This window comes from Streptomyces sp. NPDC030862, from assembly GCF_055571835.1.
The window spans coordinates 3730-61400 of sequence record NZ_JBVIEN010000006.1 but is presented as its reverse complement, the minus strand read 5'-3'; the positions used below and the strand labels follow the sequence as shown (position 1 = coordinate 61400).

At 71.9% G+C, this 57671-nt stretch carries 42 protein-coding genes and 2 rRNA genes (2 of these 44 only partly in view); 21 read left to right on the top strand and 23 right to left on the bottom strand.

Going from position 1 to position 57671, the window contains the following annotated elements; translation table 11 throughout:
• Positions 1-735, bottom strand: the 5' portion of a protein-coding gene (locus ACZ42X_RS17430) for a serine/threonine-protein kinase (RefSeq protein WP_468290298.1). It extends 1038 nt beyond the left edge of the window; 735 of the gene's 1773 nt are visible here — the first part of the coding sequence; its start codon is at positions 733-735; the stop codon falls past the left edge of the window.
• A 383-nt stretch (positions 736-1118) separates the two neighbouring features.
• Between ACZ42X_RS17430 and ACZ42X_RS17425 the strand changes: the two genes are divergently transcribed.
• The 5 genes from ACZ42X_RS17425 to ACZ42X_RS17405 all read left to right on the top strand — a co-directional run bounded on the left by ACZ42X_RS17425 (position 1119) and on the right by ACZ42X_RS17405 (position 10431).
• Entirely contained in the window at positions 1119-4265 is a 3147-nt protein-coding gene (locus ACZ42X_RS17425) for an FHA domain-containing protein (protein WP_468290295.1), read from the top strand.
• 135 nt (positions 4266-4400) lie between these two features.
• Positions 4401-5771: an ABC transporter substrate-binding protein gene (locus tag ACZ42X_RS17420; protein WP_468290293.1), complete on the top strand. Its 1371-nt coding sequence runs from the start codon at positions 4401-4403 to the stop codon at positions 5769-5771.
• A 4-nt stretch (positions 5772-5775) separates the two neighbouring features.
• On the top strand, positions 5776-7125 hold the full coding sequence (locus tag ACZ42X_RS17415) for a carbohydrate ABC transporter permease (RefSeq protein WP_468290290.1): 1350 nt from the start codon (positions 5776-5778) through the stop codon (positions 7123-7125).
• 100 nt (positions 7126-7225) lie between these two features.
• On the top strand, positions 7226-8092 hold the full coding sequence (locus tag ACZ42X_RS17410; RefSeq protein WP_468290288.1) for a carbohydrate ABC transporter permease: 867 nt from the start codon (positions 7226-7228) through the stop codon (positions 8090-8092).
• An 86-nt stretch (positions 8093-8178) separates the two neighbouring features.
• Complete coding sequence (locus ACZ42X_RS17405) at positions 8179-10431, top strand: bifunctional glycosyltransferase/CDP-glycerol:glycerophosphate glycerophosphotransferase (RefSeq protein ID WP_468290285.1); 2253 nt, start codon at positions 8179-8181, stop codon at positions 10429-10431.
• Here the strand turns inward: ACZ42X_RS17405 and ACZ42X_RS17400 are convergent, their stop codons facing one another.
• The 5 genes from ACZ42X_RS17400 to ACZ42X_RS17380 all read right to left on the bottom strand — a co-directional run bounded on the left by ACZ42X_RS17400 (position 10432) and on the right by ACZ42X_RS17380 (position 17688).
• Complete coding sequence (locus ACZ42X_RS17400) at positions 10432-12069, bottom strand: glycosyltransferase family 2 protein (protein ID WP_468290282.1); 1638 nt, start codon at positions 12067-12069, stop codon at positions 10432-10434.
• Complete coding sequence (locus ACZ42X_RS17395; protein ID WP_468290280.1) at positions 12066-14276, bottom strand: CDP-glycerol glycerophosphotransferase family protein; 2211 nt, start codon at positions 14274-14276, stop codon at positions 12066-12068. Before ACZ42X_RS17395 ends, ACZ42X_RS17400 begins: the two co-directional genes overlap by 4 nt.
• 10 nt (positions 14277-14286) lie before the next feature.
• Positions 14287-14661 (bottom strand): SMR family transporter, encoded by a 375-nt coding sequence (locus tag ACZ42X_RS17390; protein WP_361422630.1) that lies wholly within the window; start codon positions 14659-14661, stop codon positions 14287-14289.
• A gap of 10 nt (positions 14662-14671) precedes the next feature.
• Positions 14672-16387, bottom strand: a complete 1716-nt coding sequence (locus tag ACZ42X_RS17385; RefSeq protein ID WP_468290277.1) for a methyltransferase domain-containing protein — start codon at positions 16385-16387, stop codon at positions 14672-14674.
• A 62-nt stretch (positions 16388-16449) separates the two neighbouring features.
• Positions 16450-17688 carry a glycosyltransferase family 39 protein gene (locus ACZ42X_RS17380; protein WP_468290274.1) on the bottom strand — a complete coding sequence of 413 codons (1239 nt, stop codon included), beginning with the start codon at positions 17686-17688 and terminating at the stop codon, positions 16450-16452.
• 183 nt (positions 17689-17871) lie between these two features.
• Here ACZ42X_RS17380 and ACZ42X_RS17375 point away from each other — a divergent pair, with 183 nt between their 5' ends.
• From ACZ42X_RS17375 to rfbD, 3 genes are read left to right on the top strand one after another with little or no spacing between them, the layout of a single operon-like run.
• Positions 17872-18942, top strand: a complete 1071-nt coding sequence (locus ACZ42X_RS17375; protein ID WP_468290272.1) for a glucose-1-phosphate thymidylyltransferase — start codon at positions 17872-17874, stop codon at positions 18940-18942.
• Positions 18939-19931, top strand: a complete 993-nt coding sequence (gene rfbB, locus ACZ42X_RS17370) for a dTDP-glucose 4,6-dehydratase (protein ID WP_468290269.1) — start codon at positions 18939-18941, stop codon at positions 19929-19931. The genes ACZ42X_RS17375 and rfbB overlap by 4 nt, the downstream gene beginning before the upstream one ends.
• On the top strand, positions 19928-20788 hold the full coding sequence (gene rfbD, locus ACZ42X_RS17365; protein ID WP_468291186.1) for a dTDP-4-dehydrorhamnose reductase: 861 nt from the start codon (positions 19928-19930) through the stop codon (positions 20786-20788). The genes rfbB and rfbD overlap by 4 nt, the downstream gene beginning before the upstream one ends.
• 9 nt (positions 20789-20797) lie before the next feature.
• Here rfbD and ACZ42X_RS17360 read toward each other — a convergent pair whose 3' ends face one another.
• Complete coding sequence (locus ACZ42X_RS17360; protein ID WP_468290266.1) at positions 20798-21583, bottom strand: methyltransferase domain-containing protein; 786 nt, start codon at positions 21581-21583, stop codon at positions 20798-20800.
• A gap of 28 nt (positions 21584-21611) precedes the next feature.
• Here ACZ42X_RS17360 and ACZ42X_RS17355 point away from each other — a divergent pair, with 28 nt between their 5' ends.
• Both ACZ42X_RS17355 and ACZ42X_RS17350 read left to right on the top strand, forming a co-directional pair.
• A complete protein-coding gene (locus ACZ42X_RS17355; RefSeq protein WP_468290263.1) occupies positions 21612-22028 on the top strand; it encodes a MerR family transcriptional regulator in 417 nt (138 codons plus the stop codon).
• Positions 22029-22227: 199 nt separating this feature from the next.
• A complete protein-coding gene (locus ACZ42X_RS17350) occupies positions 22228-23544 on the top strand; it encodes a phospholipase D-like domain-containing protein (protein ID WP_468290260.1) in 1317 nt (438 codons plus the stop codon).
• Positions 23545-23597: 53 nt separating this feature from the next.
• Here the strand turns inward: ACZ42X_RS17350 and ACZ42X_RS17345 are convergent, their stop codons facing one another.
• The 3 genes from ACZ42X_RS17345 to ACZ42X_RS17335 all read right to left on the bottom strand — a co-directional run bounded on the left by ACZ42X_RS17345 (position 23598) and on the right by ACZ42X_RS17335 (position 26063).
• Positions 23598-24596, bottom strand: coding sequence for an AraC-like ligand-binding domain-containing protein (locus tag ACZ42X_RS17345; RefSeq protein ID WP_468290257.1), 999 nt, complete (start codon positions 24594-24596; stop codon positions 23598-23600).
• A 79-nt stretch (positions 24597-24675) separates the two neighbouring features.
• Positions 24676-25314 carry a dTDP-4-dehydrorhamnose 3,5-epimerase family protein gene (locus ACZ42X_RS17340; RefSeq protein WP_468290254.1) on the bottom strand — a complete coding sequence of 213 codons (639 nt, stop codon included), beginning with the start codon at positions 25312-25314 and terminating at the stop codon, positions 24676-24678.
• A gap of 116 nt (positions 25315-25430) precedes the next feature.
• The gene (locus tag ACZ42X_RS17335; RefSeq protein ID WP_468290252.1) at positions 25431-26063 is read right to left on the bottom strand and encodes a TetR/AcrR family transcriptional regulator; all 633 of its coding nucleotides are present in this window, start codon (positions 26061-26063) and stop codon (positions 25431-25433) included.
• Between the two features lie 124 nt (positions 26064-26187).
• Here ACZ42X_RS17335 and ACZ42X_RS17330 point away from each other — a divergent pair, with 124 nt between their 5' ends.
• From ACZ42X_RS17330 to ACZ42X_RS17320, 3 genes are all read left to right on the top strand, one after another.
• Positions 26188-27105 (top strand): ABC transporter permease, encoded by a 918-nt coding sequence (locus ACZ42X_RS17330; protein ID WP_468290249.1) that lies wholly within the window; start codon positions 26188-26190, stop codon positions 27103-27105.
• Positions 27098-27907, top strand: coding sequence for an ABC transporter ATP-binding protein (locus tag ACZ42X_RS17325; RefSeq protein ID WP_468290246.1), 810 nt, complete (start codon positions 27098-27100; stop codon positions 27905-27907). Before ACZ42X_RS17330 ends, ACZ42X_RS17325 begins: the two co-directional genes overlap by 8 nt.
• A gap of 69 nt (positions 27908-27976) precedes the next feature.
• Positions 27977-29278 (top strand): glycosyltransferase 87 family protein, encoded by a 1302-nt coding sequence (locus ACZ42X_RS17320; protein WP_468290243.1) that lies wholly within the window; start codon positions 27977-27979, stop codon positions 29276-29278.
• A gap of 105 nt (positions 29279-29383) precedes the next feature.
• Here ACZ42X_RS17320 and ACZ42X_RS17315 read toward each other — a convergent pair whose 3' ends face one another.
• The 3 genes from ACZ42X_RS17315 to ACZ42X_RS17305 form a co-directional block, all read right to left on the bottom strand.
• Positions 29384-34357 (bottom strand): NAD-glutamate dehydrogenase, encoded by a 4974-nt coding sequence (locus ACZ42X_RS17315; protein WP_468290240.1) that lies wholly within the window; start codon positions 34355-34357, stop codon positions 29384-29386.
• Positions 34358-34826: 469 nt separating this feature from the next.
• Positions 34827-35498: an HAD family hydrolase gene (locus ACZ42X_RS17310; protein ID WP_468290237.1), complete on the bottom strand. Its 672-nt coding sequence runs from the start codon at positions 35496-35498 to the stop codon at positions 34827-34829.
• Between the two features lie 45 nt (positions 35499-35543).
• A complete protein-coding gene (locus ACZ42X_RS17305) occupies positions 35544-36050 on the bottom strand; it encodes a DUF6912 family protein (protein ID WP_468290234.1) in 507 nt (168 codons plus the stop codon).
• Between the two features lie 275 nt (positions 36051-36325).
• Between ACZ42X_RS17305 and ACZ42X_RS17300 the strand changes: the two genes are divergently transcribed.
• Entirely contained in the window at positions 36326-36835 is a 510-nt protein-coding gene (locus ACZ42X_RS17300) for an Rv3235 family protein (RefSeq protein ID WP_468290231.1), read from the top strand.
• A gap of 76 nt (positions 36836-36911) precedes the next feature.
• Here the strand turns inward: ACZ42X_RS17300 and secA are convergent, their stop codons facing one another.
• On the bottom strand, positions 36912-39737 hold the full coding sequence (secA, locus tag ACZ42X_RS17295; RefSeq protein WP_468290228.1) for a preprotein translocase subunit SecA: 2826 nt from the start codon (positions 39735-39737) through the stop codon (positions 36912-36914).
• A 253-nt stretch (positions 39738-39990) separates the two neighbouring features.
• On the opposite strand from secA, the gene ACZ42X_RS17290 reads away from it, so the two are divergent.
• On the top strand, positions 39991-40563 hold the full coding sequence (locus ACZ42X_RS17290; RefSeq protein ID WP_468290225.1) for a GNAT family N-acetyltransferase: 573 nt from the start codon (positions 39991-39993) through the stop codon (positions 40561-40563).
• 30 nt (positions 40564-40593) lie between these two features.
• Positions 40594-41766, top strand: coding sequence for a winged helix-turn-helix domain-containing protein (locus ACZ42X_RS17285; RefSeq protein WP_468290222.1), 1173 nt, complete (start codon positions 40594-40596; stop codon positions 41764-41766).
• On the opposite strand, the gene ACZ42X_RS17280 is transcribed toward ACZ42X_RS17285, so the two are convergent.
• From ACZ42X_RS17280 to mtnA, 7 genes are all read right to left on the bottom strand, one after another.
• On the bottom strand, positions 41759-42547 hold the full coding sequence (locus ACZ42X_RS17280; RefSeq protein WP_468290220.1) for a response regulator: 789 nt from the start codon (positions 42545-42547) through the stop codon (positions 41759-41761). The genes ACZ42X_RS17285 and ACZ42X_RS17280 overlap by 8 nt on opposite strands.
• Positions 42548-42742: 195 nt before the next feature.
• Positions 42743-43432 (bottom strand): ribosome hibernation-promoting factor, HPF/YfiA family, encoded by a 690-nt coding sequence (gene hpf, locus ACZ42X_RS17275; protein ID WP_468290218.1) that lies wholly within the window; start codon positions 43430-43432, stop codon positions 42743-42745.
• A 333-nt stretch (positions 43433-43765) separates the two neighbouring features.
• A complete protein-coding gene (locus tag ACZ42X_RS17270) occupies positions 43766-44485 on the bottom strand; it encodes a ComF family protein (RefSeq protein ID WP_468290216.1) in 720 nt (239 codons plus the stop codon).
• An 80-nt stretch (positions 44486-44565) separates the two neighbouring features.
• On the bottom strand, positions 44566-46419 hold the full coding sequence (locus ACZ42X_RS17265; RefSeq protein ID WP_468290214.1) for an LpqB family beta-propeller domain-containing protein: 1854 nt from the start codon (positions 46417-46419) through the stop codon (positions 44566-44568).
• Positions 46409-48475, bottom strand: a complete 2067-nt coding sequence (mtrB, locus tag ACZ42X_RS17260) for an MtrAB system histidine kinase MtrB (protein WP_468290211.1) — start codon at positions 48473-48475, stop codon at positions 46409-46411. Before mtrB ends, ACZ42X_RS17265 begins: the two co-directional genes overlap by 11 nt.
• Position 48476: 1 nt before the next feature.
• On the bottom strand, positions 48477-49166 hold the full coding sequence (gene mtrA, locus ACZ42X_RS17255) for a two-component system response regulator MtrA (RefSeq protein WP_355363568.1): 690 nt from the start codon (positions 49164-49166) through the stop codon (positions 48477-48479).
• Positions 49167-49170: 4 nt separating this feature from the next.
• On the bottom strand, positions 49171-50322 hold the full coding sequence (gene mtnA / locus ACZ42X_RS17250) for an S-methyl-5-thioribose-1-phosphate isomerase (protein WP_468290207.1): 1152 nt from the start codon (positions 50320-50322) through the stop codon (positions 49171-49173).
• A gap of 182 nt (positions 50323-50504) precedes the next feature.
• On the opposite strand from mtnA, the gene ACZ42X_RS17245 reads away from it, so the two are divergent.
• From ACZ42X_RS17245 to ACZ42X_RS17225, 5 genes are read left to right on the top strand one after another with little or no spacing between them, the layout of a single operon-like run.
• Positions 50505-51725, top strand: coding sequence for a DUF7847 domain-containing protein (locus tag ACZ42X_RS17245; protein WP_468290204.1), 1221 nt, complete (start codon positions 50505-50507; stop codon positions 51723-51725).
• A gap of 4 nt (positions 51726-51729) precedes the next feature.
• Positions 51730-52443: a DUF4129 domain-containing protein gene (locus ACZ42X_RS17240; protein ID WP_468290201.1), complete on the top strand. Its 714-nt coding sequence runs from the start codon at positions 51730-51732 to the stop codon at positions 52441-52443.
• Entirely contained in the window at positions 52440-53663 is a 1224-nt protein-coding gene (locus tag ACZ42X_RS17235) for a DUF4350 domain-containing protein (protein ID WP_468290198.1), read from the top strand. The genes ACZ42X_RS17240 and ACZ42X_RS17235 overlap by 4 nt, the downstream gene beginning before the upstream one ends.
• Positions 53660-54643: an AAA family ATPase gene (locus ACZ42X_RS17230; protein WP_355363578.1), complete on the top strand. Its 984-nt coding sequence runs from the start codon at positions 53660-53662 to the stop codon at positions 54641-54643. The genes ACZ42X_RS17235 and ACZ42X_RS17230 overlap by 4 nt, the downstream gene beginning before the upstream one ends.
• Before the next feature lie 11 nt (positions 54644-54654).
• Positions 54655-55965: a DUF58 domain-containing protein gene (locus tag ACZ42X_RS17225; RefSeq protein ID WP_468290194.1), complete on the top strand. Its 1311-nt coding sequence runs from the start codon at positions 54655-54657 to the stop codon at positions 55963-55965.
• A gap of 116 nt (positions 55966-56081) precedes the next feature.
• Here the strand turns inward: ACZ42X_RS17225 and rrf are convergent.
• Both rrf and ACZ42X_RS17215 read right to left on the bottom strand, forming a co-directional pair.
• A 5S ribosomal RNA gene (gene rrf, locus ACZ42X_RS17220) occupies positions 56082-56198 on the bottom strand.
• 80 nt (positions 56199-56278) lie between these two features.
• Positions 56279-57671: ribosomal RNA gene (locus ACZ42X_RS17215) — 23S ribosomal RNA — on the bottom strand (it continues 1686 nt past the right edge of the window).

Sequence of the window (57671 nt, the reverse complement as noted above, 5' to 3'; positions counted from 1 at the left end):
CGGAACCGTGGAGGGGCGGCGCGGCTCCTCGCTCAGGTGGCGGTGCAGGACCTCCAGCGCGGTGCCGCCGGAGAACGGCGGCCGGCCGGTGACGAGCTCGTACAGCAGGATTCCGGCGCCGTAGATGTCCACGGCGGAGGTCTGCGGGCGGCCCTCGGCGGACTCGGGCGCGACGTAGGCGGGCGTGCCGACGAATTCGTGCGTACGGGTCAGGCCGGGGCTGTCGGCGAGGCGCGCGATGCCGAAGTCGGTCAGCATCGGGTGCATCCGGCCGTCCCGCTCGTCGACCAGGACGTTGGCGGGCTTCAGGTCGCGGTGGACGACGCCGTCGGCGTGGCTGGCGGCGAGCGCGTCGGCGATCTGGGCGGTGAGGAGGGCGGCGGCGACCGGGGTGAGCGGGCCGTTCTCGCGGAGGTAACGGTGCAGGTCCGGGCCCTCGACCAGGTCCATGACCAGGGCGAGCAGGTCACCCTCGACGACGAGGTCGCGGGTGCGGACGATGTTGGGGTGGGTGAGGCGGAGGAGGACGGAGCGCTCGCGCAGGAAGCGCATCACCACGTCCGCGTCGTTCGCGAGCTCCTCCTTGAGGACCTTGATCGCGACGGTCTCGCCGGGCTGCCCCGGTACGGCCGCCTCGGCGCCCGCGGTCTCCCTCTGACGAGCCCGCCAGACGGTGCCCGTGGCGCCGCGTCCGAGCGGCTGCTCGAGCAGGTACTTACTGCCTACCGGCCGCACGTCATGCGCTCCCTGCGATCGTGGTCCTTGCCTGGCCCGCGCCCCCTCTGGGGGCCTCCCGGGTGTCCGCCCCACTGTAGTGCCGACGGGCACGACACCGGTTGGTCGTCTTCCGGTCTCGTACGGAGCGGAAGACGCAAGCTTCGGGTGCACGGTTGCCACACATGATCCCAAGGTGGCCACAACCTGGCATTTCCGCGATCGGGGCCGAGCATCCAAGATCATTTACTGCCGGGTCCCGGGCGTGTTGTCGGTCGCAGGTGCGAGGATGCCCTCAGCACTGAACCGGACGACGCGTCCGCGGTGGTGGGGGATCGCGGGGCCCTGGGGGGCCTTCCCCCCGGCCTGCCGGGCGCGCCGCGCAGAAGGGACCGCTGACGGCGATGCAGATCCGGCTGACCGTCCTGGCACCGACCGTCGGCCAGGCGGCGGGACGCGCCTGTGACGTGCTGGTCACCGCCCCGGCCGGGACCGCGCTGGCCGCCGTGGCCTCCGGGCTCGCCGCGGCCGTCGCCGGGCCCGACGTCTCGGGCACGGTCGTGCTGTACGCGGGCGGCGAGCGGCTCGACCCGCAGCGCCGTGTGCTGGGCGAGCCGCCGCTGGTGGACGGCGCTGTGCTCACCCTCCAGGTCCCGGGCGCAGACCACGCGCCCCTCGACGGCGCGGCGGCGCGCCTCCATGTGATCGCCGGTCCCGACGCGGGCGGCGTCCACCTGCTGCACGGCGGCCAGATCCGCATCGGCCGCTCCACCGACGCGGACGTCCCGCTGGACGACCCCGACGTCTCGCGCCTGCACTGCGCGGTGACGGTCGCCGACGACGGGCGCGTCACGGTCGCGGACCTCGGCTCCACGAACGGCACGACCCTCGACGGCGAGGAGGTCGGCCCACGCCCGGTGCCGCTCCCCCCGGGCGCGCTGCTGCGCCTGGGCGAGTCCACCCTCCGGCTGAGCCGCGGCGCCCCGGAGCCGCCGGCGCCGACGACCCCGGACGGCGAGGGCCACCTGCGGGTGCGGGCGGCGGGCGCGGGGGCCGAGCCCGGCCCGCCCGCCACGCCCCCGGTCCCGCCCGCGATCCCGGCCCAGGCCCGGTACGCGTCCGGCGCGGACGCCCCGGCCTCAGCCCCGTATGTCTCCGGCGCCGACGTCCCGGCTCACGCCCCGGCCCCGGTCCCGGCCCCTGACACCTCGGGCGCTCCGTACGCCGGGCATCCCGACGGAGCCGTGCCCGCCCCCGGCGGCGCAGGCGCCCCCGCCCAGGAGCCCCCCGGCCCCAAAGGCAGCGGTCCGCGCCGGCGCGGCATAGGCGCCTGGGCACGGCGCCTCGCGGGCGGGCGCGGCGACGAGGGCGTGGGCCCGGTGGCGTACGGAACCCCCGAGGTGCCGGGCCCGACCGGCGTCGGGGGCGAGGCGTGGCCGGACCCGGCCGCCGTGCTGCTCACGGCGCTCGGGCCGGGGCCCCGGCTCTGGGAGCGCGGCCCCGCGCACCCGGAGTCCCTCGTCGTACGGCTCGGCACGACCGACCGGGCGAACCTGCCCGCCGTGCCGGTCACGGTCGGCCTGCGCGAGGCGGGGTCCCTGGCGCTCGCGGGGCCGCGCCCGCGCCTCATGGGCCTGGCCCGGTCCGTGGCGGCGCAGCTCGCCGCGCTGCACGCGCCCGCCGGGCCTGACGGCGGCCTGGAGCTCGTGCTGCTCGCCGGAGCCGCCCGCGCCAAGCGCGACTGGGGCTGGCTCGGCTGGCTGCCGCACACGCGGCCCGCCCACGGCCAGGACTGCCGGCTCCTCCTGGCGTACGACCGGGACCAGGCGGCCGCCCGCGCCGCCGAGCTCACGCGGCGGCTGGACGACGGACCGCTGGGCCCCGGCTGGGCCGCCGCCGACCGGAGGGCCGTCGCGGAGGCGGCCGCGCGCTACGTCGGGCCGCGCACGGTCGTGGTCGTCGACGGCGACCCCGGCTCGGCGGAGCTGCGGGAGACGACGGCCCGGCTCGCCGGGGCCGGCCCGTCGGCGGGCATCCACCTGATCTGCCTGGCCGAGGCCCCGGCGGCCTCGCCGCTCTCGCCGGTCGCGGCGACGTACGAGACGGCGTGCGCCGCGTCGCTCGCCTTCCGCGAGTGCGGGGCGGTCGCGCTGCTCTCCGGCGATGTGGCCACGGCGCTGCGCCTGATGCGTACGGCGGGCGGGCAGCCCGCGGGGCACGGCACCGTCGGCACGGTCGACGCCGTCTCGCCCGCGTGGGCGGAGCGCTTCGCCCGTGCCCTGGCGCCGCTGCGCCCGAGCTGCGACGGCGGCGCCGAGAGCCGGGCCGGTTTTCACGGAACCGGGGCCGGTGCCGGTGCCGGTGCCGCGCCCGGCGGGCGCATGGCGGCCATGGTGCCGCTGCCCCCGTCCTCGCGGCTCCTCGACGAGCTGGGCCTCGCCCGCGCCACGCCCGCGTCCCTGATGGCCCGCTGGGCCTCCGCCCCCGACGGCTCGGCCGTACTGGGCGCCGGTCCGCGCGGCCCGCTCGCCGTCGACCTCACCGCCGAGGGGCCGCACCTGCTGATCGAGGGCCCGGCGGGCAGCGGCCGTACGGAGCTGCTGCGCGCGGTCGCGGCGTCGCTGGCCGCCGCCTCCCGCCCGGACCGGCTGGCGCTGCTGCTGGTCGACGGCGCGGGCGGCGAGCGCGGCGAGGGCCTCGCGCCCTGTACGGAGCTGCCGCACGCCACGGAGCACCTGGTCGCCTCGGACCCGGTGCGGATGCGGGCGTTCGCCCAGGCGCTCGGCGCGGAGCTGAAGCGGCGGGCCGAGCTGCTGGGGCGCCAGGAGTACGCGGAGTGGCAGACGCAGCGGGAGGTGTCGGACCGCCTGATCGGCCCGCGCCGCCCGGCCGACGGCGAGCAGCCGCACCGCGGCGACCTCGACACCCCGCCCAGCAGCACGCTCCGCCTGCGCCCGGCGGCCCACCGCACCGCTGCGGGCCCGGGCGCCGGCGGCCCGGGGGACGACGCCCCGACCCCGCTCCCCCGCCTGGTCGTCCTCGTCGACGACTACGACGCGCTGGTCGCCCCCGCGCTCGGCAGCCCGGGCCGCCCCGCCGCCGGGTCGGTCGTGCGTGCGCTGGAGGCGGTGGCCCGCGAAGGCCACCGGCTCGGCGTGCACCTGGTGGCGACGTCCGCGCGCCCCGACCGTACGGCCGACACGGAGCTCGCCCGCGCCGCGCGCCTGCGCGTCGTACTGGACGCGCCGCCCGCCTCGCCGGGACCGGACGATCCGGCGCCCGGGCGCGGCCGGCTGGGACATCCGGACGGCCGGGTCACGCCGTTCCAGTCGGGCCGGGTCACGGGGCGCATCCCGCGCACGGCGACGCTGCGGCCGACCGTCGTACAGCTCGACTGGGAGCGGATGGGCGACCCGCCGACCCGCCGCCCGGTCCGCGAGCTGGGCAACGGCCCGACCGACCTGGCGCTGCTGGCGAGCGCGCTGGAGCGGGCGGCCCGCTCGGTCGACGCCGCCCCGGTCCCGCCGCTGACGGCTCCCAGCCACCACTGACGTGACGTCACGAGCCCATCACGATCGCCCACTTGACAGGGAAGGCGGTATTGCGACCCCCGTACACCCGGCGTAGACCTGAGCGCACGGGACGCGTACGCGCACGGAAGAGTGCACGCAAGAGACGGGGCAGTGATGCGCACTACTCTTCGCACGAGCACGGTGGCCATGGCGTTGGCGGCGGTCGGCGCCCTCACCCTCGCCGGCTGCGGCGGCGGTGACGGCGGCAAAGGCGGCAGCCCTGGCCCGAGCAAGGACCCGGGCGAAACCGCCGCCACCGTCCAACTCCCCAAGCTCGACGGCCAGAAGCTCCAGGTCGTCGCCGTCTGGACCGGGCCCGAGCAGCAGGCGTTCACCAAGGTCCTCGACGAGTTCGAGAAGCGCACCGGTGCCGACGTCGCGTACGTCCCGACGCAGGACGCGATGCTCAACTACATCGGCACGAAGATCGCGGGCGGTTCCCCGCCCGACGTGGCGATGCTCCAGCAGGTCGGCGCGCTCCACCAGGCCGTCGCGCGCACGTGGGCCAAGCCCGTCGGCCCGGAGGCCAAGGCCCAGCTGACCAAGAACTACTCCCCGGGCTGGCAGCAGCTCGGCGCGGTCGACGGCACCCAGTACGGCGTGTACTTCAAGGCCGCCAACAAGTCGCTGATCTGGTACAACACCGCCGTCTTCGACAACGCGGGCGTGTCCGAGCCGAAGACGTGGAAGGAGCTGCTGTCCACGGCCGAGACGATCTCCGCGTCCGGCGTCACGCCCGTCTCGATCGGCGGCGCGGACGGCTGGACCCTCACGGACTGGTTCGAGAACGTCTACCTCTCCCAGGCGGGGCCGGAGAAGTACGACCAGCTCGCGAAGCACGAGATCAAGTGGACCGATCCCTCCGTCACGCAGGCGCTCACCACCCTCGCCGAGCTCTTCGGCAAGCCGGACCTGATCGCGGGCGGCGCGCAGGGCGCGCTGCAGACGGAGTTCCCGGCGTCCGTCACCCAGACGTTCACCGGGGGCGACCAGCCGAAGGCCGGGATGGTCTTCGAGGGCGACTTCGTATCGATCAACATCGGTCAGACCGAGGCCAAGATCGGTAAGGACGCGAAGGTGTTCCCGTTCCCCGCGGTCGGTGCCGAGCCTCCGGTGGTCACCGGCGGCGACGTGGCGGTGGCGCTCACCGACAAGCCCGCCACCCAGGCCCTGATGACGTTCCTCGCCTCACCCGACGCGGCGCGCATCTGGGCGGGTGAGGGCGGCTTCATCTCGCCCAACAAGTCCATGGACGTGGCGGCGTACCCGAACGACGTCCAGCGCGACATCGCCAAGGCGCTGATCTCCGCGGGCGACGACTTCCGCTTCGACATGTCGGACCAGATGCCGCAGTCGTTCGGCGGCACGCCCGGCAAGGGCGAGTGGAAGGCGCTCCAGGACTTCCTGAAGAACCCGAAGGACGTCGCCGGCATCCAGGCACGCCTGGAGGCCGACGCGGCCAAGGCGTTCACCGGCAAGAGCTGACGCCATGGCCGCCCCCGCCGCCACCCCGCCCCTGTCGAAGACCCCCGCGCCCGCGCCCCCGCGCATGCGCGTGACCGGCACCCGCAGGCTGATGGCCGCGGCCTTCCTGCTGCCGGCCCTCGTGCTGCTCGGTGCGCTCGTGGTGTATCCGATCGGGTACTCGGTCTACCGGTCCTTCTTCGACCAGTCCGGTGACACCTTCGCCGGACTGGCCAACTACGCCGAGATCTTCACCGACGACACGATCCTCACCGCCGTCAAGAACAACGCCGTCTGGGTGGTGGTGGCGCCGACCGTCGCCACCGCCCTCGGGCTGATCTTCGCGGTGCTCACCGAGCGGGTCCGCTGGGGCACGGCGTTCAAGCTGGTCGTCTTCATGCCGATGGCGATCTCGATGCTCGCCGCGGGCATCATCTTCCGGCTGGTGTACGAGCAGGACCCCGACCGCGGGGTCGCCAACGCCGTCTGGGTCGGCGTGCACGACACGTTCGCCGAGTCGGCCGGCTACCCCAAGGCCCGCCCCCTCCCGGTCCACCCGCTCAAGGCGGCGGGCGGCGGCGCGTTCGTCACCAAGGAGCCGGTACGGGCGGGCACGCCGGCAAAGCTGCCGCTGATCGGCGTGGCCCCGGCCGACATGCCCGGCGACGCCGCGCCCGCGAAGGCGCCGCCGCCGCGGGGCGACGACATCACCGGCACCGCCTGGCTGGACTTCACCCGGGGCGGCGGCGGCACGCCCAACACCGTCGACGCCAAGGAGCTCGGCCTCAAGGGCCTGAAGGTCGAGGCGGTCAAGGACGGCAAGGTCGTCGCCACCGCGACGGCGGCGGCCGACGGCACCTTCACCCTTCCCGCCGCGGCCGACGGCGCACACCTGCGCCTGCCCGAGTCGAACTTCCGCGCGCGCTACAACGGCGTCGACTGGCTCGGCCCGTCCCTCGTCACGCCCGCCATCATCGGAAGTTACGTGTGGATGTGGGCGGGTTTCGCGATGGTGCTGATCGCGGCCGGGCTGGCGGGCCTCCCCCGCGAGCTGCTCGAAGCGGCCCGGGTGGACGGCGCCAACGAATGGCAGGTCTTCCGCCGGGTGACGGTCCCGCTCCTCGCGCCGGTCCTGGCGGTCGTCCTCGTCACCCTGATGATCAACGTACTGAAGATCTTCGACCTGGTCTTCATCATCGCGCCCGGCTCGGTCCAGGACGACGCCAACGTCCTGGCGCTCCAGCTCTACCGCTCCTCCTTCGGCACGGACGCCCACCTCGGCGTCGGCAGCGCCATCTCGGTGCTGCTCCTGCTGCTGGTGATCCCGGTGATGCTGTTCAACGTCCGGCGCATACGGAAGGAGACGCGGCGATGAGCAGTCGGCTTCGCCCCGACGCGCCTCCCTGCCGGGGGTCCGGGGGTTGTCCCCCGGGCAGGCACAGCAACGTCCGGCGCATACGGAAGGAGACGCGGCGATGAGCCCAACAACCAAGCCGTCGTTCGCGGCCCGTCTCGCCGCCCGTGCCGGGGGCGGCGCCCTGCGCGTCTTCCTCGTCCTCGTCGCGCTCTTCTGGCTGATGCCGACCGTCGGCCTGCTGCTGTCCTCGCTGCGCGACCCCGCCGACATCAACGCCTCCGGCTGGTGGACGGTGTTCACCGCACCCGCCGAGCTCACCACCGCCAACTACGCGAGCATCCTCGACAACGACACGATCACCCGCTCCCTCCTCTCCACCGTGCTCATCACCGTCCCGGCGACGGTCCTCGTCATCGTCATCGGCTCGCTCGCCGGCTACGCCTTCGCCTGGATGGACTTCCCCGGCCGCGACTGGTGGTTCCTGGTGGTGGTCGGCCTGCTCGTCGTCCCCGTCCAGGTCGCGCTCGTGCCCGTGTCGAAGCTCTTCGGCGAGGTCGGGATCTTCGAGACGACCTTCGGCGTCGTCCTCTTCCACGTCGCCTTCGGCCTGCCCTTCGCGATCTTCCTCCTGCGCAACTTCTTCGCCGAGATCCCGCGCGAGCTGCTGGAGGCGGCCCGCCTCGACGGAGCGGGCGAGATACGGCTGTTCACGCGCGTGGTCATGCCGCTCGGCGGGCCGGCCATCGCCTCGCTCGGCATCTTCCAGTTCCTCTGGGTCTGGAACGACATGCTGGTCGCGCTGATCTTCGCGGACTCCGAGTCCCCGCCGATCACGGTCGCGCTCCAGCAGCAGGTCCGGCAGTTCGGCAACAACATCGACGTGCTCGCGCCCGGTGCGTTCGTCTCGATGGTGATCCCGCTCGCGGTCTTCTTCGCCTTCCAGCGGCAGTTCGTCTCGGGGGTGATGGCCGGAGCGGTGAAATGACGTACAGGTCAGCGGACGTACACCCGCGGGTCCCCCGTATGCCACGGGGCGCGTAACCCGGTCGGTCCATCGGAAGTTCCCGGGCCATGCCCCGGTTCAGCGTCATCGTCCCCGCGTACAACGTCCGGCCCTACCTGCACGCGTGCCTGGAGTCGGTGCTCTCCCAGTCCTGCGACGACCTCGAACTGATCGCCGTGGACGACTGCTCGCCCGACGGCTGCGGTGCGATCGTCGACGAGTTCGCCGCCCGCGACCGCCGGGTCGTCGCCGTGCACCTGCCCGAGAACTCCGGCCTCGGCCCGGCACGCAACGCCGGGCTCGCCCACGCCACCGGGGACTACCTCGTCTTCCTCGACGGCGACGACACGCTCGTACCGGGCGCCCTCCAGGCCGTCGCCGACCGCCTCAAGGAGACCGGCGACCCGGACGTCCTGGTCTACGACTACGCCCGTACGTACGCCACCGGTGAGACCGTCCGCAACGAGTTCCACGCCCACCTCGGCCAGGAGGGCCCCGCGCCGTTCACCCTCGCCGACCGGCCGGGGCTGCTCAAGGTGCTGATGGTGGTGTGGAACAAGGCGTACAAGCGGGAGTTCGTCCAGCGCGAGGGCTTCACCTTCCCGCCCGGGTTCTACGAGGACACGCCGTGGACGTACCCGGCGCTGCTGGCCGCCGGGTCGATCGCCACGCTCGACCGGGTCTGCGTGCACTACCGCCAGCGCCGCTCCGGCTCCATCCTGAGCACCACGAGCCTGCGCCACTTCGACCTGTTCGACCAGTACGAGCGGCTGTTCGCGTTCCTCGACACCCGCCCCGAGCTGGCGCACTGGCGGCCGGTGCTGTGCCGCCGCATGGCGGACCACTTCACGTCCGTGTTCATGGCCCCGGGGCGTCTGCCGCGCGGCACGCGCGCCCGCTTCTTCCGGCGCGCCCGCGCGCACTACCGCCGCTACCGCGCGCCGGGCGCGGCCCCGAAGTTCGCCGCGCCGAGGGCCACCACGCGCCTGCGCCACGCCCTGGTGCGGTGCGGCAGCCACCGCACGTACCGCACACTCATGGCCGCGCGTACGGCGAAGAAGCGCCTGACCGCCGCCCTCCGGTCGGCCGCGGGCAGGGTGCGCGGCGTGCTGCTCCAGCTGCACTACCGGGTCCAGCGCTGCCTGCCCGTCCGCGACGACCTCGCCGTCTTCGGTGCGTACTGGAGCCGGGGTTACGCGTGCAGCCCGGCCGCCATCGAGGAGCGCGTGCGGGAGCTCGCGCCGCACATCCGCACCGCGTGGATCTGCGCGCCGGCGTACGCCCACACCGTGCCGCCGGGCACGCGCCGGGTGCGTCCGGGCTCGGCGGCGTACTGGACGGCCCTGGCCCGCTCCAAGTACCTGGTCAACAACGTGAACTTCGACCGCCGGCTGGTGAAGCGGCGCGGCCAGGTCGTCGTCCAGACCCAGCACGGCACGCCGCTCAAGCACATGGGCCTGGACCTGATGCACCGGCCGGCCGCCGCCCGGGGCATGGACTTCGCCGGGCTGCTGCGGGCCGTCGACACCTGGGACTACCTGATCTCCCCCAACCGCCACGCCACCCTCGTGTGGGAGCGGGTCTACCCGGCCGCGTACCGCACGCTCGAGTACGGCAGCCCGCGCAACGACGTCTTCCAGCGGGCCGGCGCCGCCGACGTCGCCCGGCTGCGCGAGACGCTCGGCGTCCCCGAGGGGCACACGGCGATCCTGTACGCGCCCACCCACCGCGACTACGTCCGCCCGCAGCCGCTCCTGCTGGACCTGGACCGGCTGGCGGTGGCGCTCGGCCCCCGGTTCGTGATCCTGGCGCGCGCCCACCCCACGCACGGCGACGGCGAGCCCCTGGCCCCGGCCGCCAACCCGCGCGTGATCGACGTCTCGGCGCACCCGTCCGTCGAGCAGCTGTGCCTGGCGTCGGACGCGCTGCTGACGGACTACTCGTCGCTGATGTTCGACTACGCCAACCTGGACCGGCCGATCGTCGTCCACACCGAGGACTGGGCGGTGTACGACGCGGCCCGGGGCACCTACTTCGACCTGCGGGCCTTCCCGCCCGGCGCGGTGGCCCGCTCCGAGGACGAGCTGATCGACATCTTCGTCACCGGGCACTGGCGCGGCTCGCGTTCGGCGCAGCTGCGGGCCGCGTTCCGGGCGCGGTTCTGCCCGTACGACGACGGGCACGCCGCCGAGCGGGTCGTGCGCCACGTGTTCCTGGGCGAGGACCCGGAGCGGCTGGCGCCCGTCGTCCCGCTGGAGGAGCGCCGTCCGGCGCCGTCGATGGGGCAGGCGGTGTCGGTGCTGTTCCCGGCGCCGCGCTGATCAGGCGCGTACGAGCAGGGCTTTGGCAAGGCGGCGGACGACGCCCCGCCGGGCCATCGGCACGAGCAGCCGCCCCGCCGCCCCGCCCGGCCGCCACCGCACCTGCAGGCGCCCCGCGTCCCGCCCCTCCGGTTCGACGGTGATCCGGTGCCGGGCGGGCCCGGTGACCTCGAAGGGCGGGAAGTCCAGCGGCGCGAGCAGCACGCCGGCGTTCACGGCGTCCCCGCAGGTGACCTCCAGCACAGGATGGCGCACGCCCCAGAAGCCCTGCGGGGGCAGCGCCACCGCCGCCAGGTCGAGGCGTACGGCGCCTTCGAAGACGCCGCTCCCGGCCGGGTCGAGCCGCACCGGCAGGGTGGTCCGCCGCCCGCCGGGCGCGAGGTGCAGCCGGGCCGGCTGGGGGGCGAGCGACAGCCGGCGCCCGGGGTCGTACGTCCGTACCGCGAGCTCGACGACCGATCCGGTGTGCGCGAGGTCCGTGATCTCGTGCCGGAAGCGCGCCGCGCCGAACGGGCACCCCTCCAGGTCGAGTTCCGTCAGGTCCAGGTCGCGGCGGCCCGCCTCGGTCGCGGGCTCCGCCCCGCCCCAGTACGTACGCCCGTCCGCCACCGTCGTCCGCCGCGGGCCGACCCCGTGCACCAGCCCCCGCGCGGCGAGCCGCGCCTCCTCGTACCGGCCCTCGCGCAGCAGCCCGATCACGGCCCGCTCGACCCAGCCCAGCCGTTCGTACGCGGCCGGAGCCAGCCCGTCCAGGTACGGCAGGGTCTCGGCGGCGAACTCCGCGACCCACTCCACCTCCCGGTACGGCAGGTCGCCCGCGTACAGCCGGACGTCGTGGGACAGGAACTTGAAGTCCTTCTCCTCCCGGACCGCCGCCGAGACGCCGTGCTCCGCCAGGAACGCGTCGATGAGCCGCGCGATGGCGATCCGGTCGCGGACGTTGGACATCAGGTGCCGCCGGTTGGAGATGGTGGCGGTGTCGGCGGCGGCGTAGGGGGCGATGTACCAGCGGTAGACGGGCTCGGTGAGGACGGTGAAGGCGCGCGCGAGGGTGTACGCCTGGGCCGAGAACAGCTGGTCCTCGTAGTGCAGGCCCTCGGGGAAGCGCAGCCCGTGCCGGTCGAGGAACTCCCTGCGGTACATCTTGTTGGTCGACAGCGGCTCGAAGAGCAGCCGCGGCTCGTCCTCGATGCCCCGCACCGTACGGCGCCGGCCGAACAGCGACGCCATCCAGGTGGAGGTGGCGCCGGTGTCGGCGCGCACGCGTTCCACCGCGCCCATGGTGAAGTCGACGTCCGCCTCCCGGTGTGCGGCGAGCAGCAGCTCCACGGCCTTCGGCGGGAGTTCGTCGTCGCTGTCGAGGAACATCAGGAAGGGCGCGCGGGCGATCTCGACGGCCCGGTTGCGGGGCGCGCCGCAGCCGCCGCTGTTGCGCTCCAGCCGCAGCAGCCGGATCCGGTCGTCCTTGGCGGCGAGCGCGGCGGCGACCTTCGGGGTGTCGTCCGTGGAGTGGTCGTCGCTGATGACGATCTCGATGGCGCGGTGGGTCTGGGCGCGTACGGAGGCGACGGCGCGCGGCAGCCGCGCCGCGTCGTTGTGGACGATCACCGTCACGGTGACGTCGGGGTAGGTGGTCATCGGCGCGCGGCCTCCTCGGGGGTGGGTGCGGGGGTGCGCCGGCCGAGGGGCAGCAGGGGCGGCAGGCCCTCCTCCCCCTCGCCGAGGAAGACGCGGCGCACGACCCGCTCGGCGGCGTGCCCGTCGTCGTACTCGCAGAAGCGCAGCCGGAAGTCGTGGCGCTGTTTGCGGGCGGTCTCGTCGCACCAGGCGGTGGAGGTGAGGACCTCGGCCAGTTCACCCTGGCCGCGGGTGACGGGTCCCGGGGCCTCGGCCGTCAGGTCGAAGTAGACGCCGCGGACGCGGGTGTACGTCTCCCAGTCGTCGGCGTGGATCACGATCGGCCGGTCGAGGTTGGCGTAGTCGAACATGAGGGACGAGTAGTCCGTGACGAGGACGTCGGCGGCGAGCGCGAGCTCCTCGACCGGGTCCCAGCCGGTGACGTCGAGGACGCGGGGGTGGCGGGGCCCGGGCAGCCGGTCGTGGAAGTAGTGGCCGCGCACCAGCAGCACGGTGTCCTCGCCGAGCCGCTCGGCGAGGCGCGGCAGGTCCAGGCGGGGCGTCCAGCGGGCCTCGTGGTCGCGGTGCGTGGGGGCGTACAGGACGGCCCGGCGGCCGGGTGCGATGCCGAGGCGGGCGCGGGCGGCGAGGACGTCCTCGGCGGTGGCCCGGTAGTAGACGTCGTTGCGGGGATAGCCGTAGTCGAGGGAGCGGTAGCCGGAGGGGTAGGCGCGGGCCCAGGTCTCGGTGGAGTGGCTGTTGGCGGAGAGGCTGTAGTCCCAGCGGTCGATGCGCTCCAGGAGGGCGTCGAAGTTGAGGCCCTGGGCGGCGGCCGGGTGGTGGCGCTGGTCGACGCCCATGCGCTTGAGCGGGGTGCCGTGGTGGGTCTGGACGTGGACGGAGCCGGGCCTCTTGGCGACGTCGTTGGGGAAGTTGACGTTGTTGACGAGGTACTTGGCGCGGGCCAGGACGTCCCAGTAGCGGGGCGTGCCGGGGACGACGTGGTCGGTGCCGGGCGGCAGCAGCGGGACGCGGTCCTCCTCCACCACCCACACGCGGCGGATGTCGGGCGCGAGTTCGGCGAGCTCGGCGGCGAGGGCGGCGGGGTTGCAGTGGACGCCGCGCCCCCAGTATGCCGAGAAGACCGCGAGGTCCTCGTCGACGCGGCGGCGCAGGGCCGCGCGGTAGCGGCGCCGGGTGCGGACGGCCGCGACCTGCCCGGCGCGCGCCCCGACGGCCGTCTGGAGGGCGCGGCGCTTGTCGTTGGCGCCGCGCAGGGCCCGGTAGCCGAGGTAGGCGCCGTGCGCGAGGAGGTGGTGGCGTACACCGTCGAGGCCGCCGGGACCGCGGTGGCCCTCGGGGCGGAAGCGGGCCGCGTGGCGGGCTGCGCGGCGGAAGTACTCGGCGACGAGCGCGGGCGGCAGCTCGTCGCGGCGGGCGAGGGTGGCGAGGTAGTCGGCGGTCATCCGGTCGTACAGGCGGGCGCGTACGGCGGGGTTCCCGCAGCCGGCGTACAGCTCGTGCAGCCGCTCGTACGGGCCGAAGGCGGCGAAGTGCCGCTCGGGCTCGGCGGCGCGCCGCTGCACGGGCCGGTCGCGGCGGTGGACGACGGCCACGGTGTCGCAGCAGGCGACGCGCCGGGCCAGGAGCAGCACGGCGTACGCGGGGTACAGGTCGCCGTCGACGGCGAGGAGCCCGGGGTGGTGGTCGAGGAGCCGGGCGCTGATGACGCGGGCGCCGAGGACGGGCGCGAGGTCCAGCAGCGCGGGCCGCTCGTCGAGGCTGGTGAGCCGGGGCAGGCGGGCGAGGAGCTCGGTGTCGCCGCTGGGCGCGGCGTCGTCCCACCAGTGCGCCACCCGGTGGTCGCACAGCAGGACGTCGGCGGCCGCGGCCTCCGGCAGGGCGTCGAGCCGGGCGGCCACGGCGGCCGCCGCGCCCTCGGGCAGCCGGTCGTCGGGGTGGACGAACTGTACGTACGCACCGCGCGCGGCGCCCACGGCGGCGGCCCGGGCGGTGGCCGTCGACGCGTGCGGGGAGACGGGGACGACGGTGACGCGCGGGTCGCGCGTCTCGTGGGTCTCGGCGAGCGCACGGGCGGCCGGGTCGTCGAGCGGCACGGTCACCACGACGTCGAGGTGCGCGTACGGCTGGGCGGTGACGCTCTCCAGGCACTCGCGCAGCCGGCTGAGGGAGGCGCGGCCGGAGACGATGACGCTGAGCTGGGTCATGGCGGTCCCCCTAGGAACGTTGGCCGGCGAAGACGGTGACGAGGCCGATGACCACGAGCAGCGACCCGGCCCAGGTCCACGGCGAGGTCCGCTCGTGCAGGAGGGTCGAGCCGGCGAGCACGATGAGCAGGTAGCCGAGGGCGTTGAAGGGGTACGCGACCGACAGCGGCACCCGCGCGAGGGTGGACATCCAGGCGACGGCGGAGACCGCGAAGACGGCGAGGCCGACCACCACCCAGGGCGTGGTCGCGGCGTGCACGGCGAGGGAACCGCCGCCCTTCTCGACGGCGGTGGCGGCGGCCCGCATCCCGTGCTTGAGCATGATCTGCCCGGCGGCGGAGGAGAACACCGCGAAGAGCAGCAGGGAGAAGCTGGCGAGGGTCAACGTCCGCCTCTCAGACGCCGACGCGGTGGGCCTGGGCATCGGCGGGGAGGTCGGTCGGCACGTACTGGCGGTTGAGGATGTCCTGGACATCGATGTGCTCCCCAGCGATGATCGTCCGCGCCGCGTGCGGGGTGAGCACGGCGACGTACTGGTAGCCGAAGAGGGTCGGCCGGATCCGGGTCAGCAGCTTCGACAGCGCGCCGAGCGCCCTGGCGGCCGGTCCGCCGCCGAGGACGGACCAGAAGGGCGCTCCGGTGGCGCGGAGGGACAGCACGTCGTAACCGGCGGAGCGTACGGTGCGGCGCAGGCTGGCGCGGCTGAAGAAGCGCAGGTGCGTCTCGTCGAGGATGCCGCGCCGGTCATAGTCGAAGATGCCGAGTGCGACGCGCAGCCGCGAGTACCAGTGGCCGAAGTTCGGTACGGACAGCAGGACGTGTCCGTCAGGACGGAGCACGTCGCGCAGCTCGGCGAGGAGGCGCTCGGGGCGGGAGAGGTGCTCGACGACGTCGCCGGCGACGACGTAGTCGTACCCGTCGCCCTCGTGGACGGCATCGGGCAGGCCCTCCTCCAGGTCGGCCAGGTGGAACCCGCCGGAGCAGCGCGCGCGTACGCCCTCCACCTCGACGCAGTCGATGCCGGTGACGGTGTGCCCGAGGGCTTCGAGGCGCTCGGCGAACAGGCCGCCGGAGCAGCCCACGTCGAGGACGCGCCCGGGCGGCAGGTCGCGCATCCGGTCCAGGATGACGGCGTGCGAGGAGCCGTCGCCCTCCTTGAAGGCGTACGCGACGGGCTTGGGGATCCAGTCGCAGGTGCCGAAGCCCTTGCGCGCGAGGCGGTATTCGAGGACGTCCTTGACGACGTCCTTGGCGTAGCGCAGGCCGTTGACGTAGCAGATCTCGTCCCCGTAGTAGGTGGGGATGGGGATCTCCTTGATGCGCATGCCGGCGTCGACGAGCTGGACGATGATCTGGGTGTCGAAGTCGAAGGCGTCGGTGTTGCGGTCGATGGGCAGGCGCCGCAGGGCGTCCACCTTGTAGGCCCGGTAGCCGGAGTGGAACTCGGTGAGGGCCGAGCCCAGGAGGGCGTTCTCCAGCCGGGTCAGGATGCGGTTGCCGAGCCACTTGTAGGCGGGCATGCCGCCGCGCAGGGCGTCGCGGGGCCGCATCATGCGGGAGCCGAAGACGGCTTCGCACTCGCCGCGTACGAGGGGCTCGACCATCTGCGGGAGCAGCTCGGGGGCGTACTGGCCGTCGCCGTGGAGGAGGACGACGATGTCGAGGCCGCGCTCGGCGGCGAGGGCGTAACCGGCCTTCTGGTTGCCGCCGTAGCCGAGGTTCTTGGTGTGGCGCATGACGACGGTGGGCGGCATGCCGTCGAGCTGCGACCAGCGGCAGCCGGCGGTGAAGGTGGCGTCGTGGCTGGCGTCGTCGAGGATGAGGATCTCGGCGATGCGGGACCGGAAGTCGGCGGGGATGCGGTCGAGGGTCTTCTCGAGGGTCGACTCGGCGTTGTACGCGACGACGAGGACGCCGATGCGGGGACCGGCGGCCCCGGCGGGGCGGGGCGGCGCGGCGACTCCTGGCGCCCCGGTGGGGCTCGGGGAGGCTTCGGGGCTTGCGGGGCCTGCGGGACCTGCCGGGCTCGGGGGGCTTGCGGGACCGGCCGGGCTCGGCAGCCCGGCGGGACTCGCGGGGGCTTCGGGGCCTGCGGGACTGTCGGGAGTCATGGGACTTCTCCACTCTCGGGTGTCTCGGGGCCCGGGGGCGGGCCCGAGGGTCGGGGAACGGGTCAGTTGGCCGACCGGGCCGGTCGCGACTCCGTGCGCGGGCGGGCGATGTCCACGGCGGGCGCCCCCGGATCGCGGCCCCTCGCCGCGGAGCCCACGGCGCGGTGGACACCGGTCGCCACGCACACCGCCAGCACCGCCCACCCCAGCGCGCCGAACGCCATCTCCGTGTCCGTCCAGTGGACGGGCCGCTGCCCCGCGTAGACCGACACGGCCACGCCGCCGACGACGACGCCGTACGCGATCCCCTGCCACAGGCCGATGACGAAGAGCCCGGCCGCCGGCCACGCGAGGTACTGCACGCCGGACGCGGTGCTCAGCAGGAGCAGCAGCCCCAGCGTGGTGGCGACGGCCACCGGCGCGTCGGCGGGGCGGCGCCACGCCAGCCACACCCCCACCGCCATGATCGCCGCGACGATGAGGAAGTGCCCGTCACCGCGCACCAGCGCCACGTACGGCTCCGGCACCCCGGCCCAGCGGGCGAAGCGGATGATGCCCCAGAAGCTGAAGTTGCCGCCCGCGTACTCCAGCACGTTCGCCTTGAGCGCGCCGGGCACCGTGGCGATGACCGGACCCCACACGGCGAGGAACACCACCGCGAAGCCACCGCCGAACCGCAGCAGAGCGGGCCGTCCGGCGCGCCACGCGGCGACGAACAGCAGCGGAACCGCGACCACCGGCACGATCTTCACACTGATGCAGAGCGCCGCCGCGACCCCCGCCGCCCTCGGCATCTTCCGGTCGACGAGCAGGTACGCGGCCGCGAAGGCGAACATCACCGCCACCGAGTCGGTGTTGCCGTGGTACCCGGAGGTGGCGACGAGCACCGGGCACAGCGCCGCGCCCAGCGCGCAGGCGACGGCCGTCCGCAGCCGGCCCCGCCTCCGTACGATCTCGAACACCAGCAGCACCGTGATGAGGTCGGCCAGGCACGCGGGGAACCGGATCAGCGGCCGCCACGGCACCCCCTGCTGGGCCAGCCACTCCATGACGAGCAGCATCCAGCTCGCCAGCGGCGGGTGGTTGTAGACGGGCAGCCAGGGCAGCGGCTCGGCGTAGACGCGAATCGGGTCCGTCCGGGCGATGGCCCGCGCGAAGCCCCAGAAGAAGCGCACGTCGGCGGGCCCCCGGGTGGTGGCCGCGAGCGCGACTTTCGAGACGAACGCGACCGCCGCGACGACGAGGACGACGATCCGGGCTTTCCGCACGTCCCACGAGAGGGACGACATTCGGACGTTCATGTTGACGAACGTAGCAATGAGGACGGTGTGAAGCGAAGCACCGATAAACACACTTAAACCGGCGTAAACGCAATACAGTTCACTGTACGTGCATTATCGCCACAAAACCGACTTGACGAATCACACGTATGGCTCACGGCCGTACGCAAGGCGCGGTGTCAACTCTCGTTCAAGGTAGGCCCAGTGAAAGCACTCGTACTCTCCGGAGGGGCCGGCACCCGGCTGCGCCCCATCACGCACACGTCCGCGAAACAGCTCGTGCCCGTCGCCAACAAGCCGGTGCTCTTCTACGGGCTCGAGTCCCTCGCCGCCGCCGGAATCCGGGACACCGGCCTCATCGTCGCCCCGGACACCGCCGACGAGATCCGCGCCGCCGTCGGCGACGGCTCGCGCTTCGGCCTCGACGTCACGTACATCCCGCAGCACGCGCCGCTCGGCCTCGCGCACGCGGTGCTGATCGCCCGCGACTTCCTCGGCGACGACGACTTCGTGATGTACCTGGGCGACAACTTCATCGTCGGCGGCATCACGGACCTCGTCGAGGAGTTCCGTACGAGCCGCCCCGACGCCCAGATCCTGCTGACCAAGGTCCCCGACCCGCGCGCCTTCGGCGTCGCCGAGCTCGACATCGACGGGCGGGTGGCGCGCCTGGAGGAGAAGCCGGCGCAGCCGCGCAGCGACCTCGCCCTGGTGGGGGTGTACCTCTTCTCCCCCGCCGTCCACGACGCCGTGCGCGCCATCACGCCGTCGGCGCGCGGCGAGCTGGAGATCACGCACGCGCTCCAGTGGCTCATCGACGAGCGCCGCACGGTCACGTCCACGATCATCTCCGGCTACTGGAAGGACACCGGGAACGTCGCCGACATGCTGGAGGTGAACCGTTCCGTCCTGGAGATCCTCACCCCCGCGAACGAAGGCTCCGTCGACGCCGCCACCGAGATCATCGGGCGCGTCCGCATCGGCGGCGGTGCGACCGTGCGCGGCTCGCGGATCGTCGGCCCGGTCGTCATCGGCGCGGGCACGGTCGTCGAGAACTCCTACATCGGCCCCTCCACCTCCATCGCCGAGAACTGCCGGGTGACGGACAGTGAGATCGAGTACTCCATCGTGCTCAGCGGCTCCTCGCTCCACGGCGTGGGTCGCGTGGAGGCGTCCCTCATCGGCCGTAACGTCGAGATCACCCCCGCCCCGCCCATCCCGGCCGCCCACCGCCTGGTGCTCGGCGATCACAGCAAGGTGCAGATCTCGTCATGACCCCTCCCGTCACGCGGATCCTGGTGACCGGCGGCGCCGGTTTCATCGGCTCGCACTACGTCCGTACGCTGCTGGGCCCCGACGGACCCGCCGCGACCGACGTCACGGTCCTGGACCGACTCACCTACGCCGGAAACCCCGCCAACCTCGCCGCCGTCCGCGACCACCCCCGCTTCGCCTTCCTCCACGGCGACATCCGGGACGCCGACCTGGTCGACAAGCTGGTCTCCGAGCACGACCAGATCGTCCACTTCGCCGCCGAGTCGCACGTGGACCGCTCCATCCTGGGCGCGGCCGAGTTCGTCCGTACGAACGTGCTGGGCACGCAGACGCTCCTGGACGCCTGCCTCCGCCACCGCACCGCGCCCTTCGTCCACATCTCGACGGACGAGGTGTACGGCTCGATCGAGACCGGCTCCTGGACGGAGGACGAGCCGGTGCGGCCCAACTCGCCGTACGCCGCGTCCAAAGCGTCGGCCGACCTCATCGCGCTCTCCTACCACCGGACGCACGGCCTGGACGTCCGGGTCACCCGCTGCTCGAACAACTACGGCCCTCACCACTTCCCCGAGAAGGTCGTCCCCCTCTTCATCACCCGGCTGCTGGACGGCGGAAGGGTGCCGCTGTACGGGGACGGCTCCCATGTGCGGGACTGGCTGCACGTCGACGACCACGTGCGCGCGATCGAGCTCGTCCGGACGCGGGGCCGGGCGGGCGAGATCTACAACATCGGCGGCGGTACGGAGCTGTCCAACCGCAAGCTGACGTCCCTCCTGCTGGACGCGTGCGGGGCGGACTGGTCCCACGTGGAGGAGGTCGAGGACCGGAAGGGCCACGACCGCAGGTACGCGGTCGACTGGACCAAGATCCGCGACGAGCTCGGCTACCGCCCGGCCAAGGACTTCGCGACGGGCCTCGCCGAGACGGTCGCCTGGTACCGCGAGAACCGCTCCTGGTGGCAGCCGCTGCTGAGCCGGGCGGCGCTGTGAGGGGGCCCTGGCTGGTGACCGGGGCGGGCGGCATGCTCGCCCAGGACGTGCTGGCCTGCCTCGGCGGCGACGCCGTGGGGCTCACCCGGCGCGACCTGGACGTGTGCGACGCGCACGCGGTCCGCGCGGCGGTGTCGGCGCTGCGCCCCTCGGTCGTCGTCAACTGCGCGGCCTGGACGGCCGTGGACGACGCCGAGACCCGGGAGGCCGAGGCCCTGGCGGTCAACGGCACGGCGGTCCGGTCGCTGGCGGAGGCCTGCGCGGAGATGGGCGCCCGGCTGCTGCACGTCTCCACGGACTACGTCTTCGACGGCCGGGCCTCGGTGCCGTACGCCGAGGACGCGACGCCCGCGCCCCGCACCGCGTACGGCCGCACCAAGCTCGCGGGCGAACGCGCCGTCCTGGAGCTGCTCCCCGAGCGCGGCTACGTGATCCGGACGGCCTGGCTGTACGGCGCGGGCGGCGCCAACTTCGTCCGCACCATGACCCGCCTGGAGGCGGAACGCCCCTCCGTGGACGTCGTCGCGGACCAGCGCGGCCAGCCCACGTGGAGCGCCGACGTCGCCGGACTCCTCGTCGCGCTCGGCCGCGCGGACGCACCCCCGGGCGTCTACCACGCCACGAACGCGGGCGACGGCACCTGGCACGACCTCGCCCGCGAGACCTTCCGCCTGCTGGGCACCGACCCGGACCGCGTCCGCCCGACGACGAGCGCGGCCTTCCCCCGTCCGGCGCCCCGGCCCGCGTACAGCGTCCTGGGCCACGCCCGCTGGCGCGAGGCGGGGCTGACGCCGCTGCGCGACTGGCGGGAGGCGCTGGCGGTGGCGCTCCCCGCGCTGCTCACCCCTGCGCGGTGAACTCCGCGCCTACCCCGCTGCGCGCCCCGCGGAGGCGGCGACCACGAAGAACGGAACCGCGATGAGGAGGCGGTCGGCCTCGGCGCGTCGGCGCTGCTCGGCGAGCCACTCGTCGGCCTGGTCACGGCCGACGGCGCCGCTCGCGCAGGCCGGCTCGGCGAGCCTGGTGAGCAGCGACAGCATCGCGGGGTCGGTGAACACGCTGGTGTGCACCTCGACGGTGACGTCGTCGAAGCCGCCGTCCAGGAGCAGGTTGCGATACTGGCGGCCGACGTGGGGCGCGCCCAGGAGGTCGGCGCGGGCGTGCACGATCGTGCGGGTGAGCTCCGCGTCATCGGACGCGATCATGATGGCGTCCCAGTCCTGCCCGACGAGGACGATCCTGCCGCCCGGGCAGAGGACGCGCCGCGCTTCCGCCACCGCGCGCGCCGGCTCCCGAAGCACGTGGAAGACCTTGTCGGCACGGTAGCCGCGCACGCTTCCGTCGGCGAACGGCAGGTCCTCCGCCCCCGCCTCCCGGAAGGTGCCCGCCGGCCAGCGCTCGCGGGCCGCGGCCAGCATCCACGGGTCGGGGTCCACGCCCACGGCCTGGACCCCGCGTTCGCCCAGCTCGGCGACGGCGCGTCCGGCGCCGCAGCCGACGTCCACGACGGTCGAGCCCGAGACGAGGGACAGCAACTCATAGGATCGCGCCCGCAGTCGACCGGCGCTCGGCTGCTGGTCCGCCGCATCGAGGACGGCCAGCAGGGCCTCGGTGTCGCGGTGCTTATCCACCGCTTCCTGGTTCTTGTTCATGGCTGCCAGGCTGCGACTTAATGTCGACATGAAGTCAAGCGGAGACAGCGGCGCGAGCATGATGAGCATCGGTGCCCTCGCGGCCCGGTTCGGCCTGGCCACGCACGTCCTGCGGCACTGGGAGTCGATGGGCCTGCTGCACCCCGTACGGGACGCGGGCGGGCGCCGCCGCTACGGCCCGGGCGACGTCACCCGCGTGGCGACGATCCTCGTCTTCAAGGAGGCGGGCCTCGGCCTGGGCACCATCAGGACCCTGTCCGCCGGCGTCGACCGAGCCACCCGGCACGACGTCCTGCGCACCGAGGCCGAAGAGCTCCGCTCCAGAATCGCCGCGGCCCGCGCCTCGTTGCAGCTCATCGAGAGGGGTCTGCACTGCGCGTACGAGGACGTCACCGAGTGCCCGGAGTACCAGCGGCTCATCGCCGAGCAGGTCGGCGGGGACTGACACCGGCTGCCGCACTGCGGCGGCGCGGAACCGCCGAACCCTCATCGCGCATCCTGGCGCTGGATGCCAACGACGTGGCGCCCGCTGCCAACCACGGAGCCGTACCCCCCGACAAGGATGTCGACCGACCATTTCCGTCATGCGCACCCGGGCTGGATGCGGTGCGCGGACTGGGGGACGCATGCCCATGACCTCACCCATGCACCGAACACGCGGGCGCGGCTTCACCAGGGCCCTCACCAGGCCCCTCACCAGGGCCCTCACCCTGGCTCTGGCGCTGGCCTGCGCCCTCGTCGTCGGCGGCGCACCTCAGGCGGCCGCCGTGACCAAGCCCGTCGTCAACGGGCCCGTCTTCAACGACCCCTTCGGTACGGCGGACCAGCAGAAGGCGGTCTTCACGCAGTTGGTCGCCCTCATCGACGCGACCCCGGCGGGGCAGTCGATCCGCGGTTCCATGTTCGAGTTCGGCGACCAGGCCGTCGCGGACGCGCTGCTCGCCGCCCATCGGCGCGGTGTCGACGTCAAGCTCATCGTCGACGACTCGACGTACGTCAACGGCGAGGGCAAGCAGTACGCCAACCCGGCGTACGAGTCCCTCAAGTCGGGGCTGGGCACCAACGACAGCGCCCGGTCCTGGGTCGTGGTCTGCGACGACAGGTTCGAGGACGACGACGGGGTGGACGACGTCAAGCGGGGCTGCCTCGCGGTGGCGCCGCCCGGGCCCGCGTACAACCACAACAAGTTCTTCCTGTTCTCGAAGATCGGCCCCTTCGGTGACGGCACCAGCTACTCGAAGGTGGTCTTCCAGACCTCGTCCAACCTGACGAACTGGTACAAGGTCGAGTCGTTCAACGACGCCGTGACCTTCTCCGACAGCGCGGTGTACGACGGCTACGCGAGCTACCACGAGAAGCTGCGGGCCGGCCGCCACCTGGCGGGCGGCAACAACAACGTGTACTTCTCCACGCCCACCGGCTCCGCCTACCGCGGCTTCTTCTTCCCGCGCGGCGACACCTCGTACAACAACCCGGCCAGCGACACGATCGTCAACGCGCTCGACGAGGTCTCCTGCTCCTACACGGGCACGGACGGCAAGCGCCACCAGACGGACATCCGGATCGTCATGCTGTACTTCAACGACTCGCGCATCCAGGTGGCGGACAAGCTCGCCGAACTGCGCGGCCAGGGCTGCTGGGTCGACATCGTCTACGCCTCCGCCGAGGCGAAGGTGAAGTCCAGGCTGACGGGCGCGAACATCCAGCACCGCGCCTGCATGATCCGCAACGGCACCAACCCCGACGGCTCGCCCATCGACGTGCGCCCGCACAACAAGCAGATGCTGATCGACGGGGACTACAACGGCGACATCACGCCCCGGGTGTACACGGGCAGCGCCAACCTGACCGGCTCCTCACTGCGCTCCGCCGACGAGTCCTTCGTCCGGATCACCAGCGCGGACTACCACGCCAAGTACCTCTCCACCTTCTACAAGATCCGCTCCGCCTGCGGCGGCTGACCCCACTCCCGCCGGTCACGGTCACGGTCACGGTGCCGTGGCCGGTGGCCCCGCTATCCGGGAAGCACCGACGCCCGGTACGCAGTCGGCGTCATGCCGGTCGCGGCCCGGAAGGCGCGCGTGAAGTCCGACGCCCGGGAGTAACCCCAGCGGGCCCCGATCGCGCTGACGGGCGTGGAGCGGAGGGCGGGGTCCGCGAGGTCCCGGCGGCAGCGGGCGACGCGTTCGCGGCGGATGGTGTCGCTCACGCTGGTTCCGTGTGCGTGGAAGATCCGGTGCAGGGTCCGGGTGGAGACGCTGTGGGCTTCGGCGACGGCGGCCGGCTTGAGGGCCGGGTCGTGCAGGTTCCGGCTGATGAAGTCCCGCATCCGGTGGTACAGCGCGGAGGTGTGCGACTCCGGTGGCAGGGCGGAGGTCCGCTCGATGTGTCCGGCGACGACGGCGGCGGCCAGGTCCACCACCGTCGTGCCCAGCCGGGCGCGGTCGGCCTCGCTGAGCTCGATGTCCGGGTCGGTCAGCGCGTGGAGCGTCTGCCGGAAGACGTGGCCCACGCCCGCCGCTCCCCTGAGGTTCTCCCCGCACAGCGGGGCGACGACCTTGTCGGGGAGCGGCATCAGCTTCCTCGGGAACTGCAGCAGCAGGGAGCTGCACCTCTTCCCGTCGACTCCGGCCAGGGCCTCGAAAGGGCGGGAGCTGTCGTAGAAGACGATGTCGCCCGGTTCCAGGAGCGTACGGTGGCCCGCCTGTTCGATGCCCTGCTGCCCTGAGGTGATCACGGCGAGCTGGTACAGCTCCGGGTCGGACTGCCGGATCAGGCGCTGCGAGCGGTAGGAGATCAAGGGTTCGTACGCCATCGCCGAGAGCTGGACGGCGCCCAGCTCCATGGCGGATATGCGGGCCCCGAAGCTGTCGGGCTCAGGGAACCGGAAACGCGTGGTCACCAGGGCCAATGCCGTGGTCTCGGCCCAGGCCGCCGTCCTCTCCTCCGGCGGTAAGGACGTGGTGTCCAGCACCGTCGTCATCATGATGGCCCCCGGTTCACGGTCCGTCATCGCGCGGTCGTACAGCAGTCTGAGACGGCAAGATCGAACGAGGAAGTGAACTACGCGCCAATTCCCGCCTCGTGGGGCGTCACCGCCCGGCCGGGATGCGGGCCGCCCCGTCGGCGGCCTGCGTCGCCGTCCGCAGCCTCGCGTACCACTCCGTACACGCCTCGTACGACGGCAGCAGGCCGGCGCGTTCCGCCTCCGCGAGCGTGGGAGCCGCGGCGTCCTTGTCGGAGAGTACGGGGGTGAGGTCGGCCGGCCAGGCGATGGCGAGGTCCGGGTCGAGGGGGTGGACGCCGTGCTCGCGGGCGGGGGCGTACCCGCGCGAGCAGAGGTAGACGACCGTGGCGTCGTCGGTGAGGGCCATGAAGCCGTGGCCGAGTCCCTCGGCGAGGTGGACGGCGCGGTGGTCCCGGTCGTCGAGCCGGACCGCCTCCCAGGCGCGGTAGGTGGGCGAGCCGGTGCGCAGGTCCACGACGACGTCGAGGACGGCGCCGCGCACGCAGGTCACGTACTTGGCCTGGCCGGGCGGTACGTCCGCGAAGTGGATGCCGCGCAGGGTGCCGCGGCTGGACACCGAGCAGTTCGCCTGGGCGAGCCCGAGCCCGTACCCGGCGACCTCGGTGAGGTCCGGGGCCCGGAACCACTCGTGGAAGCTGCCCCTGCTGTCGTGGAACACGCGGGGTTCCATGACCCACGCACCGTCGATACCGAGCGCACGCACTGTCGGCCCACCGTCCTCACCGCTGCACGGAAACGGAAACGGAATACGAACGGCAGGCTCAACCCCCGGAGGCCGCAACCGTCACTCACCGGGCGCCCAACCAGGTGACGGGCGGCTCAGCCGCGCAGCGCCGCGACCGCCGAGCGCGCCAGGTCGTCGAGGTACCCCTTGGGGAGGGGCGAGCGGACGACCACGAGCCGCCAGTACAGCGGCCCGATGATGAGGTCCAGCGCCCGCTCCGGGTCCGCGCCCTCGGGGAGTTCGCCGCGCTCGACGGCCTCGCGGACGACGACCGCCGCCACGCCCTGCTGGCTGTCGAGCAGCGCGGCGCGGACCGCGTCGGCGATCTCGGGGTGGCGGGCCGCCTCCACCAGGAGGTCCGGAATGACCTGGGAGGCCACGGGGTGGCGCAGCGCGTGGGCCGCGACCTCCAGCAGCGCGCGGACGTCGCCGTACAGCGAGCCGGTCGCGGGGGCGGGGAGGCCCTGGGTCGCGAAGGCGGTCAGCAGGTCCAGGACGAGCGACAGCTTGGACTTCCAGCGCCGGTAGACCGCCGTCTTGCCGACGCCGGCGCGGCGCGCGATGCCCTCGATGGACATGCGGGCGAAACCGACGGCCGCGAGCTCGTCGAAGACGGCGGCCCTGATCGCATCGGTGACGTCCTCCCGCAGCACGGCGGCTCCGGCGGGGGCGCGGCGGCGCGTACTCCCGGAGGGCGGGGTCGGCGGTGCAGTCATGCCCCGGATCATAGCGCGACGACCGCGTCACGACGGGACGGTTGCGTTCCGACGTCACCGCGTCTTACTCTCGCCGTAACGACGATACGGTCCCGTTCCGACCATGGAGCATGACGCGAAGGGCTGAAGGGCTGCAGTGAGTACGAGTGCCAGTACGAGTGCGCCGGCGAGCGCCCACGCGGCCGGAGAAGACCTCCGGCAGCTCGCCCTGCGCCACGGGCTGTCGGTCAGCAACGCCCGCCCGCCCCTGACCGAGTACGCCCGGCGGCTCTGGTCGCGGCGCCACTTCATCACCGCCTTCGCCACCGCCCGCCTCACCGCCCAGTACAGCCAGGCGAAGCTCGGGCAGGTCTGGCAGCTGATGAACCCGCTGCTCAACGCGGCCGTCTACTTCTTCATCTTCGGCGTGCTGATGAACACCCGGCAGGACATCGCGGACTACGTCCCCTTCCTCGTCACCGGCGTCTTCATCTGGACCTTCACGTCCTCCTCCATCGCCGTCGGCACCCGCGCCATCAGCGGCAACATCGGTCTGGTCCGCGCCCTGCACTTCCCGCGCGCGAGCCTGCCCGTGTCGCTGGCGCTGCAGCAGCTCCAGCAGCTCGCCTTCTCGCTGGGCGCGCTCATCGTCATCCTGCTCTGCTTCGGCGTGCGGCCCGGCTTGTCCTGGCTGCTGGCGGTGCCCGCCCTGTTCCTCCAGTCCCTGTTCAACGCGGGCGTCTCGCTGGTGATGGCCCGCCTGGCGGCCCGCACGCCGGACATCGCCCAGGTGATGCCGTTCGTGCTGCGCACCTGGATGTACGTGTCCGGCGTGATGTGGAGCATCGACAAGGTGCTGGCGGACAACCGCGTACCGCACCTCGTCGGCCTGGCCCTGGAGTACAACCCGGCGGCCCTCTACATCGACCTCGTGCGCTTCGCGTTCATCGACAGCTTCACCGCCGACCGGCTGCCGCCCCACGTGTGGGCCGCGGCATCCGGCTGGGCACTGCTCGCCTTCGCGGGCGGCTTCATCTACTTCTGGAAGGCAGAGGAGACCTACGGCCGTGGCTGACACTCTCACCGCACCCACCGAATCCGCCGTCGCCCCTGCGGTCGAGCGCGTGCCGACCGTCATCGTGGACGACGCCCACGTCACGTACACCGTCCAGGGCGCGGGCGGCAAGCCCCAAGGCCCGCCCCTCGCCCGCATCCTCAACCGCCGCAAGGCGCGGGCCGCCACCCGCAAGGTGCACGCCGTCAAGGGCGTCAGCTTCGTCGCGTACAAGGGCGAGGCCATCGGGCTCATCGGCACCAACGGCTCCGGCAAGTCCACCCTGCTCAAGGCCATCGCGGGGCTGCTGCCCACCAACAAGGGGCACATCTACACCCAGGGCCAGCCGTCCCTCCTGGGCGTGAACGCGGCGCTGATGGGCGACCTGACCGGCGAGCGCAACGTCATCCTCGGCGGTCTGGCGATGGGCATGACGCGCGAGGAGATCCACGCCCGCTACCAGGACATCGTCGACTTCTCCGGGATCAACGAGAAGGGCGACTTCATCTCGCTCCCGATGCGGACGTACTCCTCCGGCATGGGCGCCCGCCTGCGGTTCGCCATCGCCGCGGCCAAGAGCCACGAGGTGCTGCTCATCGACGAGGCGCTGGCGACCGGCGACGCGAAGTTCCGCAGGCGCAGCCAGGAACGGATCAACGAGCTGCGCGCCGAGGCGGGCACGGTGTTCCTGGTCAGCCACAGCAACGGCACGATCCGGGAGACCTGCGACCGGGCGATCTGGTTGGAGGCGGGGACCATCCTGATGGACGGGCCGGCGAACGAGGTCGTGGACGCGTACGAGGCGCACACGAACAAGAAGTAGCGAGAAACGGTCGGATGGCGGACGGTAAATAGTCAAAACTCGCGCATAAGGAACATAAAGTGCGCTGAGATGACGACGACCTCCCGCTACCGGCTCAGCGGCGGCGGCCGCGCCCCCCGCACGGCCCCCGCCCTCCGCCGCACCGCGCTCCGCCGCACCACATTGCGCCGCACGGCCCACCGCAGCGCCGTCGCCCGCCTGCCCCTCTCCGCCGTACTCGCCCTCACCGCCGTCTGGGCCCTCACCCGCGCCGGCATGCTCCTGCTGCTGTGGCGCGACACCCTCGGCATCGGCGGCGTCGGGCGCGAGGTGTACGTGCTCTACCGGCACTGGTACGAGCTGCTCGCCCTCGGGACCTTCCCCGTGGGCGACGTCACCTGGCAGTACCCGCCGGGCGCCGGGCTGGTGCTCCTCGCCCCGGGGGCCGTGCCGTGGCTGACGTACTACCAGGCGTTCGTGGCGCTGACGCTCCTCGCCGACGCCGTGGTGGCCGTCGCGCTCGCCCGCGCCGGGCGGACCGGCAGCAGCGCGGGGGCCTGGCTGTGGACCGGCGGGCTGCCGCTCCTGCTGCACTTGCCGCTCGCCCGGTACGACGTCCAGGTCACGGCCTTCGCGGTGCTCGCACTGCTGGCGCTGGGCGCCCGCCGCCCCCGGGCCCGGCTCGGCGGGGCGCTGGCCGGGCTCGGCGCCATGGTCAAGGTGTGGCCGCTGCTCACCCTGCTCGGTACGCCCCGGGGGCCGGCCACCCGCCGCGCCTGGACCTCCGCCGCCGTCGCGGCGGGCGCGCTCCTCGGCGTCCTGGTCCTCTCCTTCGCGCACCCGCTCGACTTCCTGCGCCAGCAGGGCGACCGGGGCGTGCAGATCGAGTCGCTCGGCGGCAGCGCGCTGTCGCTGGCCCGGCTGCTCGACGGCTGGCCGGGCGCGGTCGAGTACCGCTACGGCGCCTTCGAGCTGACCGGGCCGTACGTGTCGAGCGTCGCCCGCCTCGCCCTGCTGCTCACCGCCGCCGCGCTGTGCTGGCTGCTGGTGTGGCGGCTGCGGTCCCGCCGCTGGAACGCCGCCACCCCGCTGGACGCGGGCCTCGCCGCCGTCCTCCTCTTCACCGTCACCAGCCGGGTGATCAGCCCCCAGTACATGGTGTGGCTGCTGGGCCTGGCGGCGGTCTGCCTCACCTCCCGGCACACCACCCAGCGGCCCGTCGCGCTCCTGCTGCTGCCCGCGGCGGCCCTCAGCTCGCTCGCGTACCCGCTGCTGTACGACGACGTCATCAACGTCACGCCGACGGGCGTCGCCGTCGTGGCCCTACGGAACGCGCTGCTGATCGCGGCGACCGTGCTGTCCTGCCGGCGGCTGTGGCGCGCGACCGCGTGAAGCGGCGCGTATGAGCGGCGCGTATGAGCGGCGCGTATGAGCGGCGCGTATGACGAAGGCGCCCCCCGCTGATGCGGGAGGCGCCTTCCGTGCATGTCAGACGACTCAGCTGTGCGTACGCAGCAGCGTCCGCATCGTCCGCATCGCCACCGACAGGTTGGCCAGGTCGAAGTCGTCCGAGCTCTGGATCTCGTCGAGCGTCGTACGCGCCCGGCCCAGGATCGCGGCGTTCTTCTCCTCCCAGGCCTGGAACCGCTCCTCGGGCGTCGAGGTGCCGTTGCCCGCCGACAGCACGTCGGCCGTGAGCGCGGCGTGCGCGGCGTACAGGTCCTCGCGGATGGAGGCGCGGGCCATGGACTGCCAGCGGTCGGCGCGCGGCAGCTCGATGATCCGGTCCATCAGCTGGGTGATGGCCAGCCGGTCGGCCAGGTCGTAGTAGACCTCGGCGACCGCCATCGGGTCCTTGCCCGTCCGGTCCGCGATCGCGACGATGTCGAGCGTCGGGAAGGCGGAGGAGAACCCGGCCACCCGCAGCGCCAGCTCGTCCGGGACGCCCGCCCCGGTGAGCTCCTCGACCAGCGACTCGTACCACTCCAGGTCGGCGCCGCGCAGCATCTTCGGCAGCTGCGCCCAGACCAGCTCGACGCGCTCGGCGAAGAACTCGATGGTCTCGGCGAGCTTGAGCGGCTGTGGCCGGTTGTTCAGCAGCCAGCGCGTGCCGCGCTCGACCAGGCGGCGCGAGTGGAGCCGGATGCGGGTCTGGACGTCGGCCGGGACCTTGTTGTCGAGGGCCTCGACGGCGTCCCACACCTCGCCCAGGCCGAAGATCGCGCGGGCGGCGGTCTGCGCGCGCACGATCTCCTCGGTCGAGGCGCCCGTCTCCTCGCGCAGCCGGTGCAGGAAGGTCGAGCCACCGGTGTTGACGGTGTCGTTGACCAGCACCGTGGTGATGATCTCGCGGCGCAGCGCGTGGCCGTCGATCTGCGCCGGGAACTCCTCGCGCAGCTTGGACGGGAAGTACGCGTGCAGCAGCTCGCGGAAGTACGGGTCGTCGGGCAGATCCGTGTGGATCAGCTCCTCCGCGACCGTGATCTTGGTGTAGGCGAGCAGCACGGCCAGCTCGGGCTGGCTGAGGCCCTGCTTGTTGTTCAGCAGCTCGCGGATCTGGCGGTCGGTCGGCAGGAACTCCAGCGCCCGGTCCAGGTGGCCCTCGCGGCTGAGCCGGCGCATGAAGCGCTGGTGGGCGTGGAGCAGCGACGGGGACTGCTCGACGGCGTTGGCCAGGGCGACGTTCTGCGCGTAGTTGTTGCGCAGCACGAGCGCGCCGACCTCGTCCGTCATCTCGGCGAGGATCTTGTTGCGCTGCTTGACGGTCATGTCGCCGTCGGTGACCAGGGCGTTGAGCAGGATCTTGATGTTCACCTCGTGGTCGGAGGTGTCCACGCCGGCGCTGTTGTCGATGGCGTCGGTGTTGATCTTGCCGCCGGTGCCCTCGGGGCCGCCCTTGCGGGCGAACTCGATGCGGCCGAGCTGGGTCAGGCCGAGGTTGCCGCCCTCACCGACGACCTTGACGCGCAGGTCCTCGCCGTTGACCCGGATGGCGTCGTTGGCCTTGTCGCCGACGTCGGCGTGCGACTCGGTGGAGGCCTTGGCGTACGTACCGATGCCGCCGTTCCACAGCAGGTCGACGGGCGCCTGGAGGATCGCCTTCATCAGCTCGGCCGGGGTCAGCTTGGTGACGCCCGCCTCGATGCCGAGGGCGGCCCGCATGTGCGCGTTGACCGGGATCGACTTGGCCGTACGGGGGTGGATGCCGCCGCCCGGGGACAGCAGCTCCTTGTCGTAGTCGGCCCAGGAGCTGCGCGGCAGCTCGAAGAGGCGGCGCCGCTCGGCGTACGAGACGGCCGCGTCCGGGTTCGGGTCGATGAAGATGTGGCGGTGGTCGAACGCGGCCACGAGCCGGATGTGCTCGGAGAGCAGCATGCCGTTGCCGAACACGTCACCGGACATGTCGCCGACGCCGACGACCGTGAAGTCCTGGCTCTGGGTGTCGTGGCCCAGCTCGCGGAAGTGCCGCTTGACGGACTCCCAGGCGCCGCGGGCCGTGATGCCCATGCCCTTGTGGTCGTAGCCGGCGGAGCCGCCGGAGGCGAAGGCGTCGCCGAGCCAGAAGCCGTACGCGACGGCGACCTCGTTGGCGATGTCGGAGAAGGTCGCGGTGCCCTTGTCGGCGGCGACGACGAGGTAGGTGTCGTCCTCGTCGTGGCGGACGACGTCGGCCGGCGGCACGACCTCGCCGCCCACCAGGTTGTCGGTGATGTCGAGCAGCGCCGAGATGAAGGTGCGGTAGCAGGCGATGCCCTCCGCCAGCCAGGCGTCGCGGTCGACGGCCGGGTCGGGCAGCTGCTTGGCGACGAAGCCGCCCTTGGCGCCGACGGGCACGATGACGGTGTTCTTCACCATCTGCGCCTTGACCAGGCCGAGGATCTCGGTACGGAAGTCCTCGCGCCGGTCGGACCAGCGCAGACCGCCTCGGGCGACCTTGCCGAAGCGCAGGTGGACGCCCTCGACGCGCGGCGAGTACACCCAGATCTCGAACGCCGGGCGCGGCGCGGGCAGGTCCGGGATCGCCTGCGGGTCGAACTTCATCGAGACGTACGCGTGCGGCTCGCCGCTCTCCGTCTTCTGGAAGAAGTTGGTGCGCAGGGTCGCCTTGATGACGGTGAGGAAGGAGCGCAGGATGCGGTCCTCGTCCAGGCTCGCGACCTGGTCGAGCGCGCCGTCCAGCTCCTCCATCAGGCCGTCGATCAGCTCGGTGCCGGCGCGCTGGCGCTCGGGCGCCATGCGCGCCTCGAAGAGGGAGACCAGCAGCCGGGTGGTGTGGACGTTGTTGCGGAGGGTGTCCTCCATGTAGTCCTGGCTGAAGGTCGAACCGGCCTGGCGCAGGTACTTCGCGTACGCGCGCAGCACCATCGCCTCGCGCCAGTTCAGCCCGGCGCTCAGGACGAGGGCGTTGAAGCCGTCGTTCTCGGCGCGACCGGTCCAGGTCGCGGCGAACGCCTCCTGGAAGCGCTCGCGGGCGTCGTCGGCGAGGTAGTCGGCGCCGCTGGCACCGGCGGCGCCGCCGGCGGTGTGCGGCATGCGCAGGCCGAAGTCGTACACCCACGCGCTCGTGCGGTCCGCGCAGCGCAGCTCGTACGGGCGCTCGTCGACGACCTCGACGCCGAGGCGGTTGAGGACCGGCAGGACGGCGGAGAGGGAGACCTGCGCGCCCGTCTTGTAGATCTTGAAGCGGCGCTCGCCGGGGCCCGCGCCGACCGGCTCGTAGAGGGAGAGGGCGAACTCCTTCTCGCCCTTGATCAGCTGCTCCAGGTGGACCAGGTCGGAGACGGCGGAGCGCGGCGAGTGGTCGGCCTTGTAGCCCTCGGGGAAGGCGCCCGCGTACCGGCGCAGCAGCTCGGCGGCGCGCTCCTCGCCGGTCTCGGCGTTGAGCGCCTCGGCGAAGCCGTCGTCCCAGGAGCGGGCGGCCTCGACGAGCCGGCCCTCGATGCGCTCGACGTCGGCGTCGGTGAGCGGGGTCAGCTCGCTGCCCTGCGGGACGCGGATGACGAAGTGCAGCCGGGTCAGCACCGACTCGGTGCTCATCAGGGTGAAGTCGGCGCTGGTGCCGCCGAGCTCCTCCTTGAGGATGTCGGTCAGGCGCTCGCGGACGGTGGTGTTGAAGCGGTCGCGCGGCAGGTAGACGAGGGCGGAGTAGTAGCGCCCGTACTCGTCCTGGCGCAGGTAGAGGCGCAGCCGGCGCCGCTCCTGGAGGTAGAGCACGCTCGTGGCGATCGCCTCGAGCTGGTCGACGGGCGTCTGGAAGAGCTCGTCGCGCGGGTACGTCTCCAGGATCTGGAGCAGGTCGCGGCCGTCGTGGCTGCTCGGCGCGAAGCCCGCGAGGTCGAGGACCTCCTCCACCTTGCGGCGGATGACCGGCACGCGGCGCACGGACTCGGTGTACGCGGCGGACGAGAACAGGCCCAGGAAGCGCCGCTCCCCGATCACGTTCCCGTTGGTGTCGAACTTCTTCACGCCGACGTAGTCGAGGTACGAGGGCCGGTGCACGGTGGCGCGGCTGTTCGCCTTCGTCAGGACCAGCAGCTTGTGCTCGCGGGCCTTGGCCCGGGCGTCGCGCGGCAGGCGGTTGAAGGACGGCGAGACGGGGTGGGCCTCGTCGCCGCTGTGGTGCGGGTCCGAACGCAGTATCCCGAGCCCGGTGCCGGGGACGGCGGCGAGGGCGTCGTCCTCGGTGAGGCTGTACTCGCGGTAGCCGAGGAAGGTGAAGTGGTCGTCGGCCAGCCAGCGCAGCAGCTCGCGGGCCTCCTCGACCTCCGTGGAGCGCAGGTCGTCGGCGATCGGCTCCTGCGGCAGGTCCTCGGCGATGCGCAGCGCGGCGTCGCGCATCTTCTCCCAGTCCTCGACGGCCTCGCGGACGTCGGACAGGACGCGCAGCAGGTCGGAGGTGATCTGCTTGAGGTCGCCGCGGTCGGTCTCGCGGTCGATCTCGACGTGGATCCACGACTCGGTGAGGGCGTCGTGCGGCAGACCGCTGCGGGTGTGGGACTCGGCGGGGAGGATCTCGATCAGCTTGCCGGTCACGTCACGGCGGACGACGACCTGGGGGTGGATGACGACGTGGATGCCGCGCCCCTGGCGGGACAGCTCGTTGGTCACCGAGTCGACGAGGAACGGCATGTCGTCCGTCACGACCTCGACGACGGAGTGGCTGCACGTCCACCCGTTCTCTTCCACGGTGGGCGTGTGCACGCGGACGTTCGCCGTGCCCTGGGGGCGGTTCTCGGCCAGCCGGTAGTGGGAGAGCGCGGCGCCGAAGACGTCGACGGGGTCGCGGTCCGCGAGGTCCTCCGGAGCCGTGTGGAGGTAGTAGCGCTGGAGGTAGTCGAGGACGGTGTCCCGGTCCGGTCGCTCCCCGTCCTCGGTCCCGATCGCGAGTCGCCCCCCGACCGGGCTGTTCTCAGCTACCCGGGCAGCCCGTTCGAGCAGCTCGGCCTTGGCTTCGTCCAGCTTGGTCTGCATGTCCTCTGGCTCCTGTCGCGCGCCGTTGCGTGACGTAGGTGAAAGAAAAGGTGACACAACGCCACGACGCGGGGTTTCCGGTCTGAGGTGACGTTATGCCGCGATGAGAGATCTCCGGGCCGTTATCGGCCAAATTCGGCGAGCGCCCCGGAAACGAAAAATCAGCGCTAGCCCGGGCACGATGGCATCCCGGGCGCAGGCCGGGGGCCTCGCTGCCCCCTCGGCGTATAGCGCTGATCACGGGTCCAGGCTATCGCTCTTCCCCCCGGGCCCGTCATGAGCCGTATGTGTACAAATCCCGGTGCGGAAGTTTGACACTCTGGACAGCGACAGGTCTCCTCCCGGCAACCCCTCGTCCAGAGCGGCCCCTCGCGGTGCCTCGCACAAAGGCCACCCCGAAGCCCCGGCCCGACACGAACCGGCCAGCGCCCCACAGCCGGCCCGCACCCGCGGGGGTGAGTGAGGGGCCCTACGCCACCAGCTCCTCCGCCACCGCCACCGCTTCCTCCAGCGAGTCCACCACCGGCACCCCCACCGCCTCCAGGCTCGCCCGGCTGTGCGACCCCCCGGTGTACAGCACCGCCTTCGCGCCCACGTGCGCCGCCGCCACCGCGTCGTCCGCCGCGTCGCCGATGACGACCACGCGCTCCGGCGACGACGCCACGGTCCCGTCCAGCGCCAGCAGGTGCCGCACCATGTGCTCGGCCTTGCCCGCCGTCGACGCGCCTATGCGCCCGTCCACGCGGACGAACCGCGACTCGATGCCGTACCGCCGCACGATCGGCAGCAGCCGCTCATGCGGCGCCAGCGACAGCAGCGACTGCGTGAACCCCTCGGCCTGCCGCGTCGCCAGCAGCTCCGCCGCCCCGGCCGTCAGCCCGCACGCCTCCGCGCGCACCCAGTAGTGCCGGTGGAAGGCGCCGTCCATGACGGCCCACTCCTCCTCCGTGGGCATCCGGCCCATCAGCCGCTCGTAGAACAGGGGCACCGGCACGCAGTACAGCTCGCGGTACCGCGCGAGGGTGATCGGCTCCAGGCCTATCTCCTCGAACGCAGCGTTCGTCGCCCCGATGACCGCGTCGATGTCGTCGAGCAACGTGCCGTTCCAGTCCCACACCAGGTGGCTGTCGCGCTTCCCCATGCGAAAACGGTACCGGCACCCACCGACAATCGACCCGGACGGCCCTCAGCCCAGCAGCGCGGGGATCTCCTGCACCCCGAACCACAGCAGCTCGTGGTCCTCGGCCCCGTCCACCGTGAACTGCGCGTCCTCGTCCCCCTGGTCCGCCGCGCCCAGCGCGTCCGCCGCCGCGGAGACGTCCGCCACCGCGTCGTCGGCGTCGGCGTGCACCGCGGCCGCCTTGGCCAGCGGCACCGGTCCGGCGACGCGTACCTCGCCCACCGACGCCGGGTCCAGACCCGCGTCGGGGTCGGCGGTCACGGCCGCGTCCGGTACGTCGAGGGCGACGACCACCCGCCGCCGCGCGGCCCGTGGGTCGCCGGCGATGAGCCGCAGTGACCCCGCCGCGGCGCGGCTCAGCGCGGCGTACTCGAGCTCCTCGATGTCGTCGGAGACGTACCACTCGCGCAGTCCGGGCGTCACGGCGTAGGCGGTGAGCGGACCGGGCCCGAGCGCGCCCGCCTTGTGTGCCTCTGCGAGGCCGGGGAGCGTCAGGGGGACGTACACGCGCATGGCAGGCCGCTTTCGTAGTCGGAGACGCCCTCAGGATACGTGCGCGGTCCCCTTTTCGGGCCCTGCGGCCACCCGCCCCACACGTCCACCGGCGACCCTGCGAACCCGGCCGCGCCCAGGCCGCACAACACCCCCGCCACCCGGATAGGTGAACCTCTGAGGCCCCCTCCCCCGCCGCCGGGAGCGATTGCGGCGGCCCGGCCCGCCCCCGTACAAGATCCCCAACCGAAGTTACCGCCCGGTAGAAAGCCGGGTCCGACTGGAACGGGGCCGCCATGACCACCGCCGCCACGCGCACGCAGACGAGCCGTACGACGACGCGCCCGCAGACGCCCCGCCCGGCCGGCCGCCGCGACCAGCGGGGGCCGGGAGACGCCGGCACGGCCCGCCAGGCCCGGCCCCGCCGCCCGCAGCAGCCCCACGCGGTGTTCGCCGAGCGCCTGCTGGCCGTCCTCAGCGGTGAACGCCCGGTCCACTGGATGCTGGGCCAGACCGTCGGGGAGGCGTACGACCAGCTGATCCGCCTCGCACCCCACGCACCCCTGCGCGCCCGCGGCGCGCACGCCGCCCGCCCCGTGATCCGGCGCTGCGGCGTCTTCCCGCTGCGCCCCGGCGTGGTGGAGGCGTTCGCGACGATCGCGACCGGCGACCGGTTCCGGGCGATGGCGTTCCGCCTGGAGCAGGGCGAGGACCGCAGGTGGCGCTGCGCGGCCGTGGAACTCGGCGGAAACGGGAACGGGAACGCGAACGGCATCGGGAGCCCCACGAACGGGAACCGCACCTGAAACGTGCGGCGGGGCCGGGAACACGCGCCACGCGCGCGTACCCGGCCCCGCCGGCAACGCCTTGCAGGAACCGCCGCTACTTCTTGCGGCGACGCCCGCCCTTCTGGGCCTTGCGCCGCTCCGCGCGGGTCATGCCGTCACCGTCGCGAGCACCACCGTCGGCGGTCTCGAAGTCGCCCTCGATGATGTCGCCCTCGCCGTCGACCTTCGGCGCCGTGAAGTGCAGCCGGTCCGGCCGCCTCGGCGCCTCCAGTCCCTTGGCGCGGATCTCCGGGCGCGCGGCACCCGCCTGCGCCGGGACGGCGTCCTCCTTGGTCAGCGAGGTCTTCTCGGCGGCGACCGCGTCCTGCACCGGGACCTCCTCGACCTGCTGCTCGACCTGGACCTCCAGGTTGAACAGGTAGCCGACGGACTCCTCCTTGATGCCCTCCATCATCGCGGTGAACATGTCGAAGCCCTCGCGCTGGTACTCGACCAGCGGGTCCTTCTGCGCCATGGCGCGCAGGCCGATGCCCTCCTGGAGGTAGTCCATCTCGTAGAGGTGCTCGCGCCACTTGCGGTCCAGCACGGAGAGGACCACGCGCCGCTCCAGCTCGCGCATGATCTCGGAGCCGAGCTGCTTCTCGCGCTCGTCGTACTGCCGGTGGATGTCTTCCTTGACCATCTCGGCGATGAACTCGGCGGTGATCCCGGCGCGGTCGCCGGCCGCCTCCTCCAGCTCGTCGACGGTGACCTTGCACGGGTAGAGCTGCTTGAAGGCGCCCCACAGCCGGTCCAGGTCCCACTCCTCCGCGAAGCCCTCGACGGTCTCCGCCTGGATGTACGCGTCGATCGTGTCGTCCATGAAGTGGCGGATCTGCTCGTGCAGGTCCTCGCCCTCCAGGACACGGCGGCGCTCGCCGTAGATGACCTCGCGCTGCCGGTTGAGTACCTCGTCGTACTTCAGGACGTTCTTACGCGTCTCGAAGTTCTGCTGCTCGACCTGGGACTGCGCGGAGGCGATGGCACGCGTGACCATCTTGTTCTCGATCGGTACGTCGTCCGGGACGTTGGCCATCGCCATCACGCGCTCGACCATCTGCGCCTTGAACAGCCGCATCAGGTCGTCGCCCAGCGACAGGTAGAACCGGGACTCGCCGGGGTCGCCCTGACGGCCGGAGCGGCCGCGCAGCTGGTTGTCGATACGCCGCGACTCGTGCCGCTCGGTGCCCAGCACGTAGAGCCCGCCGAGCCGCTTGACCTCTTCGTTCTCGGCCTTGACCGCCAGCTCGGCCTTCTCCAGGGCGGCGGGCAGCGCCGCGGCCCACTCCTCCGCGTGCTCGACCGGGTCGAGGCCGCGCTGGCGCAGCTCCGCCTCGGCGAGGTCGTCGGGGTTGCCGCCGAGCTTGATGTCGGTACCGCGGCCGGCCATGTTGGTGGCGACGGTGACGGCGCCCTTGCGGCCGGCCTGGGCGACGATCGTCGCCTCCCGGTCGTGCTGCTTGGCGTTGAGCACCTCGTGCGGGATGCCGCGCTTGGACAGCTGCTGCGACAGGTACTCGGACTTCTCGACCGACGTCGTACCGACGAGGATCGGCTGGCCCTTCTTGTGCTTCTCCTCGATGTCGTCGACGACCGCGGCGAACTTGGCGACCTCGGTGCGGTAGATCAGGTCGGACTGGTCCTTGCGGACCATCGGCCTGTTCGTCGGGATCGGGACGACGCCCAGCTTGTAGATCTGGTGGAACTCGGCGGCCTCGGTCATGGCCGTACCGGTCATGCCGGAGAGCTTGTCGTAGAGGCGGAAGAAGTTCTGCAGGGTGATCGTGGCGAGGGTCTGGTTCTCGTCCTTGATGTCCACCCCTTCCTTCGCCTCGATCGCCTGGTGCATGCCCTCGTTGTAGCGGCGGCCGGCGAGGATACGGCCGGTGTGCTCGTCGACGATCATGACTTCGCCGTCGATGACGACGTAGTCCTTGTCCTTCTTGAACAGTTCCTTGGCCTTGATGGCGTTGTTCAGGTACCCGACGAGCGGGGTGTTGACCGACTCGTAGAGGTTGTCGATGCCCAGCCAGTCCTCGACCTTGGCGACGCCGGACTCGTGGATGGCGACGGTGCGCTTCTTCTCGTCGACCTCGTAGTCGCCGGTCTCCTCGATGCCCTTGAGGGGGTTGCCGGGCTCGCCGCGCTTGAGGCGGGTGACGAGCTTGGCGAAGTCGCCGTACCACTTGGTGGCCTGGTCCGCCGGGCCGGAGATGATCAGCGGCGTACGGGCCTCGTCGACCAGGATGGAGTCGACCTCGTCGACGATGGCGTAGTTGTGGCCGCGCTGGACGAGCTCGTCCTTGGACCACGCCATGTTGTCGCGGAGGTAGTCGAAGCCGAACTCGTTGTTCGTGCCGTACGTGATGTCGCAGCCGTACTGCTCGCGGCGCTGCGCGGGCGACATGTTGGCGAGGATGCAGCCGACCGACAGACCCAGGAACTTGTGGACGCGGCCCATCATCTCGGAGTCGCGCTGCGCCAGGTAGTCGTTGACCGTGATGAGGTGCACGCCCTTGCCGGAGAGCGCGTTGAGGTACGCCGGGAGCGTGCCGACGAGGGTCTTGCCCTCACCGGTCTTCATCTCGGCGACGTAACCGAGGTGCAGCGCGGCGCCACCCATCAGCTGGACGTCGTAGTGGCGCTGCCCGAGGACGCGCTTGGCCGCCTCGCGTACGGTGGCGAACGCCTCCGGAAGCAGGTCGTCGAGGCTCTCGCCGTCGGCGTACCGCTGCTTGTACTCCTCGGTGAGCGCCCTCAACTCGGCGTCGGAGAGGTTGACGAAGTCCTCTTCGATGGAGTTGACCTGGTCCGCGATGCGGTGCAGTTTGCGCAGGATCTTGCCTTCGCCTGCACGCATGAGCTTGTTGAAGACGGACACTGAGGTTGGTCTCCTTGCCGGTCGGGCCTGGCACTGGGTCTTGTCATGGACACTGGCACGGGCACGGCAGGTGGGCCCCACCGCAACGGCCATCGTAAGCGAGGACGCCGCCGGGCTGGGAGGTCCGCGCCCACCTGAGCCGACCGCCGCGCCGACATGCCGCCCGCAAGGACAACGCACGGGGTGCGCCGAAGGTGCCGCTGCACCCGAAAAGTGTTCGCCCCGCCCCGCCCTGCCGCACCAGAATCCCGCCATGGAGCCCGTCACCCTCACCACCGAGCGCCTGCTGCTGTCCCCCTTCGCACCCGCCGACGCCGACGAGGCGTACGCGGCCTGCCAGGACCCCGAGATGCAGCGCTGGATCCCCCTGCCATCCCCGTACGAGCGAGAGCACGCCGAAGAATGGGCGCACCGTACGGTGCCGGACGGCTGGCGCACGGACACCATGTACACCTTCTCCGTACACCCCCGGGACGGCGGCCCACTGCTCGCCTCGACGAGCCTGCACCACCGGCGTCCCACCACGTGGGAGATCGGCTTTTACACGGTGAGGGGACACCGGGGACGCGGTTACGCGGTGGAGACCGTCCTCGGCGTGGCCCGCTGGGCGTTCACCGACCTCGGCTGCGCACGCCTGGAGTGGCGCGCCCAGGTCGGCAACCACGCCTCCCGCGCGGTCGCCGAGAAGGCCGGCTTCACGATGGAGGGCACGCTCCGCGCAGCCATGGATTTTCGGGGGACGGTACGCGACTGCTGGATCGGCGCCCTGCTCCCCTCGGACCTCGGGTTGGCCTCCCGGACGCCCTATCTGCCGGTCCGCACCTGACTGTCAGTGCCGCCCTCTATCGTGCCGGGCATGACCACGATGCCGCCCCCGACCGCCGAACTCTCCGCCGACGAGGCCCGTCGTATCGCGCTGCGCGCCCAGGGCTTCCTGGGTGCGCCGGACCGCCGCGCGGGGGTGCGCGGCGTCCTGCGCCGTCTCGGGGCCGTCCAGCTCGACACCATCTCGGTACTGGCCCGCTCCCACGAGCTGGTTCCGTACGCGCGCCTGGGCGCCGTCGGCCGCAAGACCGTCGACACGGCGTACTGGTCGCAGACGCACGCCTTCGAGTACTGGTCGCACGCGGCGTGCATCCTGCCCATCGAGGAGTGGCCGCACTTCGCCTTCCGCCGCCGTGCCTACCGCGCCCGCCCGCAGTGGCACCACGACCTGCCGGACGGCGCGTACGAGACGGTGATCGATCAGCTGCGCGCCCAGGGGCCGCTGACCGCCACGGAGCTGGGCGGCGCGAAGAACGGCGGCGAGTGGTGGGACTGGTCCGCATCGAAGGTCGCCGTCGAGCGCGCCCTGATGTACGGGGAGGTGGTGTGCACCGAGCGGCGCGGCTGGAAGCGGGTGTACGACCTGGCCGAGCGCGCCGTCCCGAGCCACCTCCTGCACGACGAGCTGGACGACACGGAGTGCCTGCGCCGCCTGGTGCGGCTGGCGGGGGAGGCGCTGGGCGTGGGCACGCGCGCAGACATCGCCGACTACCACCGGCTCAAGGGCGAGCAGTTCGACGCGGTGATCGCCGACTCGGGGCTGGTGCCGGTGCGGGTGCAGGGCTGGTGCAAGCCCGCCTGGGCGGACCCCGAGGCCCTGGCGACCGTGCCGCGCGGCCGCCATCGCACGACCCTGCTGTCGCCGTTCGACTCGCTGATCTGGGAGCGGGCTCGTACGGAGCGGATCTTCGGCTTCATGCATCGCCTGGAGGCGTACGTCCCCAAGCAGAAGCGGATACACGGCTACTTCGCGATGCCGTTGCTGGCGGGCGGGCAGCTGATGGGGCGGGTGGACCCCGCCCGCGAGGGGACGACCCTGGTGGCCAAGCAGGTGTCGCTGCTCTCCCCCAAGGCGGTGGCCCCGATGGCCGAGGCGCTGCGGGAGGCCGCCGAGTGGGTGGGCTGCGACGCGGTGCGGATCGAGCGCGTCGACCGCCCGGAGCTCGCGCCCGAGCTGACCGCCGCCCTGGCCCGGCTCACCTGATTTCGAGGATCTTCTCCCTCATCGCGTACACCACCGCCTCCATCCTGGAGTGCAGCTGGAGCTTCTCCAGGATGTTGCGCACGTGGTTCTTCACGGTGTTCTCGGAGATGAACAGCTCCTTGGCGATGTCCCGGTTGTTCATCCCGGTGGCGACCAGCTTGAGGACCTCGAGCTCGCGGTCGGTCAGCCGGGGCGCGGGCACCAGCCTGCGCTCGTCGGTGCGCTGAATCATCGACTTGAACTCGGTGAGCAGCTTGGACGCCATGGAGGGGCTGATCTGCGACTGCCCGTCGGCGACGGCGCGGATGGCGGTCGCGACCTCGTCGGTGGAGATCTCCTTGAGGAGGTAGCCGGTCGCACCCGCCTTGATCGCGTCGTAGAGGTCGGCCTCCTCGTCGCTGATCGTCAGCATGATGATCTTGGCGCTGGGGGCCACCTCCTTGATGGAGGTGCAGGCCTCGATGCCGCCCCGCTTGGGCATCCGCACATCCATGAGGATGATGTCGGGCAGCAGGTCGGCGGCCTTGTCGACGGCTTCCGCGCCGTCGCCCGCCTCGCCCACCACCTGGATGTCCTCCTCCTGCGCGAGGACGATCTCCAGGCCGCGCCGGAAGAGCGCGTGATCGTCCACCACCAGGACCCGGATGGGCTCCTTGCGGTACGGGGACGCGCCGCCGTCTGTGCCGTCGGCGCCGCCGTCCCTGCCGTCACCTGCATCCGCCCCGCCCGCCGGGGCGTCGGAGCCGCCCCGGTGGTGCACCGGGCCGAAGCTGTCCGCCATCGTTCCTCCCCCTGAAGGCCTGGCCTGAGGTCCCTGTTCCGTGCGCCAACCGCAGGTCGCAAAGCACCGGTTGGCGTGAGACGCCATGATTTCATGCCCGCGCGGCGGAGCGGTGCTCCTCCGGTCGCGCGGTGGTGCCCCTGGGGGCGCACGAGGCGCTCCAGGGGCACCGTCTCGGGACGGGGTCAGCTACGGTCAGCCGCCGAGCGCACCACCGGCACCGCCCGCTTCGGAACCGGCCAGCGGGTCGGTCTCCAGGTGGATCACGCCGTAGTCGTAGGCGTGGCGGCGGTAGACCACGGCGGGCAGTTTGTTCTCGGAGTCGACGAACAGATAGAAGTCGTGACCGACCAGCTCCATTTCGTAGAGCGCCTGGTCGAGCGACATCGGGGCGGCCTTGTGCGTCTTCTCACGCACCACCAGCGGTCCTTCGCCGCGGACTTCGAGCGGGCCGACCTTGGTGGTCGGGATGTCGTCCTGCCGCTCCTCGGTCGCGATGGCGCCGTTTCCGTTCATCCTGGCCACGCCCGGAATCGCCGCGGGCACCTCGGCCGCCGACAGCCGGCCGTTGCCCCGGCGGGTGAAGCGCTTGTCGTGCTGCTTGCGCAGCCGCGCCTCCAGCTTGCTCGTCGCTAGATCAAGCGCTGCGTACGGGTCGCCTGCCGCTGCTTCCGCCCGGATCACCGGGCCGCGGGAGTGGAGGGTGATCTCCACGCGGTCGGACCGGTCGGCCTGCCGCGGGTTGTGCTCCTTGGACACCTCGACGTCGAGGCTGATCACCTTGCTGTCGAGCTTCTGGATCTTCTCCGGATTCAGCTTCTCGGCCACGTGCTTGCGGAACCGCTCGGGCACCTCGGTCTTGCGGCCCTTGACGACGATGTCCACGCAGAACTCCGTTCCCGGATCGCTCCGCCGGCTCACCGGCCGGCGAGCATCTCCCTTTTGCACCAGACCCCGGTGAGCACCGGAGCCTCGGACTTGGCGACGTTCACCTCCTCCTCCCCAGTGGACAAGATCCCCACCCCACCCGACTTCATGTCCTGACCGGATTCCGGTAAACGCCCGGAAGCGCGGCAGTGCATTCGGTGAAGCGCGGCCTTCGCCATTCCTCACAACCGAACATAGCTCGCTCGGACGGATGTCGGCACCCGATACCAGCACGTACGTCCGATCGAGTGCTTTTACTCCGTCACTGACTGCAACGAAGCAGGCCACGGCTCAGTTCCACGTTATTTCGCCTCCTTCGAACGGCGTGGTGAAGGACGACGGCGGGGCGGCGACCACCGCGGCCCCCACGTGTCCGGGCACAGCCCTGGCCGCCTCGACGAGCGAGGCCCCGGTCGTCATGAGATCGTCGACGAGTACGGCCCTGCCTTCCGCCAGTACCCGGCCGCCGCCCGCCACCACCTCCAGCGCCCCCGCCATGTTCGCCAGCCGCTGCCGGGCGTCCAGCCGCGACTGGTCCGACACCGACCGCCGCTGCCGCAGCACGGGCAGGACCCGCGCCGCCGTTCCCGTACGCCGCAACTCGGCCGCCGCCGCCCACGCGATCCGCCGCGCCGCGTCGTGCCCGCGCGCCCGCACCGCGCGCCGTGACGACGGCACCGGTACCAGCAGCAGCGGCCCGGCGCCGAGCCCCGCCGAGGGCGCCGCGGCCGCTCTGACGGCCCCTGCCAGGGCGAGGCCGAGCGGCCGGGCCAGCCCCAGCACGCCGCGCTCCTTGTGCCCCAGCAGCACCGCGCGTACCGCATCGCCGTACGGCGCGGCGGCATGCACCACGGGCAGGCCCGCGGGCTCGGGCACGGGTCGCACCCGGCCGGGCGGACGCCCGTACAGGGCGCGCCCGCACTCCTCGCACAGCTGCGTACGGGCACGGCCGCAGCCTCCGCAGGCGACGGGCAGCACGAGCCCGGCGATCTCCCGCCACCATCCCCGCATGCCCCCACTGTGCCGACCGGCACGGCGCCCCCGCCACCCCTGTGGACAACCGCGCACACCGACAGGACGGCGGGCCCGCATCAGCCGGGATAGACCGGTGACGTGCCCTTCTCGGCCATCGGCTGCCAGTTGCCGCCGGCCTGCAGCCGCACGATGCCGTCGTCGGCGGAGGCCGCCACCAGCGGCGCCCGCTCGTCGTTGGCCGCCGCGACCGCCTTCACCTGGTTGAGCCCGGGAACCCCGGCGGCCGAGGTGGAGCCGTCCGTCTGGATGTAGCGCACCTGCTGCACGCCGCCGGCCAGCTTGCCGAGCACCACCAGCCGGCTCGGCCCGGCCCAGGACACCGAGCTCACCGAGTCCATGCGCGGCGCGGCCGACTGCAGTTCCACCACGGCGGCCGTCTGCTGCGTGCCCGCCCCGTCCCTCTGGACCCGGCCGATGTGCAGCGTGGTCTTGCCGTCCTTCTCCAGCAGCAGCGCCATGCGCACGCCGTCCTCGGAGACCCGCAGCGCCTTGATCCGCACGCCGTCGGTGAGCCACGGCGCCGTCACGGGCAGTGGCGCGCCGGAACCGCCCGGGATCAGCAGCAGCCGCGGCTTGGCCGGATTGCGGTCGGCCACCCAAAGATCGCCGCGCCCGTCCCAGCTCGGCGCCGACAGGCCGTCCTCGGGCGTGCCGCCGTCGCTGCGCAGGATCGGCACCGGCAGCTGCCCCTCCGAGGCGATCGACGCCACCCTCAGGTACCGGCCGTCCTGCGACACACCGGCCGCGTACCGCTCGTCCCGCGCCACCGCGACGGAACCCACCTTCGCCGCGCCGTTGCCGAACGGTCCCGGCACATGCCGCGGCCCCCCGACGTCCTTCGCCGTGGCGTTGAGCTCGGCCAGCTGTCCGTTCGCGTCGATGAAGTACGGATTCTTCGGGGCGACGGCGGTCGGGTCGGCCATGAAGTCCTCCTTCTGGCCCTCACCCAACACGCAGAGCCGCGAACCGTCCGACCGCTGCAACTCCACCTGCTCGACCCTGGTGGATGCCAAATCCCCCACGGTGAACAGCAATTGGGCTGCCATCTTCCGGCACTGGTCCTGTCCGACGTTGTCGGCCTTCTCGTTCAGCGGCACCTTCAGCGAGTTCTGGTCGTCGGGCGTCAGCGACTTCACGTCCTCCTTCAGCGCCGTACCCGTGGGAAAACGCGAATCGACCACCGGCTTCAGCCAGTTCGTCGGCCCTTCCAGCAGCGCCTTGACGGCCTGCGCCACCGGGTCCATCCGGGTCACCGGATCCTGCCGCTGCCGGATGTACACGGGGTCGGCCACGACCCATTGCCGCCCGCCCGCGAAGTAGTACTTGTTGACCGAACGGTAGTTGCGCAGAAAGTCCGACTCACCGAGGACGAGGCCCGGCGGCAGACTGTCGATACGCCACTCCTTGCCCTTCCCCTCCGGACCGGCGACCTGCACCAGATGGATCGTGCCGTTGTAGTTGGACGGGCCCAGCGGCTGGTAGGCCTGATGGGCGTCCACGGCCGCGACCGGCTGCCCGTACAGCCGGTAGAGCAGCCCGGGGCCCTCCTGCCCGGCGGTGCGCTCGGGCTGCTGCGGTTCGGGCGCGGCGGCGAGGACCGTGGTGCGCTCCTCGGGCTTCCAGGTCTGCGCCGCCTGCTTGGTCAGGTACTTCCGGGCGGTCGCGAAGCCGGGGTCGTCGCCGGTCATCGCCTCCAGGAAACCGTCGACGATCTCGTCCGGCGCGGCGTTGTCCCGGGGCGTCACCGGGTAGACCCGCACCTGGGAATCGCCCGGCTTGGAGGCCTTCACCGCGGATACGTCTCCGCTGTCCGGCATCGAGGCGCACCCGGCGACCAGTGTGGCGCAGCCGAGCAGCGCGGCCCTCCGCGCCGTACGCCCCCGCCCGTACCGATGACGCTCAGCGCCCACGAGCCATGCCCTCCCGCTCCGTGTCCCAGCCCCTGTGCCCGCCTGTGCCCCCGCCTGCGTCCCCGTCGGCATCCGGTTCGCGATCCGCTTCCCGCGCTGGTACGGCGCCCTCGCCGGTCCGCTCCCCGGTCTGTCGTGCCACCACCCGGGCTCCATTGCCGGGCAGGGCCGTGGGGTCCGCGGTCGCCTGCGCCGGTGCGTGGCGCGGCGGTATCGGCGGCTGCGGCGGGCGGCCCGCGCTGCCCTGTCCCGGCACGGTCGCCGGCCGGGGGCCTTCCGGCCCCTCGGCGGCGGCCCGCTCGCGGTTGCGCCGCGAGTCCTCCGGCTCCAGGGGTATCGGGGAACCGCGCAGCGGCTCGTCCGCCGTGCGCGGCAGCGTCAGCCGGAACTGCGAGCCGCCGCCGGGCTCGCCCCAGGCCTGCAGCCAGCCGCCGTGCAGCCGGGCGTCCTCCAGCGCGATGGACAGGCCGAGGCCGGTCCCGCCGGTCGTCCTGGCCCGCGCGGGGTCGGCGCGCCAGAACCGGTTGAACACGCGCGTCGCCTCGCCGGGCTTGAGGCCGACCCCGTAGTCGCGTACGGCGATGGCCACGGCGCCGCCCGCGGCGGCCATCCGGACCACCACGTCACGGCCCTCGCCGTGCTCCACGGCGTTGACGACGAGGTTGCGCAGGATGCGCTCGACGCGTCGCGGGTCGGCCTCGGCGACCACCGGCTGCTCGTCGCCGACGACCAGGATCCGGCCGCCCTTGCGCTCCGCGAGCGGCTCGGCGCCGCCGATGACGCGGCGCACGACCTCCCGCAGGTCTATCGGCTCCGCCTCCAGCGCCGCCGCGCCCGCGTCGAACCGGCTGATCTCCAGCAGGTCGGCGAGCAGCGACTCGAACCGGTCCAGCTGGTCGCCCAGCAGCTCCGCGGAGCGTGCCGTCACCGGGTCGAAGTCCCCACGCGCCTCGTGGATCACATCGGCGGCCATCCGCACGGTCGTCAGCGGCGTGCGCAGCTCGTGCGAGACGTCCGACACGAACCGGCGCTGCATCCGCGACAGGTCCTCCAGCTGCTGGATCTTCAGCTGGAGGTTCTGCGCCATCTTGTTGAAGGCCTCGCCGAGGCGGGCGATGTCGTCCTCGCCGGTGACCTTCATCCGCTCCTGCAGCCGGCCCGCCGACAGTCGCTCGGCGATGCCCGCCGCCATCCGTACAGGCGTGACGACCTGCCGCACCACCAGCCACGCGATGGCGCCCAGCAGGACGACGACGAACAGCCCGGCCGTCGCCAGCGTCGTCTTGACCAGGGAGAGCGAGTCCTCCTCCTGCGTCAGCGGGAAGAGGTAGTACAGCTCGTAGGAATTGCCCTCGACGTCGTTGAGCCGCTTGCCGATCACCAGCCCGGCCTCGGACGCCTTGCCGTCGGTGTAGTGGATGCGGGTGTACGTCTGGAAGGTCCCGGTGCCCTGCGCGACCGACTCGCGGAGCGCCGCCGGGATGCTGGTCGCCGGCTCCACGCCCCCGGAGGCCCGGGCGCCGCGGCTCGGGGCCGTGCCCGCCGAGTCGGAGCTCAGCGCCACCACGTTGAACGCGCTCTGCCCGCCACTGGCGAGCTGCACGACCAGGTCGGAGCGCCAGTTCAGCGACGAGGGCGCCGTCGGGCCGCCGCCGACCTGCCCGGGCCGCGGCGCACTGGCCTGGTCCTGTGCCGCGGAGAAACCGCCGGAGGCCTGGCTCTGCGCCGCCCTCTCCTTGGCGTCCAGCAGACCGTTGCGCATCTGCCCGATGACGACGATGCCGAGCAGCAGCACCACGCCGAGTGACATCAGCAGCGTGCCGGCGACCACCCGCAGCTGGATGTTGCGCCGCCACAGCCGTACGGCGGGCAGCAGCGGACGGCGCACCCAGCGCGCCAGGAGCCGGAGCACCCGGCCACCGGGCGCCCCGTCCTGGAGCAGCGGGCCGCCGTGGAACAGGCGGCCGACGCGCGAGGGGGCACGCCCCGGACCGGCAGCCCGCCCCGCACGGACTCCCGGCTTCCCGGGCTTCGGAGCAGCACTGCCGCGGGACATGTCAGCTCGGTCCGGCCTTGTAACCGACACCACGGACGGTCACGACGATCTCCGGCCGCTCCGGGTCCTTCTCGACCTTGGAGCGCAGCCGCTGGACATGCACGTTCACCAGCCGCGTGTCGGCGGCGTGGCGGTAGCCCCAGACCTGCTCCAGCAGCACCTCGCGGGTGAACACCTGCCACGGCTTGCGGGCCAGCGCGACGAGCAGGTCGAACTCGAGCGGCGTCAGCGCGATCGACTGACCGTCCCGCTTGACCGAGTGGCCGGCCACGTCGATGACCAGGTCACCGATGGTCAGCTGCTCCGGCGCGGGCTCCTCCGACCTCCGCAGCCGCGCCCGGATCCGGGCCACCAGCTCCTTCGGCTTGAACGGTTTGACGATGTAGTCATCGGCACCGGACTCCAGCCCGACCACCACATCGACCGTGTCGCTCTTGGCGGTGAGCATCACGATCGGCACCCCGGACTCGGCCCTGATCAGCCGGCACACCTCGATGCCGTCCCGCCCGGGCAGCATGAGGTCCAGCAGCACCAGGTCCGGCTTGACCTCCCGGAATGCGGCCAGGGCCTTGTCGCCGTCCGCTACGAACGACGGCTCGAAACCCTCACCACGCAGCACAATCCCGAGCATCTCGGCCAGTGCGGAGTCGTCGTCGACGACAAGGACGCGTCCCTTCATAATCGACATCATCCCATTAGCTAATCGTTACCTGGCGTGACCTGGCACACAGCTCGGCGATTCCTGTTGCGGTGACGGGCGAGACTACGCCCTCCTCGGTGACGATCGCCGTCACCAGCTCCGGCGGCGTGACGTCGAAGGCGGGGTTGTACGCCTGCGTTCCGAGCGGGGCCACCGGCAGCCCTCCACCCGATCCACCATGCGCCAGCATGACCTGCGGCGGCGCCGTGAGCTCCGTCACCTCCTGCCCGGAACGCTGCTCCACCTCGATGGACGCCCCGTCCGGGGTGTTCAGGTCGATCGTCGTGACGGGCGCGACCACGATGAACGGCACGTGGTGGTACTTGGCGAGCACCGCGAGCGGATAGCTTCCCACCTTGTTGGCCACCGATCCGTCGGCGGCGATCCGGTCGGCCCCGATCAGGACGGCGTCGACCTCCCCGGCCGCGAACAGCGACCCCGCGGCGTTGTCGGTGAGTAGCGTGTACGCCAGCCCGTGCCGGGCCGCCTCGTACGCGGTGAGCCTGGCGCCCTGCAGCAGCGGGCGTGTCTCGTCCACCCACAGCCGCCGCAGCCGACCCGCCCGGTGCGCCGCGAGCGCCACCGCGAAGGCGGTGCCCTCGCCTCCGGAGACGAGCGCACCCGTGTTGCAGTGCGTCAGGACGCGGTGTCCGCCGCCCGGCAGCAGCTCGTCGAGGAACGTCAGCCCGTGCCGCGCCATGCTCGCGCTCGCCTCGGCGTCCTCGCGGTGCAGCGCCCGCGCCTCCGCGAGGACGACACCGGCCGCCTCCTCCCGGCCCGCGCCCTTCTCCAGAGCCACCCGGTAGGCGGTTTCCGCGCGCCGCACCCCGTACCCGAGGTTCACCGCGGTGGGCCGCGCCCCCGCCAGCAGGGCGGCCGCCTCCTGTACGTCGTAGCCGCGCGCGGCGGCCAGCGCGACCCCGTAGGCGCCGGCGATGCCCAGCAGCGGCGCGCCCCGCACGGCGAGGGTCTGTATCGCCCGCACCAGCGCCGGCACGTCCGTGCAGACCAGCTCGACCTCCTCGGCGGGCAGCCGCGTCTGGTCGAGGAGTACGACCACCGGCCCTTCCGGTGGCTCTTCCCACCGCAGTGCGGGCAACGCGGACGGCTCGGTACCGGACGACGTGTGTGCGTACTGATCAGCCATCCGCCCAGTCTGCCCGCTGAACCACCGACAATGAAGGTGCCGATGAGATACAGGCCCTGGCCCGGCCACCGGCGACGCGTGGCACGATGGCTGCCAACCTGCCGCCAAGCCGAGCGGCCCGGCACCCCGACCGAGTCGGCTCGACGAGCCGGCCCCGCGACAGATTCACGAGGTGGACGACCGTGAACGACACTCCGGGCTGGGCCTCGCCCGGGTCCGCACCCTCCGACGGCCAGGGCGCCGGCGTCCCGCGCCCCGCCGGGCCCTCCGACGGGGACGGCGCCGCTTCCAAGTGGTCCAAGGAGCAGCCGCCCGGCGGCCAGTGGTCCCCACCGGGCTCGCCCCACCCCAGCAGCGGACCCGTTCCGCCCCCCGCCCCGCAGTGGGGCGGCGGCCAGCACCAGGGCGGATGGGGCCGACCGCCGGCCGCCAAGCCCGGCGTGATCCCGCTGCGCCCCCTGGGTGTCGGTGAGATCCTCGACGGCGCGGTCTCCACCCTGCGGGCCCACTGGCGCACCGTCCTCGGCATCACGATCACCGTCGCCGTGGTGACCCAGATCGCCGACATCCTCGTCCAGCGCTTCCTGCTTCCGGCCCCGCCGACGGTCGACCCCAACGCGACGCCGTCGGAAGCGCTGAACCAGTCCGTCGAGGCCACCCAGGCGAACATGGTGTCCCTGGCCCCGACCATGCTCATCAGCCTCATCGGCACGCTCTTCACCACCGCGCTGCTCACCGTCGTGATCAGCCGCTCGGTGCTGGGTCGCCAGGTGAACCTCTCCGACGCCTGGCGCGAGGCCCGCCCCCGGCTGCCCCAGCTCCTCGGGCTGACCCTGCTGCTGCCGCTGATAAGCGTGACGATCATGCTGGTGGGCGTACTGCCCGGGATACTCCTCGGCTCCGCCGCCGGGGTCGCCCTGGCAGTCTTCGGCGGTCTCGGTGCCGTCTTGGTCGTCGTCTGGCTGATGGTGCGCTTCAGCCTCGCCTCGCCGGCGCTGATGCTGGAGCGGCAGGGGGTCATCCCCTCCCTGCGCCGCTCCGCCAAGCTGGTCCGGGGCGCGTGGTGGCGGATCTTCGGCATCCTGCTGCTGACCGCTCTGCTGCTCTTCCTGGTCATGATGATCATCGCGATCCCGTTCAGCATCATCGCCCTGGCCGTCGACGGCGACGGATTCAGCGGCCTGCTCACCGGAACTCCTCCGGCATACGGGTGGCCGTTCCTGATCATCACCGGCATCGGCTCCGTGATCGGCGCGTCGATCACGTACCCGATCTCCTCCGGCGTCACCGTCCTGCTCTACGTGGACCAGCGCATCCGCCGCGAGGCCCTCGACCTGGAACTCGCCCGCGCCGCCGGCGTCCCCGGCTACGGCGCGCCCGGCGACACCACGTCCAGGAGCTGATGCGGTGCTCGTCACGGGGGGACCGACGACGGCATGGTCGCTGCACCGCGCCACTGACGACGTACCGGTGGACATCCCGCGCGTGCCCGCCCGCGAGGCGGCGGAGCGGGAACTGTCCAAGCCGATGTACCACGAGGACGATCCGAACCTCCTGCAGCGGGCTCTCGACCGGTTCTGGGAGTGGGTGGGCGACCTCTTCGCCTCCGCCTCCGCGGCCACCCCGGGAGGGCTGCTCGGGATCGTGGTCATCGCGCTGATCGTCGTGGCGCTCATCGGCGCCTTGTGGTGGCGCCTGGGAACTCCCCAGCGCGCCGCCGTGTCGTCGGATTCCCTCTTCGACGACCGCCCCCGCAGCGCCGCCGAACACCGCGCCGCCGCCGAGGCCCACGCCACCGCCGGCCGCTGGAACGAGGCCACCCAGGAGCGGATGCGCGCCATCGTCCGCTCCTTGGAGGAACGCGCCCTCCTGGAGCCGCGCCCCGGCCGCACCGCGGACGAGGCCGCGGCCGAGGCGGGCCGCCCCTTGCCGGCGCACGCGGACGAACTACGCGCGGCGGCCCGCGCCTTCGACGACGTCACATACGGTGGCCGCACCGCCGACCAGCGCGCGTACCAGCGCCTCAAGGAGCTGGACAGCGCCTTGGAACGGACGAAGCCACAGCTGGACGAAGCGGCCCCGGCAGGAGCAGGACCAGCGGGCGGAGGAGCCGCCGAATGACCGGCACATCCACCTCGCTCGCACTGACACCGCGCCAGGTCTGGAACAGAGCCCGCGGATTGCTGATCGCGCTCGCCATCCTCATCGTGGCCGGAATCCTCATGGCCCTCCTCCGCTCCGGCGAGCAGCACGGCCGCCTCGACCCCCGCTCCGCCGACCGCTACGGCAGCCGCGCCGTGGCCGAACTCCTGAAAGGTCATGGAGTCACCACCCGTGTGGTGACCACCCTCGACGAAGCCGTCGCGGCAACGGGCCCCGACTCCACCCTTCTCGTCGCGGCACCGGACCTGCTGACCGACCATCAGCAGACGACCCTCCGGGCCTCCATGGGCCCGTCCGGCGGCCGCACGGTTCTGGTCTCCGCAGGCCCCGCCTCCCTCGAGACCCTGGCTCCCGGTGTCAGCACGGAAACACCCGCTGGGACCGAGGCCCTGACTCCTCAGTGCTCCTTTCCCGCCGCCGAGCGCGCCGGCGACGCCGACATGGGCGGCGAGCGTTATGTCACCACCCTCCCCGGCACGGACGCCTGCTACCGCAGCGACGGCCTGCCCACGCTCCTCCGCATCCAAGGCCGCGCGGGAGGCGACACCGTCCTGCTCGGCTCCCCCGACATCCTGTACAACGACCGCCTCGACAAGCGGGGCAACGCCTCGCTCGCTCTCCAGCTCCTCGGTTCCCGGACCCATCTCGTCTGGTACCTCCCCTCGCTGAGTGACCCCTCTGCCACCGAAGGCGGCGGTGACCGTGGGGACGGCCGGGGCGCCGGCGAGACGTCGTTCCTCAGCCTGATCCCCTCCGGCTGGCTCTGGGGCACCCTCCAACTCGCCCTCGCCGCCGTCCTCGCCGCCATCTGGCGTGCCCGCCGCCTCGGCCCGCTCGTGACCGAACGCCTCCCTGTGGCCATCCGCGCCTCGGAATCCACCGAAGGCCGCGCCCGCCTCTACCGCAAGGCCAACGCCCGTGACCGCGCGGCCACCGTCCTGCGCACGGCGACCCGAACCCGTCTCGCTCCCCTCCTGGGTGTCCCACCGACGCAAGCCCACGCCCCCGACTCCCTGCTGCCCGCCGTCTCCGCCCGCCTCTCCAGCGCCGACCAAGGCGCTTCCGGCGAGACGGACCTGCGCACCCTTCTCTTCGGCCCGGCCCCCACGGACGACACCGCTCTGATCCTTCTGGCAGACCAACTCGACGCCCTCGAAAGAGAGGTACGCACCTCATGAGTGCCCCGACCCCCGAGACCCCTGAGAACTCGGACAGCGCCCGCGCTTCCCTGGAAGCCCTGCGCACCGAGATCGCGAAGGCCGTGGTCGGGCAGGACCCCGCTGTCACCGGTCTTGTGGTCGCGCTGCTCTGCCGGGGCCATGTCCTGCTGGAAGGCGTCCCCGGCGTCGCCAAGACGCTGCTCGTCCGCGCCCTCGCCGCATCCCTCGAACTTGACACGAAGCGCGTTCAGTTCACCCCTGACCTGATGCCGAGTGACGTCACGGGATCGCTGATCTACGACGCCCGCACCGCCGAGTTCTCCTTCCAGCCCGGCCCTGTCTTCACCAACCTCCTCCTGGCCGACGAAATCAACCGCACACCGCCCAAGACCCAGTCCTCCCTCCTGGAGGCGATGGAGGAGCGTCAGGTCACCGTCGACGGCACCCCCCGCCCGCTGCCGGAGCCCTTCCTCGTCGCAGCCACACAGAACCCCGTCGAGTACGAGGGCACCTATCCGCTTCCGGAAGCCCAACTCGACCGCTTCCTCCTGAAGCTGACGGTCCCGCTGCCCTCACGCGAGGACGAGATCAACGTCCTGACCCGCCACGCGGAAGGCTTCAACCCTCGCGACCTCCAGGCCGCCGGAGTACGCCCCGTCGCCGGCCCCGCCGACCTCGAGGCCGCCCGCGCGGCCGTCGCCAAGACATCGGTATCCCCCGAAATCGCGGGCTACGTCGTCGATATCTGCCGTGCCACCCGTGAATCCCCCTCACTCACCCTTGGCGTCTCGCCCCGAGGCGCCACCGCCCTGCTCTCCACCGCTCGTGCCTGGGCCTGGCTCACCGGCCGCGACTACGTGATCCCGGACGATGTGAAGGCCCTCGCCCTGCCCACCCTCCGCCACCGCATCCAGCTGCGGCCCGAGGCCGAGATGGAAGGAGTCACCGCCGACTCCGTGATCACCTCGATCCTCGCCCACGTCCCCGTCCCCCGATGAGGCGGTGACCCGTGGCCCTTACCGGACGAACCGTGCTGCTCGCGGCCCTCGGCTCTCTCCCCGTCGGCATCCTCGCCCCCAGTTGGACGGGGATGCTGGCCGTCAACGCACCCCTTTCACTCGCAATTCTGTGCGACTACGCTCTCGCCGCGCCAGTGCGAACGCTCCGATTCACCCGAAGCGGTGACACAAGCGTTCGGCTCGGTGACAGCGCGGAAGTCCAGCTGACGGTCACCAACCCCTCCCGGCGCCGCCTCCGCGCCCAGCTCCGCGACGCCTGGCCGCCCAGCAGTTGGCTGCCGGGCACGGAGCAGCCCGCGTCCCGGCACAAGCTGACGATCCCGGCCGGCGAACGGCGACGCCTCACCACGGTTCTGCGCCCGACGCGCCGCGGCGATCGCCACGCCGAGCGCATCACCGTGCGGTCCTACGGTCCCCTCGGCCTTGCCGCCCGGCAAGGGAGTCACAAGGTCCCCTGGACGGTCCGCGTCCTCCCGCCCTTCACCAGCCGCAAGCACCTGCCGTCCAGGCTCGCCCGCCTGCGTGAGCTCGACGGCCGCACGAGCGTGCTCATCCGCGGCCAGGGCACCGAGTTCGACAGCCTTCGCGAGTACGTCCCCGGCGACGACACCCGTTCCATCGACTGGCGCGCAACAGCCCGCCACTCCAGCGTCGCTGTGCGAACGTGGCGCCCCGAGCGCGACCGCCACATCCTCATCGTCCTCGACACCGGCCGCACGTCGGCCGGCCGCGTCGGCGACGTACCCCGCCTCGACGCCGCCATGGATGCCGCACTGCTCCTCACAGCGCTAGCCACCCGTGCCGGCGACCGTGTGGACCTCCTGGCCTACGACCGCACTGTCCGCGCGCGGGTCCAGGGTCGTTCCGCGAGTGACATCCTCCCCGCAGTGGTGAACGCTCTGGCCCCTCTGGAGCCCGAACTCGTCGAATCCGACGCCCGCGGCCTCAGCGCCACGGCCCTGGCAACCGCGCCCCGCCGTTCGCTCATCGTTCTTCTGACGAGCCTGGAAGCAGCACCTATCGAAGAAGGGCTCCTGCCCGTACTGCCCCAGCTCACCCAGCGCCATACCGTTCTGATCGCTTCCGTCTCCGACCCGCACACGAAGCAGATGGCCCGCGCCCGAGGCTCCGTCGACGCCGTATACGAGGCCGCAGCCGGCGCCCAGGCTCAAGCTCAGCGCCAGCGCACCGCAGAACAGCTCCAGCGCCACGGCGTCACCGTCGTGGACGCGACGCCGGACAATCTCGCCCCCGCCCTCGCCGATGCCTACCTGGCACTGAAGGCTGCAGGCCGCCTCTAACAGCGCCGGGTGACCGGTCGGCATCCATCGGCCGGTCACCCACGCTGCCGACTTGCGACCGAACGCAAAAAAGCCCCGGCCCCCGCACTTTGTGCGGGGGCCGGGGCCCAATATTTGTTCGGCGGCGTCCTACTCTCCCACAGGGTCCCCCCTGCAGTACCATCGGCGCTGAAAGGCTTAGCTTCCGGGTTCGGAATGTAACCGGGCGTTTCCCTAACGCTATGACCACCGAAACACTATGAAGATATCGAACTACAACCAGCCGGAGCGGGAGTTCGTTACTTCAGAACTAACACAGTGGACGCGAGCAACTGAGGACAAGCCCTCGGCCTATTAGTACCGGTCAACTCCACCCATTACTGGGCTTCCATATCCGGCCTATCAACCCAGTCGTCTACTGGGAGCCTTACCCTCTCAAGGAGGTGGGAATACTCATCTCGAAGCAGGCTTCCCGCTTAGATGCTTTCAGCGGTTATCCCTCCCGAACGTAGCCAACCAGCCATGCCCTTGGCAGAACAACTGGCACACCAGAGGTTCGTCCGTCCCGGTCCTCTCGTACTAGGGACAGCCCTTCTCAATATTCCTACGCGCACAGCGGATAGGGACCGAACTGTCTCACGACGTTCTAAACCCAGCTCGCGTACCGCTTTAATGGGCGAACAGCCCAACCCTTGGGACCGACTCCAGCCCCAGGATGCGACGAGCCGACATCGAGGTGCCAAACCATCCCGTCGATATGGACTCTTGGGGAAGATCAGCCTGTTATCCCCGGGGTACCTTTTATCCGTTGAGCGACGGCGCTTCCACAAGCCACCGCCGGATCACTAGTCCCGACTTTCGTCCCTGCTCGACCCGTCGGTCTCACAGTCAAGCTCCCTTGTGCACTTACACTCAACACCTGATTGCCAACCAGGCTGAGGGAACCTTTGGGCGCCTCCGTTACTCTTTAGGAGGCAACCGCCCCAGTTAAACTACCCATCAGACACTGTCCCTGATCCGGATCACGGACCCAGGTTAGACATCCAGCACGACCAGAGTGGTATTTCAACGACGACTCCACCTGAACTGGCGTCCAAGCTTCACAGTCTCCCACCTATCCTACACAAGCCGAACCGAACACCAATATCAAACTGTAGTAAAGGTCCCGGGGTCTTTCCGTCCTGCTGCGCGAAACGAGCATCTTTACTCGTAGTGCAATTTCACCGGGCCTATGGTTGAGACAGTCGAGAAGTCGTTACGCCATTCGTGCAGGTCGGAACTTACCCGACAAGGAATTTCGCTACCTTAGGATGGTTATAGTTACCACCGCCGTTTACTGGCGCTTAAGTTCTCAGCTTCGCCAACCCGAAAGTCGGCTAACCGGTCCCCTTAACGTTCCAGCACCGGGCAGGCGTCAGTCCGTATACATCGCCTTACGGCTTCGCACGGACCTGTGTTTTTAGTAAACAGTCGCTTCTCGCTGGTCTCTGCGGCCACACCCAGCTCACCGAGTAAATCGGATCACCAGACATGGCCCCCCTTCTCCCGAAGTTACGGGGGCATTTTGCCGAGTTCCTTAACCATAGTTCACCCGAACGCCTCGGTATTCTCTACCTGACCACCTGAGTCGGTTTAGGGTACGGGCCGCCATGAAACTCGCTAGAGGCTTTTCTCGACAGCATAGGATCATCCACTTCACCACAATCGGCTCGGCATCAGGTCTCAGA

Coding starts and splice junctions, on each gene's coding strand:
- ACZ42X_RS17425 (WP_468290295.1), top strand. CDS start 1,119: ATGCAGATCCGGCTGACCGTCCTGGCACCGACCGTCGGCCAGGCGGCG.
- ACZ42X_RS17420 (WP_468290293.1), top strand. CDS start 4,401: ATGCGCACTACTCTTCGCACGAGCACGGTGGCCATGGCGTTGGCGGCG.
- ACZ42X_RS17415 (WP_468290290.1), top strand. CDS start 5,776: ATGGCCGCCCCCGCCGCCACCCCGCCCCTGTCGAAGACCCCCGCGCCC.
- ACZ42X_RS17410 (WP_468290288.1), top strand. CDS start 7,226: ATGAGCCCAACAACCAAGCCGTCGTTCGCGGCCCGTCTCGCCGCCCGT.
- ACZ42X_RS17405 (WP_468290285.1), top strand. CDS start 8,179: ATGCCCCGGTTCAGCGTCATCGTCCCCGCGTACAACGTCCGGCCCTAC.
- ACZ42X_RS17400 (WP_468290282.1), bottom strand. CDS start 12,069: ATGACCACCTACCCCGACGTCACCGTGACGGTGATCGTCCACAACGAC.
- ACZ42X_RS17395 (WP_468290280.1), bottom strand. CDS start 14,276: ATGACCCAGCTCAGCGTCATCGTCTCCGGCCGCGCCTCCCTCAGCCGG.
- ACZ42X_RS17385 (WP_468290277.1), bottom strand. CDS start 16,387: ATGACTCCCGACAGTCCCGCAGGCCCCGAAGCCCCCGCGAGTCCCGCC.
- ACZ42X_RS17380 (WP_468290274.1), bottom strand. CDS start 17,688: ATGAACGTCCGAATGTCGTCCCTCTCGTGGGACGTGCGGAAAGCCCGG.
- rfbB (WP_468290269.1), top strand. CDS start 18,939: ATGACCCCTCCCGTCACGCGGATCCTGGTGACCGGCGGCGCCGGTTTC.
- ACZ42X_RS17360 (WP_468290266.1), bottom strand. CDS start 21,583: ATGAACAAGAACCAGGAAGCGGTGGATAAGCACCGCGACACCGAGGCC.
- ACZ42X_RS17355 (WP_468290263.1), top strand. CDS start 21,612: ATGAAGTCAAGCGGAGACAGCGGCGCGAGCATGATGAGCATCGGTGCC.
- ACZ42X_RS17350 (WP_468290260.1), top strand. CDS start 22,228: ATGCACCGAACACGCGGGCGCGGCTTCACCAGGGCCCTCACCAGGCCC.
- ACZ42X_RS17345 (WP_468290257.1), bottom strand. CDS start 24,596: ATGACGGACCGTGAACCGGGGGCCATCATGATGACGACGGTGCTGGAC.
- ACZ42X_RS17335 (WP_468290252.1), bottom strand. CDS start 26,063: ATGATCCGGGGCATGACTGCACCGCCGACCCCGCCCTCCGGGAGTACG.
- ACZ42X_RS17320 (WP_468290243.1), top strand. CDS start 27,977: ATGACGACGACCTCCCGCTACCGGCTCAGCGGCGGCGGCCGCGCCCCC.
- ACZ42X_RS17315 (WP_468290240.1), bottom strand. CDS start 34,357: ATGCAGACCAAGCTGGACGAAGCCAAGGCCGAGCTGCTCGAACGGGCT.
- ACZ42X_RS17310 (WP_468290237.1), bottom strand. CDS start 35,498: ATGGGGAAGCGCGACAGCCACCTGGTGTGGGACTGGAACGGCACGTTG.
- ACZ42X_RS17305 (WP_468290234.1), bottom strand. CDS start 36,050: ATGCGCGTGTACGTCCCCCTGACGCTCCCCGGCCTCGCAGAGGCACAC.
- ACZ42X_RS17300 (WP_468290231.1), top strand. CDS start 36,326: ATGACCACCGCCGCCACGCGCACGCAGACGAGCCGTACGACGACGCGC.
- ACZ42X_RS17290 (WP_468290225.1), top strand. CDS start 39,991: ATGGAGCCCGTCACCCTCACCACCGAGCGCCTGCTGCTGTCCCCCTTC.
- ACZ42X_RS17285 (WP_468290222.1), top strand. CDS start 40,594: ATGACCACGATGCCGCCCCCGACCGCCGAACTCTCCGCCGACGAGGCC.
- ACZ42X_RS17280 (WP_468290220.1), bottom strand. CDS start 42,547: ATGGCGGACAGCTTCGGCCCGGTGCACCACCGGGGCGGCTCCGACGCC.
- ACZ42X_RS17270 (WP_468290216.1), bottom strand. CDS start 44,485: ATGCGGGGATGGTGGCGGGAGATCGCCGGGCTCGTGCTGCCCGTCGCC.
- mtrB (WP_468290211.1), bottom strand. CDS start 48,475: ATGTCCCGCGGCAGTGCTGCTCCGAAGCCCGGGAAGCCGGGAGTCCGT.
- mtrA (WP_355363568.1), bottom strand. CDS start 49,166: ATGATGTCGATTATGAAGGGACGCGTCCTTGTCGTCGACGACGACTCC.
- mtnA (WP_468290207.1), bottom strand. CDS start 50,322: ATGGCTGATCAGTACGCACACACGTCGTCCGGTACCGAGCCGTCCGCG.
- ACZ42X_RS17235 (WP_468290198.1), top strand. CDS start 52,440: ATGACCGGCACATCCACCTCGCTCGCACTGACACCGCGCCAGGTCTGG.
- ACZ42X_RS17230 (WP_355363578.1), top strand. CDS start 53,660: ATGAGTGCCCCGACCCCCGAGACCCCTGAGAACTCGGACAGCGCCCGC.